This is a genomic window from Martelella mediterranea (genome assembly GCF_021021415.1).
Lineage (GTDB): Bacteria > Pseudomonadota > Alphaproteobacteria > Rhizobiales > Rhizobiaceae > Martelella > Martelella mediterranea_C.
In genome coordinates this window covers 1-56,710 of sequence record NZ_JAINWJ010000011.1, presented here as the reverse complement: position 1 = coordinate 56,710, position 56,710 = coordinate 1, and the positions used below count along the sequence as shown (strand labels likewise).

At 62.2% G+C, this 56,710-nt stretch carries 53 protein-coding genes (1 of these 53 cut by a window edge); 34 read left to right on the top strand and 19 right to left on the bottom strand.

From position 1 onward, the window contains the following. Together K7H91_RS09130 and K7H91_RS09125 are read left to right on the top strand one after the other, a co-directional pair. On the top strand, positions 1 to 543 hold the 3' portion of the coding sequence (locus tag K7H91_RS09130; protein WP_230719916.1) for a YrhK family protein. The gene continues 306 nt to the left of window position 1, outside the view; the window shows 543 of its 849 coding nt (coding positions 307-849); its start codon lies beyond the left edge, outside the window; its stop codon occupies positions 541 to 543. A gap of 176 nt (positions 544 to 719) precedes the next feature. Beyond that, a complete protein-coding gene (locus K7H91_RS09125; protein ID WP_230719915.1) occupies positions 720 to 1,814 on the top strand; it encodes a linear amide C-N hydrolase in 1,095 nt (364 codons plus the stop codon). Positions 1,815 to 1,951: 137 nt separating this feature from the next. Here the strand turns inward: K7H91_RS09125 and K7H91_RS09120 are convergent, their stop codons facing one another. Beyond that, the gene (locus K7H91_RS09120; RefSeq protein ID WP_230719914.1) at positions 1,952 to 2,320 is read right to left on the bottom strand and encodes a winged helix-turn-helix transcriptional regulator; all 369 of its coding nucleotides are present in this window, start codon (positions 2,318 to 2,320) and stop codon (positions 1,952 to 1,954) included. Positions 2,321 to 2,443: 123 nt separating this feature from the next. Here K7H91_RS09120 and K7H91_RS09115 point away from each other — a divergent pair, with 123 nt between their 5' ends. Next, positions 2,444 to 3,028: a glutathione S-transferase N-terminal domain-containing protein gene (locus tag K7H91_RS09115; protein ID WP_230719913.1), complete on the top strand. Its 585-nt coding sequence runs from the start codon at positions 2,444 to 2,446 to the stop codon at positions 3,026 to 3,028. 103 nt (positions 3,029 to 3,131) lie between these two features. Here the strand turns inward: K7H91_RS09115 and K7H91_RS09110 are convergent, their stop codons facing one another. Then, entirely contained in the window at positions 3,132 to 3,905 is a 774-nt protein-coding gene (locus K7H91_RS09110) for an SDR family oxidoreductase (RefSeq protein ID WP_230719912.1), read from the bottom strand. A gap of 87 nt (positions 3,906 to 3,992) precedes the next feature. Here K7H91_RS09110 and K7H91_RS09105 point away from each other — a divergent pair, with 87 nt between their 5' ends. Then, positions 3,993 to 4,610, top strand: coding sequence for a TetR/AcrR family transcriptional regulator (locus K7H91_RS09105; protein ID WP_230719911.1), 618 nt, complete (start codon positions 3,993 to 3,995; stop codon positions 4,608 to 4,610). A 10-nt stretch (positions 4,611 to 4,620) separates the two neighbouring features. Here the strand turns inward: K7H91_RS09105 and K7H91_RS09100 are convergent, their stop codons facing one another. The 10 genes from K7H91_RS09100 to K7H91_RS09055 form a co-directional block, all read right to left on the bottom strand. Then, a complete protein-coding gene (locus K7H91_RS09100) occupies positions 4,621 to 5,025 on the bottom strand; it encodes a linear amide C-N hydrolase (RefSeq protein WP_230719910.1) in 405 nt (134 codons plus the stop codon). A 320-nt stretch (positions 5,026 to 5,345) separates the two neighbouring features. Further along, positions 5,346 to 5,678: a hypothetical protein gene (locus tag K7H91_RS09095; RefSeq protein ID WP_230719909.1), complete on the bottom strand. Its 333-nt coding sequence runs from the start codon at positions 5,676 to 5,678 to the stop codon at positions 5,346 to 5,348. After that, a complete protein-coding gene (locus K7H91_RS09090) occupies positions 5,675 to 6,577 on the bottom strand; it encodes an SMP-30/gluconolactonase/LRE family protein (RefSeq protein WP_230719908.1) in 903 nt (300 codons plus the stop codon). Before K7H91_RS09090 ends, K7H91_RS09095 begins: the two co-directional genes overlap by 4 nt. Next, on the bottom strand, positions 6,574 to 7,611 hold the full coding sequence (locus K7H91_RS09085; RefSeq protein WP_230719907.1) for a 4-hydroxythreonine-4-phosphate dehydrogenase PdxA: 1,038 nt from the start codon (positions 7,609 to 7,611) through the stop codon (positions 6,574 to 6,576). The genes K7H91_RS09090 and K7H91_RS09085 overlap by 4 nt, the downstream gene beginning before the upstream one ends. Before the next feature lie 18 nt (positions 7,612 to 7,629). After that, positions 7,630 to 8,718: an ABC transporter ATP-binding protein gene (locus K7H91_RS09080; RefSeq protein WP_230719906.1), complete on the bottom strand. Its 1,089-nt coding sequence runs from the start codon at positions 8,716 to 8,718 to the stop codon at positions 7,630 to 7,632. A gap of 1 nt (position 8,719) precedes the next feature. Further along, complete coding sequence (locus K7H91_RS09075; protein WP_230719905.1) at positions 8,720 to 10,651, bottom strand: glycoside hydrolase family 127 protein; 1,932 nt, start codon at positions 10,649 to 10,651, stop codon at positions 8,720 to 8,722. 26 nt (positions 10,652 to 10,677) lie between these two features. After that, positions 10,678 to 11,541 (bottom strand): carbohydrate ABC transporter permease, encoded by an 864-nt coding sequence (locus K7H91_RS09070; RefSeq protein WP_419197466.1) that lies wholly within the window; start codon positions 11,539 to 11,541, stop codon positions 10,678 to 10,680. Next, entirely contained in the window at positions 11,538 to 12,461 is a 924-nt protein-coding gene (locus K7H91_RS09065; protein ID WP_018064984.1) for a carbohydrate ABC transporter permease, read from the bottom strand. Before K7H91_RS09065 ends, K7H91_RS09070 begins: the two co-directional genes overlap by 4 nt. Positions 12,462 to 12,561: 100 nt before the next feature. Further along, complete coding sequence (locus K7H91_RS09060; RefSeq protein WP_230719903.1) at positions 12,562 to 13,800, bottom strand: ABC transporter substrate-binding protein; 1,239 nt, start codon at positions 13,798 to 13,800, stop codon at positions 12,562 to 12,564. 63 nt (positions 13,801 to 13,863) lie between these two features. Continuing rightward, the gene (locus K7H91_RS09055; RefSeq protein WP_230719902.1) at positions 13,864 to 14,874 is read right to left on the bottom strand and encodes a LacI family DNA-binding transcriptional regulator; all 1,011 of its coding nucleotides are present in this window, start codon (positions 14,872 to 14,874) and stop codon (positions 13,864 to 13,866) included. 229 nt (positions 14,875 to 15,103) lie between these two features. On the opposite strand from K7H91_RS09055, the gene K7H91_RS09050 reads away from it, so the two are divergent. The 7 genes from K7H91_RS09050 to K7H91_RS09020 all read left to right on the top strand — a co-directional run bounded on the left by K7H91_RS09050 (position 15,104) and on the right by K7H91_RS09020 (position 23,031). Beyond that, positions 15,104 to 15,979, top strand: a complete 876-nt coding sequence (locus K7H91_RS09050) for a LysR substrate-binding domain-containing protein (protein ID WP_230719901.1) — start codon at positions 15,104 to 15,106, stop codon at positions 15,977 to 15,979. Between the two features lie 325 nt (positions 15,980 to 16,304). Further along, the gene (locus tag K7H91_RS09045; protein WP_230719900.1) at positions 16,305 to 17,195 is read left to right on the top strand and encodes an ABC transporter substrate-binding protein; all 891 of its coding nucleotides are present in this window, start codon (positions 16,305 to 16,307) and stop codon (positions 17,193 to 17,195) included. 4 nt (positions 17,196 to 17,199) lie between these two features. Beyond that, a complete protein-coding gene (locus K7H91_RS09040; protein WP_230719899.1) occupies positions 17,200 to 18,111 on the top strand; it encodes an amino acid ABC transporter permease in 912 nt (303 codons plus the stop codon). A gap of 3 nt (positions 18,112 to 18,114) precedes the next feature. Then, entirely contained in the window at positions 18,115 to 18,891 is a 777-nt protein-coding gene (locus tag K7H91_RS09035) for an amino acid ABC transporter ATP-binding protein (RefSeq protein WP_230719898.1), read from the top strand. Positions 18,892 to 19,023: 132 nt separating this feature from the next. Further along, entirely contained in the window at positions 19,024 to 20,202 is a 1,179-nt protein-coding gene (locus tag K7H91_RS09030) for a trans-sulfuration enzyme family protein (RefSeq protein WP_230719897.1), read from the top strand. Between the two features lie 43 nt (positions 20,203 to 20,245). Further along, positions 20,246 to 21,652, top strand: a complete 1,407-nt coding sequence (locus tag K7H91_RS09025; protein WP_230719896.1) for a M20/M25/M40 family metallo-hydrolase — start codon at positions 20,246 to 20,248, stop codon at positions 21,650 to 21,652. 47 nt (positions 21,653 to 21,699) lie between these two features. Next, positions 21,700 to 23,031, top strand: a complete 1,332-nt coding sequence (locus tag K7H91_RS09020) for an NAD(P)/FAD-dependent oxidoreductase (RefSeq protein WP_230719895.1) — start codon at positions 21,700 to 21,702, stop codon at positions 23,029 to 23,031. 1,085 nt (positions 23,032 to 24,116) lie between these two features. Here the strand turns inward: K7H91_RS09020 and K7H91_RS09015 are convergent. Then, positions 24,117 to 24,905: a class I SAM-dependent methyltransferase gene (locus K7H91_RS09015; RefSeq protein WP_230719894.1), complete on the bottom strand. Its 789-nt coding sequence runs from the start codon at positions 24,903 to 24,905 to the stop codon at positions 24,117 to 24,119. A gap of 114 nt (positions 24,906 to 25,019) precedes the next feature. Here K7H91_RS09015 and K7H91_RS09010 point away from each other — a divergent pair, with 114 nt between their 5' ends. The 4 genes from K7H91_RS09010 to K7H91_RS25545 are packed head-to-tail and all read left to right on the top strand — an operon-like array spanning position 25,020 to position 28,126. Continuing rightward, positions 25,020 to 26,156, top strand: a complete 1,137-nt coding sequence (locus K7H91_RS09010; protein ID WP_230719893.1) for an ABC transporter substrate-binding protein — start codon at positions 25,020 to 25,022, stop codon at positions 26,154 to 26,156. A 9-nt stretch (positions 26,157 to 26,165) separates the two neighbouring features. Further along, a complete protein-coding gene (locus K7H91_RS09005; RefSeq protein WP_230719892.1) occupies positions 26,166 to 27,233 on the top strand; it encodes a FecCD family ABC transporter permease in 1,068 nt (355 codons plus the stop codon). After that, entirely contained in the window at positions 27,227 to 27,982 is a 756-nt protein-coding gene (locus K7H91_RS09000) for an ABC transporter ATP-binding protein (RefSeq protein WP_230719891.1), read from the top strand. Before K7H91_RS09005 ends, K7H91_RS09000 begins: the two co-directional genes overlap by 7 nt. A gap of 18 nt (positions 27,983 to 28,000) precedes the next feature. Next, complete coding sequence (locus K7H91_RS25545) at positions 28,001 to 28,126, top strand: hypothetical protein (protein WP_269066110.1); 126 nt, start codon at positions 28,001 to 28,003, stop codon at positions 28,124 to 28,126. A gap of 322 nt (positions 28,127 to 28,448) precedes the next feature. On the opposite strand, the gene K7H91_RS08995 is transcribed toward K7H91_RS25545, so the two are convergent. Further along, positions 28,449 to 29,390 (bottom strand): alpha/beta fold hydrolase, encoded by a 942-nt coding sequence (locus K7H91_RS08995; protein WP_230719890.1) that lies wholly within the window; start codon positions 29,388 to 29,390, stop codon positions 28,449 to 28,451. Positions 29,391 to 29,511: 121 nt separating this feature from the next. Here K7H91_RS08995 and K7H91_RS08990 point away from each other — a divergent pair, with 121 nt between their 5' ends. Beyond that, a complete protein-coding gene (locus K7H91_RS08990) occupies positions 29,512 to 29,952 on the top strand; it encodes an RrF2 family transcriptional regulator (RefSeq protein WP_230719889.1) in 441 nt (146 codons plus the stop codon). 381 nt (positions 29,953 to 30,333) lie between these two features. Here K7H91_RS08990 and K7H91_RS08985 read toward each other — a convergent pair whose 3' ends face one another. Beyond that, on the bottom strand, positions 30,334 to 31,146 hold the full coding sequence (locus K7H91_RS08985) for an SDR family NAD(P)-dependent oxidoreductase (RefSeq protein WP_230719888.1): 813 nt from the start codon (positions 31,144 to 31,146) through the stop codon (positions 30,334 to 30,336). A gap of 101 nt (positions 31,147 to 31,247) precedes the next feature. Here K7H91_RS08985 and K7H91_RS08980 point away from each other — a divergent pair, with 101 nt between their 5' ends. From K7H91_RS08980 to K7H91_RS08970, 3 genes are all read left to right on the top strand, one after another. Then, entirely contained in the window at positions 31,248 to 32,141 is an 894-nt protein-coding gene (locus K7H91_RS08980; RefSeq protein WP_230719887.1) for a LysR family transcriptional regulator, read from the top strand. A gap of 222 nt (positions 32,142 to 32,363) precedes the next feature. Beyond that, positions 32,364 to 33,416, top strand: coding sequence for an AI-2E family transporter (locus K7H91_RS08975; RefSeq protein ID WP_230719886.1), 1,053 nt, complete (start codon positions 32,364 to 32,366; stop codon positions 33,414 to 33,416). 162 nt (positions 33,417 to 33,578) lie between these two features. After that, positions 33,579 to 35,141, top strand: a complete 1,563-nt coding sequence (locus K7H91_RS08970; protein WP_230719885.1) for an ABC transporter substrate-binding protein — start codon at positions 33,579 to 33,581, stop codon at positions 35,139 to 35,141. 72 nt (positions 35,142 to 35,213) lie between these two features. On the opposite strand, the gene K7H91_RS08965 is transcribed toward K7H91_RS08970, so the two are convergent. Beyond that, positions 35,214 to 36,110, bottom strand: coding sequence for a LysR substrate-binding domain-containing protein (locus K7H91_RS08965; RefSeq protein WP_230719884.1), 897 nt, complete (start codon positions 36,108 to 36,110; stop codon positions 35,214 to 35,216). Between the two features lie 92 nt (positions 36,111 to 36,202). On the opposite strand from K7H91_RS08965, the gene K7H91_RS08960 reads away from it, so the two are divergent. The 7 genes from K7H91_RS08960 to K7H91_RS08930 are packed head-to-tail and all read left to right on the top strand — an operon-like array spanning position 36,203 to position 43,728. Then, entirely contained in the window at positions 36,203 to 37,312 is a 1,110-nt protein-coding gene (locus tag K7H91_RS08960; RefSeq protein ID WP_230719883.1) for an NAD(P)/FAD-dependent oxidoreductase, read from the top strand. Next, the gene (locus K7H91_RS08955; protein WP_230719882.1) at positions 37,293 to 37,577 is read left to right on the top strand and encodes a (2Fe-2S)-binding protein; all 285 of its coding nucleotides are present in this window, start codon (positions 37,293 to 37,295) and stop codon (positions 37,575 to 37,577) included. Before K7H91_RS08960 ends, K7H91_RS08955 begins: the two co-directional genes overlap by 20 nt. Beyond that, complete coding sequence (locus tag K7H91_RS08950) at positions 37,577 to 38,947, top strand: NAD(P)/FAD-dependent oxidoreductase (RefSeq protein WP_230719881.1); 1,371 nt, start codon at positions 37,577 to 37,579, stop codon at positions 38,945 to 38,947. Before K7H91_RS08955 ends, K7H91_RS08950 begins: the two co-directional genes overlap by 1 nt. Beyond that, positions 38,944 to 40,065: an NAD(P)/FAD-dependent oxidoreductase gene (locus K7H91_RS08945; protein ID WP_230719880.1), complete on the top strand. Its 1,122-nt coding sequence runs from the start codon at positions 38,944 to 38,946 to the stop codon at positions 40,063 to 40,065. Before K7H91_RS08950 ends, K7H91_RS08945 begins: the two co-directional genes overlap by 4 nt. Then, the gene (locus K7H91_RS08940) at positions 40,062 to 41,003 is read left to right on the top strand and encodes an ABC transporter permease (protein ID WP_230719879.1); all 942 of its coding nucleotides are present in this window, start codon (positions 40,062 to 40,064) and stop codon (positions 41,001 to 41,003) included. Before K7H91_RS08945 ends, K7H91_RS08940 begins: the two co-directional genes overlap by 4 nt. Beyond that, positions 41,000 to 41,878 (top strand): ABC transporter permease, encoded by an 879-nt coding sequence (locus K7H91_RS08935; RefSeq protein WP_230719878.1) that lies wholly within the window; start codon positions 41,000 to 41,002, stop codon positions 41,876 to 41,878. The genes K7H91_RS08940 and K7H91_RS08935 overlap by 4 nt, the downstream gene beginning before the upstream one ends. Next, positions 41,875 to 43,728 carry an ABC transporter ATP-binding protein gene (locus tag K7H91_RS08930; protein ID WP_230719877.1) on the top strand — a complete coding sequence of 618 codons (1,854 nt, stop codon included), beginning with the start codon at positions 41,875 to 41,877 and terminating at the stop codon, positions 43,726 to 43,728. The genes K7H91_RS08935 and K7H91_RS08930 overlap by 4 nt, the downstream gene beginning before the upstream one ends. Before the next feature lie 455 nt (positions 43,729 to 44,183). Here the strand turns inward: K7H91_RS08930 and K7H91_RS08925 are convergent, their stop codons facing one another. Then, positions 44,184 to 45,380 (bottom strand): mandelate racemase/muconate lactonizing enzyme family protein, encoded by a 1,197-nt coding sequence (locus tag K7H91_RS08925; RefSeq protein WP_230719876.1) that lies wholly within the window; start codon positions 45,378 to 45,380, stop codon positions 44,184 to 44,186. Next, on the bottom strand, positions 45,377 to 46,171 hold the full coding sequence (locus tag K7H91_RS08920; protein WP_230719875.1) for an IclR family transcriptional regulator: 795 nt from the start codon (positions 46,169 to 46,171) through the stop codon (positions 45,377 to 45,379). The genes K7H91_RS08925 and K7H91_RS08920 overlap by 4 nt, the downstream gene beginning before the upstream one ends. Positions 46,172 to 46,507: 336 nt before the next feature. On the opposite strand from K7H91_RS08920, the gene K7H91_RS08915 reads away from it, so the two are divergent. From K7H91_RS08915 to K7H91_RS08880, 8 genes are all read left to right on the top strand, one after another. Continuing rightward, complete coding sequence (locus tag K7H91_RS08915; RefSeq protein ID WP_230719874.1) at positions 46,508 to 47,680, top strand: mandelate racemase/muconate lactonizing enzyme family protein; 1,173 nt, start codon at positions 46,508 to 46,510, stop codon at positions 47,678 to 47,680. Positions 47,681 to 48,192: 512 nt separating this feature from the next. Beyond that, the gene (locus K7H91_RS08910; protein WP_230719873.1) at positions 48,193 to 49,419 is read left to right on the top strand and encodes an ABC transporter substrate-binding protein; all 1,227 of its coding nucleotides are present in this window, start codon (positions 48,193 to 48,195) and stop codon (positions 49,417 to 49,419) included. A gap of 77 nt (positions 49,420 to 49,496) precedes the next feature. Further along, positions 49,497 to 50,357 (top strand): carbohydrate ABC transporter permease, encoded by an 861-nt coding sequence (locus tag K7H91_RS08905; RefSeq protein ID WP_033409755.1) that lies wholly within the window; start codon positions 49,497 to 49,499, stop codon positions 50,355 to 50,357. Continuing rightward, positions 50,354 to 51,184, top strand: a complete 831-nt coding sequence (locus K7H91_RS08900; RefSeq protein ID WP_230719872.1) for a carbohydrate ABC transporter permease — start codon at positions 50,354 to 50,356, stop codon at positions 51,182 to 51,184. The genes K7H91_RS08905 and K7H91_RS08900 overlap by 4 nt, the downstream gene beginning before the upstream one ends. An 11-nt stretch (positions 51,185 to 51,195) precedes the next feature. Then, positions 51,196 to 52,017, top strand: a complete 822-nt coding sequence (locus tag K7H91_RS08895; RefSeq protein ID WP_230719871.1) for an aldo/keto reductase — start codon at positions 51,196 to 51,198, stop codon at positions 52,015 to 52,017. A 42-nt stretch (positions 52,018 to 52,059) separates the two neighbouring features. Further along, the gene (locus K7H91_RS08890) at positions 52,060 to 53,118 is read left to right on the top strand and encodes an ABC transporter ATP-binding protein (protein WP_230719870.1); all 1,059 of its coding nucleotides are present in this window, start codon (positions 52,060 to 52,062) and stop codon (positions 53,116 to 53,118) included. A gap of 46 nt (positions 53,119 to 53,164) precedes the next feature. Next, on the top strand, positions 53,165 to 53,899 hold the full coding sequence (locus tag K7H91_RS08885; protein ID WP_230719869.1) for a ribonuclease activity regulator RraA: 735 nt from the start codon (positions 53,165 to 53,167) through the stop codon (positions 53,897 to 53,899). A gap of 97 nt (positions 53,900 to 53,996) precedes the next feature. Then, positions 53,997 to 54,290, top strand: coding sequence for a hypothetical protein (locus tag K7H91_RS08880; protein ID WP_230719868.1), 294 nt, complete (start codon positions 53,997 to 53,999; stop codon positions 54,288 to 54,290). Positions 54,291 to 54,456: 166 nt separating this feature from the next. On the opposite strand, the gene K7H91_RS08875 is transcribed toward K7H91_RS08880, so the two are convergent. Beyond that, positions 54,457 to 56,710, bottom strand: a 2,254-nt coding sequence (locus tag K7H91_RS08875) for a hypothetical protein (RefSeq protein ID WP_230719867.1), incomplete at its 5' end; no start/stop codon positions are given.

Sequence of the window (56,710 nt, the reverse complement as noted above, 5' to 3'; positions counted from 1 at the left end):
AATGTCACCTTCTTCGCCGGCTCGATCCCGTTTACAACCGCCGCCTATCTTCAGCTTTTCCAGGCGGCCAATGCCGACGACACCTACACCAGCGGCGCGAAGCGGCCCAACCTGTTCGGATGGGACCCGAAAAGCGTCGGCTGGATCAGCGCCGCGACCCAGTTCGTGGGCACCGTCGCCTTCAACTTCAACACCTTCGACGCCATCAAGGCCCCGTCCGGCTGGCTGATGCAGAATACGGTGATCTGGCTGCCGGGCATGATCGGCTCAGTGCTGTTCCTGGTCTCGGCCTATCTCGCCTATATCGAGACCAGCCATGCGCACGACATCCGCCCACGGCGCGAGATCGCCTGGTGGATCGTCGCGATCAATCTTCTGGGCTGCATCGCCTTCATGATCGCCTCGACGGTCGCCTATGTGCCCCGCGGCACAGACCCACAATGGGCGCTCGATGCCTCCAACGCCAATCTCTGGTTCGGGGCCTTCTGCTTTTTCGTCGCCGCCGCGCTGAGCATGGTCGAGGCGCGCCACGCGGCGCATTGAACAATGGCGTCTGATATGCTGAAACCGACAGGACAAGGGGGAGATCGGATGACGGACAAGGGCCATGCCGACTGTTCGATCGGACAGTGCACGAAAACACGCCGTCACGGTAATCTGACCCGCCTTCGGTAACCGCAAACGACCCACCAGGCCAGCAAAGCTTCAAAGAGGATACCATGTGCACATCGCTTCTTCTCAAAGACCTTTCGGGCTCCGTCTATGCCGGGCGCACGCTCGAACTGCCCGTGGAACTGCCCTATCTCGTCGCGTTCCTGCCGAAGGGCACGAAGCTTTCATCGAAGGCCGGCAACCACGCGCCGCTGAATTACGACTGCAAATATGACGTGTTCGGCATCGTCGTGCCCAATGGCAGCGCGGACGACCTCAAGGTCGTCGAGGGCCTGAACGACGCCGGGCTCAACTTCAGCCTGCTCGCCTTTTCCGAGACCCATGGACCGGACGACACGTTTGCCGCCGAGGTGCCGGTGCTTTCCGCCATCGATCTCGGCGCATGGATGCTGGCGCGGTTTTCCACGGTCGCCGAGGTCAAGACCGCACTGGAGGAGCAGCCCGTCCTCGTGGATCCGCTGGCCGCCCTTGGCGGCGTCGTTCCGCCGTTCCACTACACCGTTCACGACAAGACCGGCGCGTCGATCGTGATCGAGTTCTTCGACGGCGAGCGCCATGTGTTCGACAATCCGACCGGGGTGATGACCAACAGCCCGCGCTTCGACTGGCATCTGACCAACCTCAACAACTATACCCATCTCAGCAATGTCGACCATTCCAACGCGACCTTTCTCGGCCAGGACTTCATCCAGCCGGATTCGGGCATCGCCACGGTTACGCTGCCCTCCTCCGACACCGCCGTCGATCGCTTCGTGCGCGCGGTCTATTACGCCAATTTCTCCGAAAAGACCGACGGGCAGGAAGCGACGATAAGGCAGCTCGGCCACGTGATGAACAAGTTCGACCGCCCCAAGGGCGCCTCGGTCTATTCAAGCGCCAAGGCCAGCGCCCTGACCAAATCGGCAGGCGACCTGACGGGCCAGTCCGCCGGCACCCCGCCCGAATTCATTACCGAATATACCTCGTGGATCACCCTGATCGACCTCGCCCGCGGCGCCGTCTTCGTCCGAACCTATAACAGTCTCGGCTATGTAAAGTTCGATCTGGCGACACTGAAGGAGAAGGCATCAACGCCGAAAATCATACCGCTGAACGCCCTGGACCAAACCGCCGGGGATGCTCTCGATCTGATCGCCGTGTGATGTGCTACCGGCCGGGGCGCTTCGGATAAAAAGGAAAGCGGTTCTGTTTTAACCTGAAGGGCTCAGTCGATCTCGCCGAGAGGCGCGCATTTTCCGGCCACGGCATCAGCATCGGCTCTATTGCCCCGGTGAATGCATCAAGGCTTACGGTTGTCGTAACGGACGCGATTGTCCGCAATCGCGCCACGGTGGGCCGCCGCCCAATCGGCGAGATGCTTTGCCGTGTCGGACAGGGAATGTCCGAGCGGCGTCAGGGCGTATGCGACCTGTGGCGGCGTGGTGTGGCGCACGCTGCGTTCGATCATGCCGTCCCGTTCCAGCGTCTTGAGCGTCCTGGTCAACATCTGCTGCGAAATGCCGCCGACGCGCCGCTTGATTTCGTTGAAGCGGCGTGGCCCTGAGCGAAGCGCGACGACCACCTGGATCGTCCACTTGTCGCCGATGCGGCTGAGAATATCGCTGACGGCGCGGCAATCGGCGCCGGCGGTGTTCACGGTCATATCCATCTGACCTGCTCCGGAATTTATGCTTTTGACGGTACTTTTTAAGTCCCATAAATGGCTGTGGTCAACAATTGAGACCTGGTTCCGGAAATTGACTCTGGCCGGGTTCAGACAAGGAGACCACATATGAAGCTGTTTTATTATCCCGGCGCCTGCAGCCTGGCCGATCACATCGCGCTCATCGAGACCGGGCTTGCCTATCAACTCGTCAGCATCGATCGCGAGAAAAGGGCCGGGGACGGTCGCGATTTTCTAGCAATCAACCCGAAGGGCTACATTCCAACCATCGAGATGGACGACGGCACGGTCCTGACGGAGAACCAGGTCATCCTGGCCTATATCGCCGAGGAAAGCGGCAAGCTTCTGCCCGAAGGCCGCATGCTCAGGTGGCGGACATTCGAGGCGCTCGCCTTCATGTCCAGCGAAATCCACGGCGCCTACGCCCCGTTCTTCAGGGATTTCCCCGAACCGGAAAAGCAGCGCGCCCGGGAGAAGATCGGGAAGGCCTTCGCGCTTCTCGCCGATCAGATGGGCGACAAGGCATTTCTGATCAGTTCCGAGATGACGATTGCCGACTGCTATCTCTTCTGGGTCCTGATGGTCGCGCCACGGAGTGGCGTTGACCTGCCCGCAAATCTGCAGAACTGCCTCACCCGCATGAAGGCGATGCCCTCGGTCATCCGGGCGCTTGAGGAGGAAGGACTGAGCTGATCTGACAGCTTTGCGATAACGCCGCTGCGGCGAGCGCATCTTGAGTGCGGCGCGCTCGCCACGGCCATGAGCGGACCTCTCATGGCCGCGTAGCGGGGGTTATTCAGATCCGCGCGCCGCCTGTCGCATCAATCATCTGACCCGTCGTCCAGCGCGCTTCGTTCGATGCCAGGAAGGCGATGACGTCGGCGACGTCCTCCGGCTTTCCGACACGTGAGAAGACCGAGAGGGCCTCCGCGCCGGCGCGCGCATCCGGCGATGCCAGCCACTCGGCATTCATATCCGTCTCGGTCACGCCCGGCAGCACGGCATTGACCGTAATCCCGCGCGTTGCAAATTCCGGCGCCAGCGCCAGCGTCAATGTCTCCAGCGCCCCCTTGGAGGCCGCATAGGCCGGATGCGTCGGCGCCGCGATCCGGGTGAACCCGGTCGACACATTGATGATGCGGCCATTGTCGCGAATATGGTCAGCCACCGCCTGGATCAGGAAGAAAGGCGCCTTGTAATTGATGGTCATGACCGCGTCGAACACGGCTTCGTCCGTCTGCTTCAATGGCAGGGCGGGCGCGATGCCGGCATTGTTCACCAGAATGTCGAGAACGGCTGAACCCGTCTCGGCACGGGCGGCTTCGGCGAACTGCGCCCAAAGGCTGTCGGCCGTCGCCTTGCCCTCTCGCAAATCAGCCTTGACGCCAACCGCCTTCACGCCGAGCGCCTCAATGTCGCGAAGCGTGGCATTGGCCGCATCGGCATTGGCGGTGTAGTGCACGCCGATCAGCGCCGCGCCTTCCTTCGCCAAGGCAAGGGCAACCGCCCGCCCGATGCCGCGCGAACTTCCGGTGACGAGGGCTATCTTGTTTTCAAGTCTCTTGGTCATGGATCACTCCGTTGCTAAATTAAATAGTGACCGATACAATAAGGCCGCAAATGATGATGTCAACAATTTAATAGGGATCACTATTTTATGTCGAATCCGGCTCGCAAACGGGGCAGACCGCGCGCGCTCGAACGCGACGTGGGCCTCGACATCGCCGTTCGCCTGTTCTGGGAACGCGGCTATGAAGGAACCTCGACCGCCGACCTGACCAAGGCCATGGGGATCAATCCGCCGACGCTCTATTCCATGTTCGGCTCGAAGCAGGAACTGTATCGTCAGGCGCTCGACTTCGGCATCGCCCGTGAAAGCGGCCGCCGGATGGAGATCCTGGCATCCCCTCTTCCAGCCTACGACGCGCTCAAGCTGTACCTCTACGATATCGCTGATGGAGACACGCAGCCCGGCAAGCCGCGCGGCTGCATGGTCTCGACGGCCGTTCTGCAGCATGCGGAAGAAAACGCATCCGTCGCCAAGATGACGGCGGCCCTGCGGGAAGCCTCGATGAAGGCTCTCAAGTCCCGTTTCGACCGGGCCGTCGAGAACGGCGAATTACCGGCGCAGACCGACACCGATACCCTCGCGCGCTTCTATGGCGCGATTATCCAGGGCATGTCCGCACAGGCCTGCGATGGCGCCTGCAATGCGCGGCTGAAGCAGCTGATCGACCTCGCACTCACGGCCTGGCCCGGAAAGCGTGGCGCCTGACGCGGTATACCTAAGACACGTAATCTGCTTCCCGCAAACGTCGCGCAACTTCATTGGCGGTTCGCCCCGGACGCCTTGAACGGTCGGAAGAACGGGTTGTGCCGGGCAGCGCCTCACGCGGATTGACGTCCTGCCAGTAGCTCTTCACCGCCAGTTGCTGATCGTATGGCGGATCGTTCGTCATGGTGCGGTATTGCGGGCCATGATGGATGACCAGTTCGCCGTCCAGCCATTCCAGAAGAGCGCTGTCGCCGCTGGCGTCCGAGAGGGAAAGGTGCACCTTCGCCAGGCGTCCGGGCTGATCGGGAACGTCGGCAGCCACCACGTCGAAAGGATTGGCTTCGAAATCGGCTACCGCTTCAGCAACGCTGCCGCAATTGTCCAGGAAATACTGCGCCCAGATTGACAGCGACATTTCGGGCTTTGACCCGTCATTCCTAGGGTATTCGGACGCCGGGGAAACACCCACAGGTTGGAAAGCATCGGCAGGCTCCAGTCCATGGAACGTGCCGTCAATACGCGGTCTTCCGGACCGTGATAGACAACGCGCGTGCAGGCGTCAGCGATTGGCGCTGTGGCGACCGAAAGCGCGGCGGCCAGAGGTCAGGCTGCTGATCTTCTCCTTAATGGCATCTAGAGCAATTCCAGGTGAAGTGGACACCGGTTCACCGTCCGGAATTGCGTAAAAACAAAGAGATAGAGCCTTTTCGCGTTTCCGCGAAACGCGGAATGACTCTAAGCCGAAGTCAGGCAGAAATTCCACTTGTCCCCGCTGTGCAGATTTCCCGAGCCAGCTCTCTCCGGAAAGGCCAGGCAGACGATGGCAATGTCTGTCTTCACGAGATCGACCACGGTGACGGAGCTTCCGCCATCGCCATGGTCGGCGGATGTACGCAGCCCGTAGTGACCGATGAAGGCGAATGCCCGATCGGCGGATACCACGCGTTCGTGCGAGTAGCGGGGCAGGTCGATACTGTCAAGGCGCTCGGTCGTCCGCCGGTCGTAGAAGCTCAGGCAGTGACTGCTCTTTTCGACGATAACCAGCGTGCCGGCATCTGCCCCGCTCATCGGCCCGGCAGTCCGCTGGTCAGGACGTCGATGGCGTAGAGCGATGTCGAGGCGGTGACGAACAGCCTGTTTTTCTCCGGTCCGCCGAAGGTGCAATTCGCGACGATCTCGGGCACAAGGATCCTCCCCAGCCGCTCGCCCTCGGGTGTGAAGACCTGAATGCCGTCATGCGCCGAGGTGAAGATATTGCCGTTGACATCGAGCCGGAAGCCATCCGAAGCGCCAGGCGAAACCTCGGCGAAGATCCGGCCGTTCCTGAGCCGCCTCCCGTCTTCCACCTCGAAGACGCGGATATGCGGCGGCCCGTCGGGCGCATCGGAGCGTCCCGTATCGGAAATGTAGAGCAGGCTCTCGTCCACCGAAAAGGCGAGACCGTTCGGCCTGTCGAAATCGTCGGCGACCACGGTGAGTTCTCCCGTCTCCGGGTCGAGACGATAGACATAGCAGGCGCCGATCTCGCTGTCCGCCTTGACGCCCTCATAGTCGGAAAGGATGCCGTAGGGCGGATCCGTGAACCAGATCGTGCCGTCGGACTTGACCACCACGTCGTTCGGCGAGTTCAGCCGCTTGCCCTGGTAGCGGTCGACCAGCGTCACCACCGTGCCGTCCGCCTCCGTGCGGCTGACCGCGCGGCCGGAGTGCTCGCATGAGACGAGCCGTCCCTCGCGGTCGCGCGTATGGCCATTGGTGTGCCTGGACGGCTCGCGGAAGACCGTGCCGCCTTCCTCGGGATGCCAGCGCAGCATCCGGTTGTTGGGAATGTCGCTCCAGGTCACGCCGCCGTCTTCCCACCAGACCGGCCCCTCGCTCCATGTCGCTCCGGTCCAGAGCTTTTCAAGCCTGGCATCCGGCGCGACCAGATCGGTCATGCGGGGATCCTCGATAATCACGTCGCTCATTGCGGTTTCCTCTCCGTTGCCGCAGGTGCAGCCATGCGCGCGGCCAAGAGCGCCGCCTCCTCCGCGGCGAGCGGACTGGCGATGCCCTGGCCCGCAATATCGTAGGCAGTCCCGTGGGCCGGTGTACAGACCGGAAATGCAAGTCCCCCAAGCATGGTGACGCCGCGGTCGAAACCCATCAGCTTCATCGCGATCTGGCCCTGGTCGTGATACATTGTCAGCACCGCATGATGGCCTTCCTTCAGCGCCTTGACGAAGACGGTATCGGCGGGAAACGGGCCTTCGACATCATGGCCACGCGCCCTTGCAGTCGCGACGGCCGGGCCGATGATGTCGATTTCCTCCATGCCGAAGCTGCCGCCATCGCCGGCATGCGGGTTCAGGCCGGCAACCAGCATGCGGGGCTGTTCAATCCCGGCGAGCCTGAGGCAGTTCTCCGTTCGGGCTATTTCCCGCAGGATTACCTCTTCGCTCAGCGCCGCGGAGACATCCTTCAGCGGAATGTGCGAGGTGACGCGGGCATTCCAGATCCGCTCGAGCACGTTGAACTCGCGCACCCCGCCATCATCCAGATCAAGCAGTTCGGTGATGAAACGGCTTTCGTCGTCATAGCCCGGATGGGCATGGCGCATCGCCTTTTTGTTGAACGGCGTGTAGCAGACCCCGTCGACCCTGCCTGCCTCGCCGAGCCGCAACGCCAGCGAGAAGTTTTCGACCGCGAACCGTCCGCCGGCAAGGCTGGCCTCGCCGGGCGTGATGTCGGCCGGATCGAGATTGCCGAGATCGATTAGCGCCGACCCGGTCACCGCATTCCCGATCTCCTCGACCGTGATTTCGGGAACGGCGGCCGCAAGCCCCGCGACGGCCGCGCCCGCCTCAAGCACCCGCCGGTCGCCGATAACGACCAGCCGCGCCGCATCCCGCACGCGTTCCGACGCCGCGAGCCGGGCGGCAAGTTCGGGGCTGATTCCTGCCGGATCGCCCATCGCGAGCGCGATCAGCGGGCGTTTTCCGCCCTGCCGCTCAGCATCCATGTCGCTGTCTCCTCCCGTTCACCGCAACCGTTCGCCGGCCGGCGAAAACAGCCGCATGCAGCCCTTCTGGCATGTCAGCCATATCCGCTCTCCAGAGGCGTGATCCTCTCCCTCACGCTGTTCGACGGTGAGATCCTGTCCGTCCGGCAGACGGCAGTAAAGATAACGCGTGCCGCCGAGATATTCGGCGAAATCCACCGTAGCTTCAAATGAAGAACCGCTGTTTTCGCCGATCGCCAGATGTTCCGGGCGGATGCCGAACCTGACCGGCGTGTTCTCGATCATCGCTTCGGCGGTCGGATCGACGACAATCGTCTGGCCGCCGACGGAAAGACTTCCCGCCGGACCGGCGGTCGCGTCGATGATATTCATCCTCGGCGAGCCGATGAAGCCGGCGACGAACAAGTTGTTCGGATCCTCGTAGACTTCGCGCGGCGTGCCGACCTGCTCGATCCTGCCGTCGCGCAGAACGACGATCCGGTCGGCAAGCGTCATGGCCTCGGTCTGGTCATGGGTGACATAGATCATGGTGTTGCCGAGTTCGCGATGCAGCCTTGCGATCTCGATGCGCATGCTGACCCGGAGCTCGGCATCGAGGTTGGAGAGCGGCTCGTCGAACAGGAAGGCGAGCGGTTTGCGCACGATCGCCCGTCCGATGGCGACCCGCTGCCGCTGCCCGCCCGAAAGCTGGCCCGGCCGCCGGTCGAGCAGCGGGCCGATCTTCAGGATTTCGGCGGCCGCCTCGACCTGACGTTCGATTTCGGCCTGCGGCGTCCTGGCAATTTCGAGGCCGAAGGCGAGGTTCTGGCGCACGCTCATATGCGGATAGAGCGCATAGGACTGGAACACCATGGCGATGCCGCGCTTCGAGGGGTCGAGATCGGTGACGTCCCGTCCGGCGATGAGAATGTCTCCATCGGTGACATCCTCCAGCCCCGCGATCATCCGGAGCAGCGTGGACTTGCCGCAGCCCGACGGGCCGACGAAAACCACGAACTCGCCGCCCTTGATGGCGAGATCGAGGCCGTGAATGACATCGACCGCGCCGAAGCTCTTGCGCACGCCGCGAAGGGTGATATCGGCCTTTTCCTCAGATAATGTGCTCATCTCACGTTCTGACCCAGACGAGCATCTCGCCGGGCTCCCGGTTATCCCAGAGGTGATAGGGGACGAAGCGCGCGGTCACCGGACGCCGTCCGGGCGCCTGCCGGTCGTAAAGCCGGTTGCCGTGTCCCTGCCAGTCTTCTCGGTGAGCCGGAACGTCGATGGCGACGCCGCCGTTCAGGGCGCTCAGCACGCTTGTGCTCGCCGTCGCAATCGTATCGTCGACGACCAGTTCGTGAAGGCCGGCGGCATTGTCGGTTTCCTCGACGCAGTAGATCAGCGGGCCCCGCGCCAGCGCGGCCCGACCGAGGTCCGCCCGCACGGCCGGGTTGGCATGCAGCGCATAGGGCTGCATCGGCAAATCAAGCGTCACCGCATCGCCCGGCTGCCATTCGCGCTCGATGCGCAGATAGCCGCGTTCTATCTCGCATTCGACGGCCGCGCCGTTGATCGCCAGCGATGCGCCGTCGCACCAGCCGGGAACCCTCAGCGCCAGCCGGAAGGCGAGCGGTTTTTCGAGGCCGAGCGTGATATCGATGTGCCCATCCCACGGATAGGAGGTCTTTTGTTCGACCGTGACGCTGTCGCCGGCGACCGTCAGCCGGGCGGTGCTTTCATTGTAGAGATGGACGGCGATCTCGTCGGCGGCGACGCCATACATGTAGGTGCCGATCGAGGCGACGGTGCGCGCGATGTTCGGCGGGCAGCACGGGCAGCGGTGCCAGGTCCAGCGATGATGGCCGCCCCGGCTTTCCAGCGGATTGTCGTAGAAGAAGGTCGAGCCGTCGAGGGAAAGGCCGGAGAGCGCGCCGTTGTAAAGCGCCTGCTCCAGGACGTCGGCGAAGCGGCCGTCCGGGCCGCGGCCGAGCATGCGGCTCGCCCACATGGCGAGGCCGACGGCAGCGCAGGTCTCGGCATAGGCGCTCTCGTTCGGCAGGTCGTAATAGTCGGTAAAGCCCTCATTGCTCGCCGCCGGGCCGATGCCGCCGGTCACATACATCTGCTTTTCCGTCAGATCTTCCCACAGGATCTTCAGCGCATCCGTGAGACTGTCGTCGCCGAATTCGGTGGCGACATCGGCCATGCCGGAATAGAGATACATCGCCCGGACGGCGTGGCCGGTAACCTTGGTCTGCTCGCGCACCGGCAGATGCGACTGGTTGTATTCATAGGTGTCGTGGCGGAAACGCTTCGGGTCCTCGTTGCGGGCGGCGGCCTCGATGTCGAAGTAATGCGGCTTCTGGCCGCGGGCATCGATGAAGAAGCGCGCGAGGTCGAGATAGCGCTGTTCGCCGGTGACGCGGCCGAGGCGGACCAGCGCCAACTCGATTTCCTCGTGGCCGCAATAGCCGGGCTTCTGGTCCGGGCCGGGGCCGAAGACGGAGCCGATATGGTCGGCATAGCGGCACATCGCGTCAAGCAGCGCACGCTTGCCGGTGGCCTGGAAATAGGCAACCGCGGCCTCCATCAGATGGCCGGCGCAATAGAGCTCATGGCAATCGCGCAGATTGGTCCAGCGCTCGCCCGGGCGCATGCGGATGAACCAGGAATTGAGGTAGCCATCCGGCTGTTGCAGCTTGCAGAACATCGCGATGATCTCGTCGGTCTTCGCCTCGAGATCGGGGTTGGGCGTGCGGTAAAGCGCGTAGGCCGCTGTCTCGATGACCTTGGCGACGTCGGAATCCCAGAACATCTGGACATTGACGGTGTCCGGCGTGCCATCGGCCCGGGTGTGGAAGGGCAGCCGCAGCGGGGGAACCGGAATATCGGGATTGATCTGCTCAAGCATGCCGGCAGCAACGCAGCGATCATAGAGGATCATCGCCGTCCTGTGCGCGACGGCATCGATGCGATCCCCCCAGAAGCCCTGGACATCGACATCGGGAAGCGCGGGAGGGCGGAAGCCGCTGATGGCGGGAAGGTCGAAGGAAGTCATGGGTCAGTCCTTTTTGATCTGGATATTCACTTGACGGCGCCCGCGGTCAGGCCGCGGATGTAGTAGCGCTGCAAAAGCAGGAAGACGACGAGGCACGGCACCATCATCAGCGTCACGCCGGCCTGGACCGCGCCCCAGTCGATCGTGCCGTACTGCCCCTCGCGAACCGCGACCATCAGCACCGGCAGGGTGTATTTCTGCTGGTCTGTCAGAAGGATGAGGGCGGCCAGAAACTCGTTCCACGAGGCGAGGAAGGCGAAGATCGCAACCGTCGCCACGCCGGGCAGCACCAGCGGCAGCATGATCCGGTAGAGCACCTTGATGACCGAGGCGCCGTCGACGCGGGCCGCATCCTCGATTTCCTTCGGCACGGCGTCGAAGGCGTTGCGCATCATGAAGATCGAAAACGGCATCTGCAGTGTGACGTAGACGCAGACGATACCGGTCAGCGTGTTCTGCAGGCCAAGCTTCGACAGGATGACGAATAGCGGCGTCAGAACCGACTGGAACGGGATCATGATCGTGGCGATGATCAGCACGAACAGCGCGTTCTTGAACGGGAAGTGGAAGCGCGAGAAGCCGTAGCCGGCCAGAAGGCTCACCACCACCGACAGCACCACGGTCGCCAGCGACACGGTGAGGCTGTTGCCGGTATAGGTCCAGATGCCGCTGCCGAAATCGGAGAGGTTATGGTAGCTCTGGGTGCTGAAGCCGGTCGTCGGCCATGGCGGCAGAGGCGGCTTGCGCGATTCCGCCGATGTCTTGAAGCTCACCAGCAGGCTCCAGGCGAGCGGCGCCAGGAACAGGAAGGCGAGAAACAGGCCAATCATGTTGCGCCGGGTCATCTGGAACCGCTGGCGGCGTAGTTTCATCTTGCGGCGGCTCATCACATGCCCTCCGGATTGCGCAGCAGCCTGAGCTGGATCACGCTGATGGTGACCAGGATCAGCAGAAGCACCATCGACAGCGCCGAGCCGTAGCCCAGATGGAACGACATGAAGGACTGGCTGAAGATCCAGAACACGGTGGTGATCGTCTGGTTCTGCGGCCCGCCGTCCGAGATGATGTAGAACTGGTCGAAGGCGAGCATCGAGCCCGAGACCGACAGGATCAGGGCGAGCGCGATCGTGCGCCGCATCAGCGGAAGCGTGATGCGGCGGAAGCGCTGCCAGGAGGAAGCGCCGTCCACGCGTGCCGCCTCCTGCACCTCGGTGGAGATGCCCTGCAGGCCGGTGAGCAGGATGATCATGTTGAAGCCCACGGTCTTCCACACCACCATGACGATGATCGAGATGAAGGTTGTGTCGAAACTCGCCAGCAGGTTGACCGGCTTTTCGGTGAGGCCCAGCCGCCATGCGAGTTGGGAAAACAGGCCGGAATCGACATTCATCAGCCACACCCAGAGCAGGCTGGCCGAACCGAAGCCGACGACGTAAGGCAGGAAATAGGCCGTGCGGTAGAACCTGGTCATCGCATCCGGCTTTTCCACGAAGATCGCCAGCGGGAAGGCAACCGCGAAAAGCACGACCGTGACGATGAGCGTGTAGAACACCGTGAAGCGGAGCGAGCTCCAGAACTGGCTGTCATGCAGCATCTGGGCATAATTGCCGAGCCCGATGAAGCGCGGCGCGCCCATGAGCGGCCAGTTGTGAAGCGACATCCAGAAGGTCATGCAGAGCGGGATGACGAAGAAAACCGTAACCAGCGCAACCGCCGGCGCGACGAACAGAAGTCCGACAAGCTGCTTGCGCCGCACCCGTCCCCGGCGCGGCCTGCGCGGCGTCGCTGTTGTGAATTGCGTTTCTGGCATGGCGCCTGTTCCATGGGTCGTGGGAAAAGGGCCCGGAGCGCCGTCAATGGCGCCCGGGAAGTAGACCGGACGCCGCGTCAGGCGCCCGGCGAAAGCGCGATCAGTTGGACGCGTCCAGGATCGACTGCATCGTGTCCTGCGCCCGCTTCAGGGAACCGTCGACATCGTCGCCGAAGAAGGCTTCGCCAAGCATCTGCTTCCACGGTCCGGTCTTGGAATTGATGATGTCGTTGTAGACCGGCGATGACGGCGTGCGCGCGGTTTCCATCGCTTCGACCGCCGTCAGGTAACGGTCATCAAGGCCGGAAAGCGCCTCCTGGGCCACATCGGCGCGCGTCGGCAGGCTGCCCAGGCGGGCGAGCAGCGTCTGTCCCTCGACCGAATAGGCAAAGTCCAGGAACTCCTTTGCCGCGCCGAGCGTGTCGCGACCCGCCGTGACAACGAAATTGTCGCCGCCGCCGAAAGAGGACACGCCGCCATCCTTGCCCGGCAGGGGAGCCACGCCGAATTCGACATCGGGGTAGTTCTTGGCGAGGTTGCCGATGGCAAACGCGCCGATGGGCGAAATGCCGACATTGTCCGCCGCGAAGCCGCCGAAGAAATTGGTCCCCGTATCCGTCTTCGCGCTTTCCGGCACGTATCCCTTGGCGACCAGGTCGCGATAGAAGTTGATCGCATCATGCATCTGCGGCGTGTCGATGGTGGCGCGCTTACCGTCATCGACCAGAATGTCGCCGCCCGATGCCCAGATCAGCGGCATGAAGGTGAAGGCATTGCAGCCGCCGCACGCGCCGGCGAAATAGAAGCCGTAGGTGTCATCGCCGAGCGCGTTGACCTTGCCGGCATAGTCCTCGATTTCGGCCCAGTTGGTCGGCGCCTTGTCCGGATCGAGCCCGGCTTCGCGGAACAACCGCTTGTTCCACAACAGCACCGAGACATCGGCCGACATCGGCACGCCGTAGATCTTGCCGTCATAGGTGCCGGCCTCGACATGGGCCTTCGACAGCTGATCGAAATAAGGAAGGCTCCTGGCCAGTTCGGTCAGGTCCGCGAGCTGCCCGGCCTTGGCGAAAGCCGGCGTATAGACGAGATCCAGCGACACGAAATCCGGAGCCGAGCCGCCCGCGGCCGCCACGGCGTATTTCTGCACCATTTCCGTGCTGGGCACGATCTGCAGTTCGATCTGGTTCTCATGCGAGGCGTTGAAGGCCTCTATCAGGTCCGGCATGAAGGCTTCGCCGCTGTTGCGCGCCCACATGCTGTAGGTTTCGGCGGAAGCGCCGAAGGGCGTCATGCTAAGGGCGAGCGCCGCCAGCGCCGCGATTTTAACGGGTTTCATTTCTATCCTCCTCCGATGTGGGGCCGTGTTCCGTGCCGGCCCCGATGCACGCTTGCGAAAGGCTCAGGAGCTGCGCACGACCAGTTTGCACGGCAGCTGCAGAAGCCCTTTCTCAATCTCCTCGCCATTGACCAGGCGCACGAGCGTGAGCCCGGCCTGGCGTCCAAGCTCCTTCAAGTTCATATCGATCGTGGTGAGCGGGGGGCGGGTCTCCTCGGCGACAATCTCCCAATTGTCGAACCCCACCACGGCCACGTCCTGCGGTATGGCCTCGCCGCGCTCGCGAAGCGCGTCCATTACCCCGCGCGCGATCTGGTCATTGCCGCAGAAAATGCCGTCCGGCCGTTCATCGAAGCTCCAGAGCCGCGCGACGGCCTCATGCCCCCAATGCTCCGACCATGTGCCGTAAAGGACGTCGGCTGCGGGAACTCTCAAATCGGCGGCCTCCAGGGCCTGTCGATAGGAAAGCGCGCGCTCGCGCACGACCAGAAAGTGTTCGGGGCCGGTGATATGGGCGATACGCCGACAGCCGCGCTCTATCAGATGACGCACCGCCTCACCCGCGCCCTGCCGTTCATCCGGCACCAGGGTGATTGCCTCGGCGGGCCCCTCGGTCAACACGTAGACGACGGGCACCGGCACTGCCGAGAAATCGACCGGAAGCGGCCGATCGACGCGCTTGCCGGTGGCGATGATCCCATCGACCTGCTTGTCGAGCATCGCATCGAGATGAATGCGGGCAAGTGCGGGATCACCCCCGACCGAACAGAGGAACACCGAAACGCCCTGGTCGATCAGCCCTTCGGATACCCCTGCCATGACCGGCAGGGTGAAGCGACCATAGGTATCGTCCGTCAGAAGCCCGACGGTGAAGCTGCGCTTGCTGGTGAGGCTGCGCGCCAGCGCATTGGGACGGAACCCCAGCTCTTCCGCAACGCGTCGGATGCGGGCGCGGGTCTCCGCCGCCATGCGGCCGGTGTCATTGAGCGCCTTGGAAGCCGTGGCGGTGCTGACGCCGGCCTTCGAGGCCACGTCGTAAATCGTAACACGCCCGCCAACATTCGCATCCGTCACGCCATCTCCTCCTTGAGAAACCGGTTTCTCATATCCATATAACAAAGAAATATGTTTGGGAAAAGGGTTTCTCATAAATTTCTGGTAAGCCGCACCCACCTTCCTTATCCCCGCTGTGAAGAAGGTTGGGATATCAGTCCGTTCTGTTCTAAAAGGCAGATTGCTGCTTGTGTGTGGGTGGGTCCATCAGCCATCCGACATTTGCAGGAACGCATGGATGGAGCGGTGGATGAACCTGAGGCAGATCGAAGTCTTTCGCGTGGTCATGACCAACGGCACCACCGCGCGCGCTGCCGAGGTGCTGCATATTTCACAGCCCGCCATCAGCAAGACCATACAGGAGCTGGAACGCTCCCTTGGTTTCGCGCTCTTCCTCCGGATCAAGGGAAGATTGCACCCGACCCCTGAAGGACAGCTTTTCTTCCGGGAGGTGGAGCATGCCTTCCTCGGCCTTGCGCACCTGCGCGGCGCGGCCGCACGCATCCGCGATTTCGGGTCCGGCGAACTCAGGATTGCCTGTCTCTCTGCGCTGTCGACCAACATATTGCCGCGCGCGATGAAACGCTTCATGGCGCGCAACCCGAATATCGCCATCACCTTCCAGGCCCGCATGTCGTCGACCGTTCGCGATCTCGTCGCCTCGGGGCAGTTCGACCTCGGCGTCGTCGCCGACGAGATCGACAAAACCGGCGTCACCTTCACCGAATTCGCCCGCTTCCGCGTCGCGGTGGCCATTCCCGAGGGACATCCCCTCGAGAGCCTCGATACGGTTCGCCCCAATGACCTGGCTGGCCACCCGTTCATCGCGCTCGCTCCGGAAGACACCACCCGCGCCGAGGCCGAAGAGCTGTTTCAGGCAGCCGGAGTGAAAATGAAAACCGTTATCGAGACCCCCTATTCGACGACCATATGCGCGATGGTCGCGGCCGGTATCGGGATCGGTCTCGTCGATCCGTTGACGGCGGAGCCCTATCTCGGCCGCGGACTGCTGCTGAAACCGTTCGAGCCGGAAATGTATTTCCGCACGCTCCTCATCACCCCGCCCAACCGCCTCCCCTCCCGCCATCTGGAAGAGTTTGTCGCGGACCTGAAGGCCGAGATATGAGCCGTTTGCCCTCGCTGCAGATGAAACGCCGGCCGTAAGCAGGCCAGCGCTTTCTCAGGTGTGAGCCCCCTGCCCGGTCGAACGCGACCGGTAGACCGGAAACGGCCTTCAACCGGCGCCCCTGCCGCAAATTCACGTTTCGGTTCAGTCGCTTGCGCGAAATGAACCGCGATTCGCTCGCAAACCATGTCTATAACCATATCGAATAGAGTGGCCCAATCTTATTGTTGGACGGCGAGAAAATCATCCCTGATAGTATGAGCATGGTTGAAACGAGACCGCCCGAGTTTCGAAGGCCAAATTATAACAAGATGGGAACAATCAGATGGACAGATCCTTCCTCCGCATGTCGCTGGCCGCCCTTTTGGCGACGGCATCGCTTCCAGCATACGCCCAGAATTACGACACATCCGGAATTGCCGTCGATGAGGCGCTTGCCGCCCGGTTGCCGGAGAAGATCAAGGAGGCCGGCGTGCTCACGATCGGCTCGGACACGGCCTACGCCCCGTGGGAGTTTCTGAGCGCGGACGATGGCCAGACGCCGGAGGGCATCGATGTCGATATCGCCGAGGCGATCGGCAAGAAGCTAGGCGTAGACATCGACTTTCAGACCTCGGCGTTTGAAGCGATCCTCCCCGCGCTGGGCTCCAAATTCGACCTCGGCATTTCCGCATTCTCGGTTACCGAGGAGCGCATGAAGGCGGTCAACTTCGTCAGCTATGCCATCACAGGCGATATGTGGCTCGTCAGGACCGGAAATCCGACGGACTTCGACCCGTCCGATCTCTGCGGCCGAACGATCGCGGTCCAGTCCGGCACCTACCACGAACGCGCCATTCTGGCCGAGAACGAGACCTGCGTTTCGGCCGGCGAGGAAGCGATCGAGATCCTGCCCTTCGGCAAGCAGACCGAGGTGCTGACGCGCGTTGCCGTCGGCGGCGCCGATGCCACGGTCTCCGGCGAGGCCGGCATCGGCTACGCCGCGAAGCAATCCGATGGCCGGCTGGAAACAATGGAGCCCGTCGAAGGCGCCTTTGGTGACAGCGGCCCGAACGGGATCGCCGTGGCCAAACCCGATCTGGCGCTCGCCGAACTGATCGCGGACACGATCAACGCGCTGATTGCGGACGGAACCTATCTGGCGATTCTCGATAGCTGGGGCATTGGCTCGGCAATCGTCGAGGAAGCCGAGGTCAACCCTGAAACCAATCACTGAGATCATGACATACGATATCAAAGACATGGAGACCGGCTTGCGGCCGGTCTCCGAGACAAAGCCCGATATCACCCATAATGTCGTGGTGCCGCGGCCTCATCCGGGCCGATGGCTCGCCGTCATCGTGCTGGCTGTGCTCGTGCTCCAAGTCGGCAATGCGATCATCAACAATACCAATTTCCATTGGTCCGTCTACTTCAGCTATCTGTTCTCGCCGCAGGTCATCCGCGGCGTAGGATGGACTCTGCTGCTGACCGTCGTCGCCATGGCGGTTGCAATCGTCGTCGCCGGGTTGCTTGTCGTGATGCGCGACAGCGACAATCCGATCCTACGCTGGCTCGCATATGCGTGGGTCTGGTTCTTCCGCGGCACGCCGATCTATACCCAGTTGCTGTTTTGGGGGTTATTCGCGGTTCTATTTCCAACGCTCAGCCTTTCCATCCCCTTCGGTCCGGAACTGATCAGCGTCGACACGCGCTATGTCGTCACGCCGGTGCTTGCCGCCATTCTGGGCCTCGGTTTCAACGAATCCGCCTATCTGACGGAAATCTTCCGCGCCGGTTTCAACTCCATCGATCGCGGACAGAAGGAGGCTGCCGAGGCGCTGGGCATGAAACCGGCGAAGATCTGGTGGCGGATCCTGATGCCGCTCGCCATGCGCGTGATCATTCCGCCGACCGGCAACGAAACCATCGGCATGCTGAAGATGACGTCGCTGGTGCTTGCCGTGCCGTTCACGCTCGACCTGACATTCGCGACCAATGCGATCGCCAATCGGCTGTACCTGCCGATCCCGCTCCTGCTGGTCGCCGGCACCTGGTATCTCGCCATCACCAGCCTGCTGATGGTCGGCCAGCACTATCTCGAACGCCACTTCGGCAAGGGCGTGTCCGGCTATCCCACGAGGGCGGAGTAAACCATGGAAGCAAGGAGCTATGATTTCTGCGTCGAGATGCAGAACATCCACAAATTCTACGGCCACGTGCACGCGCTCAAGGGCGTGGATATCAAGGTCCGCCAGGGCGAGGTCTGCGTCGCGATCGGGCCATCCGGCTCCGGCAAATCGACGCTTCTCAGATGCATCAACCAGCTTGAGAGTATTTCCGCCGGCCGGGTGTTCCTGAAGGGCGAACTGCAAGGCTACACGGAACGCGAAGGGCGCTTCCATCCGCTGTCGCCCGCGCAGATCGCCGCCCAGAGGCGTGTCACTGGCATGGTGTTCCAGCGGTTCCACCTGTTCCCGCATATGACGGCCATCGAAAACGTCATGGAAGGCCCGCGTCACGTCAAGGGCTGGCCAAGGGAGCGGTCCCGCAAAAAGGCCCGCGAACTGCTGACCCGGGTGGGGCTTGAGGGCTTTGAAAACCGCTACCCCGCACAGCTTTCGGGCGGCCAGCAGCAGCGCGTCGCCATCGCCCGGGCGCTCGCCATGGAGCCGGACGTCATGCTGTTCGACGAGCCGACCTCGGCGCTCGACCCCGAACTGGTCGGCGAGGTTCTCGATGTGATCAAGGACCTGGCGCGAAGCGGCATCACCATGGTCGTCGTAACCCATGAGATCGGCTTTGCGCGTGAAGTCGGCAATCATCTGGTTTTTATGGACCAGGGCCAGATCGTCGAGGAGGGCGTTCCGCGGACAATGCTCGCCAACCCGCAAAACCCGCGCACGGCAGCGTTCCTTTCCAAGGTGCTCTGACCCGCGCTCAAGGAAACAGAGGGCGGTTCGCCGCCCCGTCGAAATGCACATGACTGTAATCTCCGTCAGCCCAGCTGACGCTTGGACGGGAACAGGCCCTTGAAGCCCTCCGCTCCGGGAAAGGCCTTTATCATGAATGATCTCACCCAATGCGTCCTGACCCCGTCCGTCCCGACGGAGGGCTTTTCGCCGCTCGGCGTCGGCGTCCATCGCGCCTCGACAATCGTGTTTGCCGACGCGAAAGCCTATGCATCGCGCCTGGAGCGAGGCCATGAAGGTTATGCCTACGGCCTCTACGGAACGCCGACGACACGCACGCTCGAGGCAAAGCTCAGCGAGCTTGAAGGCGGCGCATGGACGTTCCTGGCGCCGTCGGGCCAGGGCGCCAATGCCCTCGCGGTCCTGCCGTTTCTTTCGGCAGGCGATCATATACTGATCGCCGACACCGCCTATCCCCCGATGCGCGACCTGGCTGAAACCGACCTCCGGCGGCTCGGCATCGCGGTCGATTTCTTTGATCCGCTTTCGACTGCGGATGTCGCCGCCAAAATACGAGAGAATACCCGTATCGTCTGGTGCGAGAGCCCGGGCTCGACGACGATGGAGGTGCTCGATCTCCCCGCCATCGCTGCGATTGCGCACGCCCGCGGCGCGCTCGTCGGCGTCGACAATACCTGGGCCACGCCGCTCAACTTCAAGCCGCTCGCCCATGGCGCAGATATCGTCACCGAGGCGCTCACCAAGTTCGTGTCGGGCCATTCCGACGTGCTGATGGGCTCGATCACGGTCAGGGACGAGGCGCTGATCCACCCCGTCCGCGCCCTGATCGGCAGGATGGGTATCGGCGTCTCGCCGGACGATGCCTCGCTGGTGCTGCGCGGCTTCGAAACGCTGGGCGTAAGGCTGCGCCACAGCGAACGCGTGGCGCTCGATTTCGCGCGCAGGCTCGAGCGCCATCCTCTGGTCCAATCGGTCCTGCATCCCGCCCTTGAGAGCTTTCCCGGACACGCGCTCTGGAAGCGCGATTTTCTCGGGTCGAGCGGTGTCTTCAGCGTGGTGTTCTGCGCCGCGGCCACGCCGCATATCGCCGCGGCCCTGAATGCGCTTGAGATTTTCGCAATCGGTGCCTCCTGGGGTGGCACGCGCAGCCTCGCGGCGCCGATGTCAGTCGACGGATTTCGCAGCGCGACGTCGTGGACGGGACCGGACATCATTCTTCGCCTGAGCATCGGCCTGGAGGACGAGCGTGAGCTCTGGGACGACATAGAACGGCTGCTCGCCATGCTCGAGAAAGCCCAGCGGGCGGCATGAAGACGCACCAGTGGCGACCCAAACGGCCAGACGGGGAATCGACGTGACAGACACCGAAAAAATGCTTCGCAACATCGACGACAATCTCGATTTGTCGATTGCCAAACTGCTCGAACTGATCGCGATCCCCTCGATTTCCAGCGACCCGGAAAGCGCGGCGGACATTCTCCGCGCCGCCGCTTGGCTTTTCCAGGAACTGGTGTCGATCGGGTTCGAGAGCGAGATCATCGAGACCGCCGGCCATCCCGTCGTGCTCGCCCGCGCCGGCGGCACCGGCAAAGCCGGACGGCTGCTGTTTTACGGGCATTACGACGTCCAGCCGATCGGCGAGCGCGCGCAATGGAGCCACGCCCCGTTTTCCCCCGAGCTGGTCGAGGAAGACGGAAAGACGCGCTTCTACGGTCGCGGCGCATCCGACAGCAAGAGCCAGCTCTGGACCTTCATCGAGGCCTTGCGCGCCTGGAAGGCCGTCAAGGGCGATTTTCCCGCCGAGATCGTCATTCTGCTGGAAGGCGAGGAGGAATCCGGCTCGGCAAGCCTGCCGGCCTTCATAGACGCCCATCGCGAAGCGCTCGCCTGCGACGTGGCCTTCATATGTGACGCCGAGATGTGGTCGCCGACCGAACCGGCGATCACCACCCGGCTCAAGGGCCTCGTTCACGAGCGGGTGACGGTGGCAACCCCCAATCCCGAGCTCCATTCCGGCCTGTTCGGAGCGGTCGCGGCCAATCCGATCCGCATTCTCGCTGCCATCCTCGCCGGGCTCCATGATGATGCCGGGCGGATCACGATCGAAGGCTTCTACGACGGTGTGGAAGACATTCCGGCGGGCCTGCGCGCGGATTGGCGGGAATTGTCGCGCCAGACGGCGCTTTTCGACGAGGTCGACCTCGCCGGCGGGATCATCGAGGAGGGCTATACCACGCTGGAAGCCATGTGGGGCCGCCCGACCATCGACATCAATGGCGTGACCGGCGGCAATCAGGGCCCGGGCGAACGATCCGTTCTTCCGGCCACGGCAACGGCCCGGCTCTCCTTCCGCCTTGTGCCCGGACAGGACCCCGACCGGATCCGCGCGCGTTTCCGAAGTCACGTCGAAGCGCGTGTTCCCAAGGGCTGTTCGGTCTCGTTCCATGGCGATGGCGGAAATTCGGCGGTGGCGCTTGCCGAAGACAGCCCGTATCTTGCCGCCTCCAGACGCGGCCTCGAAACCGAATGGCAGCAACCGACGCGGCTGATCGGCTCCGGCGGCGCCATTCCGCTGGTTCAGTTGTTCAAGGATATGCTGGGCGCCGAATGCGTGGTGATCGGCTTCATCCTGTCTGGCGATGCGATCCACGCACCTGACGAACATTATGATGTCGAACGGGTTCTGAGGGGCGCGCGAAGCTGGGTGCATATCCTCAAGGAACTGGAAAAGCTGCAGAAATCCACGGCGGCAAAGATCTGAGCCCGCCGGAATTTTTCCGAACGCTCAAACCGGGGAGATACGTCTATATGGGTCCCGCGATACTTCCGCTATTCGAACCACCCGCCCTTCCCGATACCGCCGAAACCGTGGTGATCGGCGGCGGGATCATCGGCGTCTCGGCGGCGCTGCAGCTGGCCGAGAAGGGCCACCCGGTCACTCTTGTGGAAAAGGGACAGGTCGCCGCCGAACAGTCGAGCCGGAACTGGGGCTGGTGCCGGCAGGGCCGCCGCGATCCGCGCGAACTTCCTCTGATCCGCGAAAGCCTGGCGATGTGGCGCGGCATGGCGGCCCGCATCGGCGCCGATGTCGGTTTTGCGACCTGCGGAACCTTCTTCGCCGCCCGCGACGAGGCGCTGACCGAAAAATACGAGACCTGGGTCAAAACCGCGGCCGAGGCGGGCATTGCCGCAAGCATGATCGGCCCGGACGAGATCGCGCGACGCCTTCCCGGCGACACGTCGCCCCCGCCCCGCGCGCTCTTCTGCCCGGGCGATGGCCGCGCCGAGCCGCAATGGGCCGTGCCGCGCATGGCGATGGCCGCGCGGCGCATGGGCGCGACGATCGTGACCGACTGCGCGGCGCGCGGCATCGAAACCGCCGGCGGGCGGGTGACCGGCGTGGTCACCGAACAAGGCGTAATCCGCTGCAACGCCGTCATCGTGGCCGGCGGCGCATGGACGCGCCGGATCCTTGCCGACCTCGATATCCGGTTGCCGCAACTTGCCGTGCGCTCCTCCGTTTCCCGCACGCAGGCCATGACAAGCAACGGCCCCGACGTGAATTTCTGGGACGGCGTGCTCGGCGTCCGGCGGCGCTCGGATGGCGGCCTGACCGTCGCCAATGCGCTTTCCAACACGGCGCCGATCACGCCCGCCCATTTCCGCTACATGATGGACTACATCCCGCTCCTGGAAATGGAATGGCGCCATATCGCGCTCCGGTTCGGGCGCGATTTCTTCGAGGCGCTTCAGCGCGAACGGCATGTACCCTATGATCGCCCCTCGCCCTACGAGGCCTGCCGCATCCTCGACCCGGCGCCCGACATGCGCTTCATTCGCACCGCCCATGCCGAGCTCAAGCGCCGGTTCCCGGCGTTCGGGAACACAAAGGTCGTGCAGGCCTGGGCCGGGATGATCGACGCAATGCCCGACACGATACCGGTGATCTCCGACGTGCCCGCTATCGGCGGATTGGTGGTGGCAACCGGATTCTCGGGCCATGGCTTCGGCATCGGCCCAGCCGCAGGCAAACTCGCGGCGCAACTTGCGACCGGAGAACAGGCCTTCGTCGACCCGCATCCCTTCCGTCTGTCGCGCTTTGCCGACGGAAGCCGACCGCGTCCTTATACGGGTGTTTGAGTGGCGTTCCGGCACGAACGGGATCAACAGCAGGACTGCGATGAGGACCTGCCACTCGCTTGCACCTGCCTCAATTATCCGCGAAACGAGGGTCTGGGGCAGTTGATGAACCGTGAACAACCGTGGCAACCGCTGGGGCTCTTCACCTAGTCGGTCGCGATGTCGTCAACACGGAACTGTGTCGTGACCTGCCTGAGCATATTGCAAAGCGTGCCATCAACCCGGTCGAGCCATAATTCGAAAGCCGCGTGGATCGCGGCAATCTCCACGGCGGCCGCGAGACTTGGTGCAAAGTGCGTTGCAGGATCTACACCCCGTCCATTGCCCGATTTCGGCGGCGTCCATGTCGGACTTGCCTCTCCACAACGCATATTTGTGCCAGCTCAGGCCGACATCGCCGGTATGATGCACAGGCCTGAAGCGGCGCCTTGCCGGCACTATCCCAGATGGAAACGGCGCATTCGCGGGCAATGGCGGTCATCACACGAGGGTTTGGCTTTTCAATTCTCGAAAGGATCCCGATAGCGTTAAATACCAAGGGACAGTGATTAGAACTCATATGACCGGAGCGATTTTGAAAGCCGGTCAGCGAAAACCGCAGTCGTAGCCATAGCTACGGCGAGGATTTCGACGCCCTCGGGGACCATCCCAGCGTGCATCATATGGGTCCTAATCACTGACCATTGGTATAAAGGCGACCTCCGGAATCCAGCCCCAGCACAGGCGGTTGACCGCTGAAGCTTCACACCTCAGTTTCCAACAAACCGACAATCTGATTTTGGGGTGGAGGGGCTGACAAGTCAGCGCTCCGCTTGTGAACTTCGAGAGGGACATGATGTTTGTACGACCGTTGTGCCTGCTAAGCGGCGCGCGATGCTCAATTTGCGGAAAAGTCGCTTTCATCTTGCTTGAGCGTCGCCATCATACTCTTTCTGCTTATCCCAAGTGGTCATAGTCGAGTGCTGCCATCAGTCCGATGCGAAAGGCTCTGTTGGCCGCAGGCGTTCTTTTCAACGTTCGCTCCGGCCGGGGCGCGCCGCCTCTCGTTTTGATCAGAGAGGGCAGAACCCAGCAGCGGCTCGATCCTATCGGTGTGGCTTCTCGGCGCAGATGGCGAAGCGTTCCTGGAACATTCGGTCGAGGCCGCGCATCACAGGCATCTTGCGGGCCTGCGCCCAGTGGATATCGGTGAGCTTGCGGTCGATCACGACGTTTTCGAAACCGGCGTCCTCCAGCAGCGCGGCAACCGCGGTGGCCGGCATTTGGTCAGAGAAATAGACCCTCGCCCTGATATCGCGAAGCCACTCTGCCATATCGGCATTGAGCGGACCGGAAAGCTCCTTACCGGTCATGCGGGTCCAGTACGTCTGCAGGCCCTTCACCCAGGTCGTCTTGCCCATGTTCCCATCGACGATCAGAACCTTTCCGCCGGGCTTGAGCAGCGAGAACCATTCCCGAAACGCTGCCGGCGGATCGACCAGCGTCCAGACCAGATGTCGGTTGGTGATCACGTCATAGGTTCCAGGTTGCTCCAGCGTATTTTCCGCGTCTCCCGTGATGAACCGTATATCTGCCTTGCGGCTTTCCGCCTTGGCGCGCGCGAGAGCGAGCATGGTATCGGACCAGTCCAAGCCGGTGACCGAGAAGCCGAGGTCATGCAACAGATGCGAGATCACCGCCGTTCCGCAGGCAAGGTCCAGGGCGCGGCGTCCCTGGCCTTCGCCGAGATGTTTTCGAATAAGTCGCTGCCAGCCTCGTCTTTCGGCATCCGAAAAAATCTCGTGGCCGACGCTCTGATCGAACGTTCCGGCTCTTTCCGACCAGTAGTCACGGATTTCGTCGCGGATGGAATAATTGCTCTTCGGCTCGTTCATCAGACACTCATGTCGCTCTAACACTTTGGAAAAGCTCTAAAACATAAAACTTGATTCAGCAAGTCATGTTTTATAAGCCTCAATTCATCCGATGAGATGAGGGAGTTTTCCAGAATGAATTTGGTGAGATTATTTGCAGGCTCAACGATCGCCGCCGCGTCCCTGTTGCCGCTTTCCGCCTTTGCCCAGTCCTTCACGGTTGAGGATGTGGCGGGTCGTGCGGTCAGCTTCGATGCACCGGTCGAGCGCGTGATCCTCGGCGAGGGCCGGATGATCTACGGGCTGGCCCCGATCGAGAAGGAAAACCCCTTCGCGAAGGTCGTCGGATGGCGCAATGACATGTATATGAATGACAAGGGCGGCTATTCCGCCTATGTCGCGAAATTTCCCGAAGCCGCAGACATTCCCTTCCTCGGCCGACTTTCCAATGGCACGCTTTCGATCGAGACCGTGGTCGATCTTGATGCCGACGTGCTGCTTCTGCCGATCGGCGACAAGGAAGCCGCGGATGAAATCGGGCTTGAGGCGACACTGGCGGAAACCGGCACGAAGATCGTCTATATCGATTTCCGCGAGCATATTCTGAAGAATACCGAACCGAGCCTTGAAGTGCTCGGCAAGCTCTTTGGACATGAGGAGCGCGCCGAGGCCGTCGCCGATTACTGGAACGCGCAGATGGCGCGGGTCACGGACACGCTGGAAGCGGCGCAACCTGAGGAGCCTGACGTCTTCATGTACCGCGCCGCCGGTCTGGTGGAGTGCTGCGGAACCTTCGGCCCGGACAATTTCGGTCTCATGGTTGACTGGGCCGGCGGCCACAATATCGGTTCTGATTTCCTGCCGGGCTATACCGGATCCATCAATGCCGAACAGGTTCTGGCGTCCAATCCCGATGTGATCGTCATCACCGGCGCCAACTGGTCCAATACGGAAGATGCCAGCGGCTTCGTCAATGTCGGCCCGGGCTCCGCACCCGCCGCAGAGGAAAACAGCGCGGTGCTGCAGACGCTGATGGAGCATCCGGCCTTTACCGGATCCAAGGCGGTGGCGAACGACGATGTCCATGCGATCTGGCATCAGTTCTATACCAGCCCGTACCAGTTCGTTGCCGTCCAGCAGCTTGCCAAATGGTTCCACCCCGAGCTTTTTGCCGATCTCGACCCGGACGCGACATTTGCGGAGTTCCACGAGAAATTCCTGCCGATCGACTACCAGCCGGGCTACTGGGCTGACATCAAGCCGGCGCAGTAGGCCGAAATCATGGTTGCTTCGATAGACATGATCGAGGCTGAAGCGGGGGGCGCGCGATATCGCGCGCTTGCCCGGCGCAAGCTGCTGATCCTCTTCGGACTTTCGGCGCTTCTTTTCCTGTCCTTTGCGATCGACCTCGCCTGGGGGCCGGCGCGCTACGGGCTTGGCGAGGTGCTCACAGCGATCTTCAGCCCGTCATCCGTCTCCGTGCAGGTCCGCACCGTGGTCTGGGATATCCGCATGCCTGTCGCAGTGATGGCGATTGTGGTGGGGGCGGCCCTCTCCCTCGCGGGCGCGCAGATGCAGACCATCCTCGCCAATCCGCTGGCGAGTCCCTTCACGCTGGGCATTTCCGCCGCCGCAAGCTTCGGCGCTGCGCTTGGCATCGTCACCAGTATTTCGCTCGTCCCCGTCGCCGCCGGCATGCTTGTTCCCGTCAACGCCTTCATCGTGGCGCTGGCCGCAACGCTCTTCATCCACTTCATCTCGCAACTGCGCGGGGTGACGGTGCAGACCGTGGTGCTGCTCGGCATCGCTCTGGTGTTTTCGTTCAATGCGCTTCTGGCATTCCTGCAATATCTCGCCTCCGAACAGGCGCTTTCCGCCGTCGTGTTCTGGACCATGGGCAGTCTGACCAAGGCGACATGGCCGAAGATCTGGGTGACGCTTGCGGTTCTGGTGCTCGCCGTGCCGCTGTTTGTCCGCAACGCCTGGGCCCTGACCGCGATCAGGCTGGGCGAGGACAAGGCCGCAAGCTTCGGCATCAATGTCCGCCGTATCCGGCTTGAAACCATGTTGATCATCTCGCTGCTGGCGGCCGTACCGGTCAGCTTCGTCGGCACGATCGGCTTTGTCGGACTGGTCGGTCCGCACATCGCCCGCATGATCCTCGGCGAGGATCAGCGGTTCTTTCTGCCGGGCTCAATCCTGTCCGGTGCGCTGCTTTTGTCCGTGACGTCGATCGTGTCGAAATCCATCGTTCCCGGCGTTGTTTTTCCGATCGGGATCATCACCGCCCTGGTCGGCGTTCCCTTTTTCTTCTCGCTCATCATCTCCAACAGGAGCCGTTCATGGTAGCCCTGCAGCTTCAATCGGTCGGCGCCTATCACGGCCGAAAGCTCTTCGTTGAAGATGTGACGACCCCGCCGATGAGGGCTGGAGAACTGGTTGCGGTCATCGGGCCGAACGCGGCCGGGAAATCGACCCTGTTCAAACGCATCACCGGCATTCTGAAGGGCCCGGGCGAAGTGCGCGTCGAGGGCTCCAGGACGAAGAATGCCATCAGCTACATGCCGCAGGACACATCGGCGAATGCCGTGCTGACGGTCTACGAGTCGATCCTTCTTGCCCGCAAGCAGGGAAAATCATGGTCGGTGAGCGACGAAGACACAAGGCTGATCGACGAGATCATGCGGGCGCTCAACATCGTGTCGATCGCCTTCCGCGATCTCGGCGCGCTTTCGGGCGGCCAGCGGCAGCTCGTGTCGATCGCGCAGGCGCTGTCGCGCGAACCGGACATCATGCTGATGGACGAGCCGACAAGCGCCCTCGACCTTCATCGGCAGGTCGAGGTGCTGGATTTCATGCGCAGGCAGGCGCAGACCCGGGGCATGATCGTCCTGATCGCGATCCATGACCTCAACCAGGCTCTGCGCTTTGCCGACAAGGTCATCGTGATCGAGAATGGTCGCATGCGGGCCTGCGGAACGCCCCGCGACGTCGTCACCGTTGACATGCTCCGCGCCGTCTACCGGATCGAAGCCCGCATTGAGAAATGCTCCATGGACTATGACCATGTGATTGTTGATGGAACTTCGATTACCTGAAGCACAAGGGAGGGCTGAATGGTGGGTGCAATTCCGCGCCTCGTGTTCAGCCTGATTACCGAAACGACCTTCGTCAGCGAAACGGAGACGCGTCGCCTGAATTACCGCTCTGTAGGCCATAAAAGGTGGATCGCGCGGGTTTAGTCAGCGCTCTCCGGAGAAACGATGTAGCGCACCTCCTTCGAGTGTCTCCAGGCATTGCAGCGATGAAAGTCGTCCGTTCCCGGCATAGGTCTCGGAGGCATTGCCAACAGGCAACCTGGTAATTTCGGACGCCTCGTAATAGGTCCAGAGCACGCCATAGCGTCGGCATAGGCTGCAGTTGCAGTCTGTCACCTCCGAGGGTTGGCGGCCAGGCTGATCACCACGGCCCCGCAATGACAGCTTGCTTTAAGCTGAAGAACTGAGCCCGTCATGGCAGTCTCCATTACTGATTTGCTCGATACAGCATGCCTGGCAGCGAAGGCTAGTCGTTGAAGACGACCGCAGCAAAGTCCTCAATCGCCTGCACCGTGGCGGCGGGTTTCTCCTCGGCCAGCCAGTGCCCGGAGCCTTCCACAATCACGGTTGTGATGTCCGTTGCGCCCTGCCTGGCGAAGGAGTCCTCCATGATGGGCAGCGCCCCGCCCGTCGAAAACTCGGCGCCGACCACAAGCATGGGCACCGTGAAGCGGGAAACCTGTGCCTTGAAGAACGCCGCATCCTCGTCAAAGGCGCGGTAGAGTTCAAAACCGGCACGCAGGCTTTCCGGCGTTTCATAGGCCTTGGCATAAACAGCGATGTCTTCGCGCGAAATCGCTTTGGGGTTCGCACTCACCTTGTTGATGAAATAGCCGAAATACGCTGCCTGACGCCCCTCTACCAGGGTCTCGGCCAGGCCGACCTGATTGTGAAAATCATAATGCCAGGCGTGCGCAGTGGCCGCGATGGCATCGGCGGGATCGAGCCCCGGGATTGGAACATCGAGGATGGCAACCCCGCTCAACGCGTCCGGATAGAGCCTGGCATAGGCATAGGCGACCATGCCGCCGATATCGTGTCCGACAACAAGCGGGTCTTTCAGACCCATATGATCTGCGAACGCCTTGACGTCGCCGGCAAGCGCTGCCTTGTTCCAGCGTTGGTTCGGCGCCGTGCTGTCGCCGATGCCGCTGAGATCCGGTGCATAGACGTGATAACCTTCGGCAAGGTCAGGGATAATTTTCCTGAACTCATCGGCGCTCTGCGGCCAGCCATGCAGCAGGACAATGGCTTTGTCGCCCGTTCCCGCAGCCAGATAGCGCACGGACTGGTCTCCCACCTGCACGGTCCGGTCCATGATCTGCGACCGTGCCGTCACCGGCGCGAGGCACAAGAGCGTGGCAAAGGCCAACAGGGCAAAACGGGCGATACTGGTCGATCTCGTCATCTGACGCTGCTCCATCGGGGTTTGAATTTGTGCGGCCTGATAAAGTCATGTATCTTCAAATGTACCATAACTGCACGCACGTCAATATCTCGTGCGTTCATTTGTTACGAAAGGAAACAGGATGCGCCAGGACAGCCGACTGCCGCGCGTGCTTCACGCCCTGCTGCACCTGGAGAGGATGCGAACGCCGGCGACGTCTGAGCTGATTGCCCGGATGCTGGGCACAAACGCGTCCGTTGTTCGCCGGACCATGGCAGGCCTGCGCCAGGCTGGCATCGTCGTCTCGGTCAAGGGCCATGGCGGGGGATGGTCGCTCGCAAGGCCGCTGACCGAGATATCGCTGCTCGACATCTATCAGGCGCTCGATGCACCCGCGCTTTTTGCCATCGGCATCGATGACGGCCAAACGACCTGTCTGCTTGCCCGTGCGGCAAATGACGCGACAGCAAACGCCCTTTTGAAGGCCCAGCAGCACTTCGAAGCGCATCTCAGAAGCGTCTCCGTCGCCGATCTGGCCTTGAATTTCGAGCAGAGCAGAACGGGACACAAAGGAAACGATTGAGGCAAGAACAAAGGCGACAACGCCTTGCAAAAGCAACCATCGCGGAATCTTCGGCCGAGCCAAAACGACAGTGAAACGGCAAGCGCTATCAGCAAGCGGTTCGTCCCTGACGTTCTGGAAACAGCGCGGCTTCATGGCAGTTGGAGCCTTGTTTGGCCCCGGTCACACAAAGACCTTTTGAGCAGTGAACCTCAGCCGATACGCATTACGTGCTGCCACGAAAGAGTAGGCGTCGGGCATCGCCGTCCGGCGCTGGTGAATGAAGGCGTTGATCGGCGCATTTTCTGTTGCGCAACGGCACTGGAACAAGCCCCACCGGAAAAGGGAGGCCCAGAGTTCGAGCCGTTTCAATGATCGGGACGGCTTTATCTTCAGATCGCATCAGTCGTAATCGGCTGACCGGGCGATCTCCTGCTGCAACTGAGCGACCTTTGCGCCGGCCCACTGCCGGGCGTCGTCGCCGAACACGAACCGCGACGGCGCCTCGTCCTGCGCGGCAAGCGCCACGATCCGTGCCGCGAGCCGCTTCGGATCGCCCGGCTGGTTACCGTTCGCGCCGTCGACAAACGCGCGATACTGCGCGATCGCCTCGGCATAATCCGGAATGTCGATGCTGCCGAAACTTGCAGACTTGCCGTCCATGAAGTCGGTGCGCAGCATGCCCGGCTCGACCAGCAGCGAGCGGATGCCGAACGGCGCCAGTTCCTGCGCAAAACCTTCCATCCATCCCTCGACCGCGAATTTCGACGCCGAATAGACCGCGCCCCCGCCATTGGAGACCAGCCCGCTGACCGACGAGATGGTGACGATCAGGCCTGCGCGGCGGCGACGCATATGGGGGGCGACCGCGCGCGCGACGTTCATCGTGCCGAACAGATTGACCTCGAACTGCCGCCGCACCGCTTCATCGGTAAAGGTCTCGAAGAAGCCCAGCTCGGCATAGCCGGCATTGTTGACCAGCACGTCGATCGCGCCGAACCGCTCGGCGGTCTCGGCCGCCGCCGTATTGGCGGCCTCGGCATCGGTGATATCGAGCGCGCGGGCGTGCAGGCGATCGTAGTCCCCGAAGGCCGCGCGCACCGCATCGGCGGAGCGCGCCGTCGCCACCACCGTTTCGCCCGCATCGAGCGCCGCGCGCGCGATCTCGCGTCCAAGTCCCCGGCTCGCGCCGGTCACCAACCAAACCTTTGACATCATCGTCTCCTTGCTCTTGTGCAGTCGTCGACTATGTAGCAATGCTAATGGATCAGCATAACCGCCTAATGAGTAATAGGCCCCAGTAGCAGGAATCATCAATGCGTCCGGATCAGTTCGGCGACCTCGCCATCTTCGCGGCAATTGCCTCCGACCGCAGCTTCACCCGCGCCGCGCGGCGGCTCGGCGTCACCCAGTCTGCATTGAGCCAGACCATGAAGCGGCTGGAGGACCAGCTCGGCTTTCGCCTGCTCACCCGCACAACGCGCAGCGTCGCTCCCACCGCCGCCGGCGAGCGCCTGCTCGCCACGCTATCGCCGGCATTGGCGGGGCTGGACGACGAGATCGAGGCGCTGTCCCATGCCCGCGGGGCCGCGATCGGCACGGTCCGGATCACGACGGGCAAACACGCCGCGGACACGGTGCTGTGGCCAATGCTCCCCGCCTTCATGCGCCGCCACCCGGGCATCGAGGTGGCGGTGAACGTGGAGGACAGCATGACCGATGTCGTGGCGGGCCGCTACGATGCGGGCATCCGGCTTGGCGAACGGCTGGAGAAGGACATGATCGCGCTCGCGGTCGGGCCTCCGCTGCGCGTCGCGGTGGTGGCAGCACCCGGCTATCTCCGCGACCATCCAACGCCGATGGAGCCGGGCGATCTCACCGCCCATCGCTGCATCGCCTATGCCGACGCGCATGGCAATCTGTCGCCCTGGTCATTCGAACGTGACGGCCGCGCGATGACGGTCAAGCCAGGTCGCGGCCCGGTCTTCAACGATGGCGACCTGCTGGTCGCCGCCGCCCTGGAAGGTTTCGGCATCCTCTACATCCTGGAGGACCTGGTGGCGGCGGCGATAGCCGATGGCCGCCTCACCCGCCTGCTGGAGCCGTGGTGCGAGCCGTTTTCCGGCTACCACCTCTATTACCCCGATCGGCGCGGCACGACCGCTTTCGAACTGTTCAAGGAAGCGCTTCGCGCAGAAAGGGCTGTTTGAGGAATTGCAGGAGCCGGTTCTTTGGAACGGCAGCGATCCGGGCGGCCATTTTTGTCAACTGTTTTGTCGTGCAGCGCGCGCTGGCCGGCGCTATATTGTCGTCGCGGATTTAGACCGGGATGTTCATCTTCATCCGCTGCTAGGCGTCCGGCTGAATGCAGCCAAAGGTCCAGCTCGATGACAGGTCTCCAAGAAAACCCACGACCGGCGATGGGCGGTACAATGCAGCAAAGACAGGTTCAGCAGGCAAGTTTTGTAATTCTGACCGTGATTGCGTCTGTCGCCTTCATCTGGCTGATACGGCCCTTCTACGGCGCGATCCTGTGGGCGGTGGTGCTTGCAATCCTGTTCCATCCTTTCCAGAAAATGATCGCGGCCCGCCTGCAGCCGCGCAGGAATATTGCCGCGAGCATCGGTCTGTTTGTGTGCGTCTGCGTCATCCTGATCCCTTCAGCCTTGATCTTCATCGCCGTTGCCCGGGAGGCCGCGCGATTTTATCGCTTCATGTCCATGCATGATATCGATCTGCCCTCGGCCTTCGAGAGCCTACGCGCAAGGGCGCCGCCCTTCGTGCTGCAGGCATTTGACTTCATCCGCATCGGTTCCCTGGAGGAGCTTCAGGGGCGCCTCGACGCTGCGCTGGTGGAGGTCACGCAATGGGCGGCGCCGCAGGCCCTCGGGCTTGGCCAGGGCGCAATCCGGATAATCGCCAATGCCGGGGTGCTGCTCTATATCCTGTTCTTTCTCCTGCGCGACGGCGCAGCCTTGTCGGCAACAGTGCGAAAGTCCAGCCCGCTCACCCCGCGCCAGACGGAACAGTTTCTCGACAAATTCTCCCGGGTGATCACGGCGACGGTCAGGGGCAGTGTCGTCATCGCCCTGGTCCAGGGCACGATCGGCGGTATCGTTTTCTGGCTTCTGGGAATGGACGGCGCGCTTCTTTGGGGCGTCGTGATGGCGTTTCTGTCGCTGCTTCCGGTGATTGGCGCAGCCGCCGTCTGGGTGCCCGCCGCCTTTTACCTCCTGCTTTCAGGGGACGTCATCAAAGGGCTCATTCTGCTCGCGACGGGAATACTGGTCATCAGCCTCGTCGACAACCTGCTGAGGCCGCCTCTCGTCGGCAAAGGCGCCCGCATGCCGGACTATCTCATCCTGGTATCGACCCTCGGCGGCATCACGCTCATGGGTGTGAACGGTTTCGTCGTCGGTCCGCTGATCGCTGCGCTTTTCGTTACGGTCTGGTCTATGATGTCCGACAGCGATTCCTGGCAATAGAAGCAATGGCCGCATGTATGCCCGCCTCAGCAACGCAGCCGGACTTCAGTTGCCGGTCGCAGAACAGGTATATAACCTTTTCATATACATCCCGCAAAATATCGACTTTGACACTTATACCTTGAGCTTATTACCTATCTTCAAAACAAAGGAGAGGTGAATATGCTGAAGCATCGTAATAGCTCAATTTCGGGGGCGACGACCGCGCTTGCCCTGGTGATTGGAATGGCGGCGGGATCGGCTGGCGCGGAGACGCTGAGAGTCGGCATCGGTTCCGCCGATCTTTCAACCGCAGATCCGGCGCGGGCCACGCAGACACAAGATGTCGCGCTGGTCTCGTGGATGTTCAACGGACTGGTCCGCTTCCCGCCGGGCAGCGCCGATCCAGCGGCAATCGAGCCGGATCTGGCTGAAAGCTGGGAGACATCGGACGATGGTCTCGTCTGGACTTTTCATCTGCGCGACGGGGTGAAATTTCACGGCGATTTCGGCACGCTGACGGCCGATGATGTTGTCTACACCCTGAACCGGGCCAAGAACCCCGAGACCTCATCCTTCGCGAACGACTATGCCGCATTCGCAAGCATCGAGGCCATCGATCCGCTCACCGTCCGCATCACGCTGAGCGAGCCGGTGCCCGGCTTCCTGGGTCTCGTCGCCAACTATCACGGCGGCAATATCATCAGCCAGAAGGCGGCCGAACAGTATGGTGATGATTTCAAGAACCATCCGATCGGAACGGGCCCGTTCATGTTCGACAAGACGGTCACGCAGCAATCCGCCCATCTTGTCGCCTTCCCGGACTATTTCCGCGGCGCGCCCCAGATTGACGACATCGATTACGAGTTCATTCCCTCCGATTCCAGCCGGGAACTCGCCTTCCGCTCCGGCGAACTCGACCTGATCTATGGCAAGCGCGAGCAGCAATGGGTCGATCAGGCGAAATCCTGGGGCGATGCGACGATCGATATCTTCGCGCCCGGCGAATTCCGCACGCTGCATCTCAACATGAACCATCCGCCGCTCGACAATCTCAAGGTCCGTGAGGCCATCGCCCATGCGGTCAATGTCGATCAGCTGATCCAGTTCGTCGGCGCCGATGTCGCGCACAAGGGATGCTCGGTGGTGCCGCCAGGCTATCTTGGCGAAGACTGCGCGGCTGGCGGCTACAGCTATGATCTGGAGCTTGCAAAATCGCTACTTGCGGAGGCCGGTTTTGAAGACGGGCTCGAGCTCTCGGCGATCGTATCGTCCAGCTCATCGCAGCAGCCGGTCATGGAAGTGATACAGGCGCAACTCGCCGAAGCGGGCATCAATCTGGACATGCAGATCGTTGACCACCCGACCTATCATTCCCAGATCCGTCAGGATGCCAGCGATATCGTGTTCTATGGCGCGGCCCGTTTCCCGGTCGCCGACAGCTACCTGACACAGTTCTACGATTCCGCCTCGATCGTCGGCACGCCGACGGGGGTCACGAACTTCTCGCATTGCGATGTCGCCGATGCGGAAATCCAGGCCGCCCGCGTGGCATCCGATCCCGAGGAGCAGAAGAAGCTCTGGGCCGAAGCCCAGCAGAAGATCTTTGACGCTGTCTGCTCTGTCCCGCTGTTCGAGCTGATGCAGGTATGGGTTCAAACGGATGGGCTGGACCTCGGCTACGAACTGAAAGGTTCGCTGAACCTCGCCCCGCCGATCACCGAGAAAACGGCGCTGACGCGCTGACACTGCTGGCAGCCCGCTTCTCGCCAATCTGTCACAGTTCCGCCTCGCCCTGTTAGGGCGGGGCGTTTGCGTTCATGCCTCTAGCGAACGCGCCTGATTGTGAACTTCCTCGATGAACGCCGCCGCAAGCGCACTGTTGCGGGCGCGCACGGGTCTCAGGATATTGTATTCGAAGGTCAGGTCCGGCTCGAATGGCCGCGTCTCCAGCCTGTCTGCGGCAAACGCCATGCTGAGCGGGTCAGCGACCGTAACGCCGAGACCGGCTGCGACAAGTTCGGCGACATTCGGCGCTGTTGTGGCTTCGATAACGATATCCGGGCGAACGCCATGGGCTTCGAAGATTTCGTCCGTGCGCCGCCGCATCATGCCGGTCACTCCGAAAGCGATGAATGGTTGATCATGAAAATCCTCGGGCCGCAGCACCGGTTTTGCCGCCAGGGCATGGCCGCGCGGCAGCGCGGCGATGGCCGGCGGGCTTTCCAGCCGCTCCGTCTCGATCGACGGGTGCTCGACCGCGTTTATGACCAGCGCCGCGTCCAGCCGCCGCAGCAATACGGCCTCCATCAGAAATTGCGAGCTGCGCGATTCGAGCGACACGAAGACATCGGGATGTCGGCGGTGAAACGCCGCCAGCGCCCTGCTGACGAACGGCCCGGAAAGTGCCGGTAGCGTTCCGATGACCAGATGTCCACGATCCTCCCGGCGGATCGCCTCGACGGCGCGGGCAAGCTGGCGCACGCCGCCGAACACTCGCTCAACCTCTTCATAAAGCCGCATGCCGCGCTCCGTCGGCACCAGCCGGCCGCTCTCGCGTTCGAAAAGCTCCAGCCCGGTATCGGCCTCCAGCTCCTGAATGAGCTTGCTTGCGGCGGGTTGCGAGATTCTGAGAATTTCCGCGGCGCGGCTTACCGTTCCGGATTCCACGACGGCAATCAGTGCTTCGAGCTGCCTGAGACTTGGATCGCGCATCGGTATAACCTTTGTGAATACGTAGCCCAATTAAACGACTTTGACATTCTACCGTGGCTTCATAATCTGAACAAGCAAAGAAGGAGGCTCGGTTGGACAGCGAATTCATCGTCATTGGCGGCGGCATTGTCGGCGCGGCCCTGGCCTACGGCATTGCCGGATGCGGCAGAAAGGTGCTGGTGCTCGATGGCGAAGATCGCGACCTGCGCGCGGCGCGGGCCAATTTCGGCCTCGTCTGGGTGCAGAGCAAGGGCGCGAATGCCCCCGAATATCATCGCTTCAGCCGAAAGAGCGCCGATCTGTGGCCCGCCTTCGTGGAGCAACTGAGTGCGGAGACCGGCGCCAAAATCGACTACGAGCGCAACGGCGGGTTGATGTTCTGTCTCGGCGACGAGGAACTTGAGACGCGCGCTGCCGCGATCCGCCGCATGCACAACCAGCACGGCGACGCCGATACCGAGATGCTCGATCGCGTCGCACTCGAGCACCTGCTCCCTGCCATCAAGCTTGGACCTGAGGTTTCCGGCGCCAGCTTCTCGGCAGCCGACGGACATGTGAACCCTTTGCAATTGCTGGCGGCAATGCATGAGGGCATCACGCGGCGCGACGGGAAGATCAAGTTCCGCAGCAAGGTGAGGACGATTGTTCCACTCGACGGAGAATTTCGCGTGGAGACGGATGACGCGGGTTTTACGGCGGCGCGGGTCGTGGTTGCGGCAGGCCTTGCCACGCCGGCGCTGACCGCGCCGCTTGGCCTCGCCATCCCGATGCGGTCCGAGCGCGGCCAGATCCTGGTTCTGGAGCGGATGGCGCCGATGCTGCCCTATCCCGCAAGCGGGCTCCGCCAGACCGCGGAGGGCACGATCATGATCGGCGCCACCAAGGAAGATACCGACGACCGTGGCGTCAGCGTCTCGGCTTCGGTCCGGCTCGCCGGTCGCGCCACGCGGATCGTTCCCGCACTCGGCAGCGCCCGGCTGGTGCGCCAGTGGAGCGGCTTCCGCGTGCTGCCACCGGACGGCTCGCCGATCTATGCCGAAGCGACGGGTCATCCCGGCCTTTACGCCGCCATCTGCCATTCCGGCGTCACCCTTGCAGCAGCCCATGCCCGCATTGTCGGTCCGGCGCTGGCCCAGGGCGCCCTGCCCGCCGAGCTTTCGGCTTTTTCCAATGGAAGGTTCAATGTTCAAGACTGTGCTTGAAGCCCCCGACATGACCGTGACGGTCAACGGCGTCGAAACCCCGGCATGGAACGGCGAAACGGTTGCCGGGATATTGATGCGCGTGCCGAATGCCGGGCGCACCACCGCGATCAGCGGCACCCCACGCCTGCCCTATTGCCAGATGGGCGTCTGTTTCGATTGCCTCGCCATTATCGATGGTGTCGCCTCCAGCCAGGGTTGTCTCGTGCCGGCAAGGCCCGGCATGCGGATCGAAAGCCAGCGCGGCGCGCGGGAGATTGCGTAATGTCCCATGATGTTGCAATCGTCGGCGCGGGCCCAGCAGGGATGTCGGCCGCCGTGGCCCTCAGAAAGCACGGTCTCGCCGTTGTCGTCATCGACGAACAGCCGGCGCCCGGCGGCCAGATCTGGCGCGGGGTCGAGCGCAACGGCGATAGCAAACTGGCCCAGGCGCTCGGCGCGGATTATCGGAAGGGCAAAGCCCTGGCGGAAGCTTTTCGCAACTCCGGCGCGGATTATATGCCGCTGACGCAGGTCTGGCAGATCGAGGATGGCTGGTCGCTGTTCGTGACCACCGGCGGCAAGGCGCAGCGCCTTGAAGCGCGGACCCTGCTGCTGGCCAACGGCGCTCAGGAGCGCCCGGTTCCCTTCGAAGGCTGGACACTGCCCGGCGTGATGACGGTGGGGGCGGCACAAATCCTGCTGAAATCGGGCGGCATGCTGCCCGAAGGCAAGGTCTGGATCGCCGGCGCCGGTCCGCTGCCGCTTCTCTATGCCACGCAGATGCTCGACCTTGAGGGACGGATCGAAGGCTATCTCGACACCTCAAAGCGCCCCGGCCCGTCCGTTCTCCGCCATCTTCCCGGCGCGCTGCGCGACTTCGCCGGTCTTACCAAGGGCATGCGCTGGCTGCGGGCCCTGAAACGACAGGTGCGATTCGAGCGCGCGGCAAGCGGGCTGGCGGCTGCCGGCGAAAACCGACTCGAAACGATAAGCTGGCGCTCCGGCGGGAAGGCGCACACCGAGCCAGCCGATATTCTGCTGGTGCATGAAGGCGTGGTGCCGCGCGTACATGAAACCATGGCGCTTGGTTGCGACCATGTCTGGAGCGCAGACCAGGCCTGTTTCCGGCCGAAGCTCGACCGCTTCGGCGAAACCAGCCGCAAGGGCCTGTTCGTGGCGGGCGACGCCGGCGGCATTGGCGGCTGGGCCGCCGCCGCCGTGAAGGGCGAGATCGCGGCGCTTGGTATTGCCGGTGCGCTCGGCATCGCCGGAGACATCGAGGCGAAGCGACGGGATGCCGGGCTAAATGCCCGCCTTGACGCCGCGCTCGCCCTGCGCCCGCTGCTCGACGCCCTCTACCCGGCCCCGCCCCTCGACATTCCCGATGAGGCCATCGTTTGTCGCTGCGAGGAGGTTTCGGCAGGCCGTATCCGCGCCGCTGCCCGCTCGGGTCCGCCGGACCCCGCCGTCGCCAAGGCTGCGACGCGCTGCGGCATGGGCCCCTGTCAGGGTCGCCAATGCGGCTATGCGGTACAGGCGCTGATTGCCGAGGTCCACGATATTCCCCAGGGCGACGTCGCCTTCTTCAACATCCGCCCGCCGCTGAAACCGGTGACGCTTGGCGAAATCGCCTCGCTTGAGGAGGCATCATGAACGCCGATGTGCTTGTCATCGGCGGCGGTCTGCATGGCCTCAGCGCCGCCCTTCATCTCGCCCGACGCAAGGCGCGCGTGATCCTCGCCGAACGCCATTCGCTCGGGCGTCACGCCTCCGGCGCAACGGCGGCCGGCGTGCGCACCCTTGGCCGCGATCCGCGCGAACTGTCGCTCAGTCTCGAAGCCGCCGCGATCTGGCCCGAGATGACGGCGCTGGTTGGCGATGATTGCGGCTTCAAGGCCTGCGGTCAATTGCAGGTGGCCGAGGACGAAACCGCATTGGCGCGGATCGCGGAGCGCATCCGGCGGCTGAGCGAAACCGGCTATCATCACGAAAAGCTCCTCGACGCGCGCGAACTTCGCGAGATCGCTCCCGGCATTGCCGGCCACTGCGTCGGCGGCGCCTATGCCGCAACCGATGGCTCCGCCGATCCCCACCGCACCATTCGCGCATTCCGCGACGCCTGCCGCGCCGCCGGCGTCGACATCCTCGAAGCCTGTCCGGTGACAGCCATGCGAAGGCAGGACGCGAACTGGCTGGTGACGACCGGCCAGAGCGAGATTTCCGCGAAAACCGTCATTAATGCCGCCGGCGCCTGGGCCGACAGCGTGTCGGCGCTTGCTGGCGATCCGCAGCACCACGAAATCCGAACCTCGATGATGGTGGTGACCGAGCGCGTCGGCGGCACCTTGAAACCGGTGATCAGTTCCTTCGGCCGCAAGCTCTCGCTGAAGCAGACCCGCGAGGGCACGCTTCTGATCGGCGGCGGCGCCCAGGGACGTCTGGCCTCCGACCGGCAGACCGCAAGCGTCGACGCCCTGTCGCTCGGCAGCGCCGTCGGCGCGGCATGCCGGCTGTTCCCCGCGCTTGGCGACATCCGGGTGGTGCGGGCCTGGGCCGGAATGGAGGCGATGACCCGCGATCACCTGCCGGTGATCGGTCTGTCGCGGCGCGTCGATGGTCTTGTTCATGGCTTCGGCTTTTCCGGCCACGGCTTCCAACTCGTTCCGTCCGTCGGGCGCGTGCTGTCGGATCTGGCGCTTGACGGGTATAGCAATCATCAACTGGACGCGTTCGCCCCCGACCGCGCAGCACTTGAAAGGACGGCCGCATGATCCGATACGCGATCAGACGACTTTTGCTGGCGATCCCGACATTGATCGCGATGTTGACAGTGGTGTTCATTCTCGTCCGCCTCGTGCCGGGCGATGCCGCAATCGCCATGCTTGGCGACCGGGCAACGGAATCCTCGCTGCAGACGCTGAGAGCCCAACTCGGTCTCGATCAGCCGATCGGCGTGCAGTATCTGACCTTCATCACCGACATGCTGAAGGGCAATTTCGGGGTCTCGATGGTCACGGGCAAGCCGGTTCTGCAAGAGGTGGCCGTGGTTCTGCCCTATACGCTGGAGCTTGCAGCGGCCGCCATGGTGATCGGCTCGCTGTTCGGCATTCCGCTCGGCGTGCTTGCCGCCGTGCGACGCAATAAATGGCCGGATTACGCCAGCCGCATCCTTTCGCTGGTCGGTCTTTCGTTTCCGGGCTTCGTCTCGGCGATCCTGATGTTGCTTGCCTTTTCGGTCTGGATGCAATGGCTACCGGTGATGAGCCGGGCCTCCTCCGATCCGATCGAGCACATTCGCAATCTCATCCTGCCGGCGCTGAATCTCGGCCTGATCATGACCGCCTATATCGCCCGCGTCACCCGCTCCGCGATGCTGGATGTGCTGGGCGAGGACTATATCCGCACCGCCCGCGCAAAGGGCGTCAGCCCGCGCTCGCTGGTGCTCAGCCACGCGCTCGGCAACGCCATGATCCCGATCGTGACCGTGGTCGGGCTCTATTTCGGAACGCTGATCGGCAATTCGGTGCTGACCGAGATCGTGTTCACGCGGCCGGGCCTCGGCAAGCTCATCCTCGGCGCGCTGCAATCGCGCGACTACACCATGCTGCAGGGGCTGATGGTGGTGTTCGCCGCCTTCGTCATCCTGGTCAACACCGCGACCGATCTCATCTACGCCCTCGTCGACCCCAGAGTGAGTTACGCCCGATGACAGACGCTGCCATCAGCACCGCGCCCGTGCGCAAACCGTCAAGCGCCGTCCTTCAGGCGCTTCGCCGCAACCGGTTCTCCTGGATCGGCATCGGGCTGCTTGCCGCGATCATCTTCGCCGCAATCTTCGCCCCGCTTCTTTCCCCCTACGACCCTCTGAAACAGCACATTCTCGACCGGCTGCAAGCGCCGTCCGCTGATTTCTGGCTGGGCACGGACAGTTATGGCCGCGACGTGCTTTCACGCCTGCTCTACGGCGCGCGGATTTCGCTTTCGATCGGCTTCCTCTCGGTGATGGTCGCCATGGTTGTCGGATCGACCATCGGCATTCTGGCTGGCTATATCGGCGGTCTTTTTGACCAGCTCATCATGGGCCTTGTCGACGTAATGCTGTCGTTTCCGACGCTGCTGCTGGGGCTTATGGTCGCCGCCATGCTGGGCGCGAGCTTCGAAAACCTGATCATCGCCATCGCGATCACCGAGACCGCGCCCTTCGCCCGGATCGCCCGCGCGCCGACGATTGCGATCAAGCGCCGCGAATTCGTCGATGCCGGTCGTTCAATGGGCTTCACGCCGCTCAGGATCATGGGCGTCCATATTCTGCCCAATATCCTCTCCGACATCGTGGTGGTCGCCTCGCTGTGGATGGCGTCGGCGATCCGCACAGAAGCCTCGCTCGCCTTTATCGGCCTCGGCGTGAGCCCGCCGACGCCCACATGGGGCGGCATGATCCGCGAGGGCTTCGATAACATCCTCAATGCCTGGTGGCTGGTGGTGTTTCCCTCGATCGCCATCCTTCTGACCGTGCTCGCGCTCAACATCCTCGGCGACGCCCTGCGCGATGCCATAGACCCCAAGACGAGGAGCCAGTCGTGACCCCGTCCACCGTCCTTGCGGCCAATCCTGCCGCCGACCTGCAGCAACCCACGCTTTCCGTTCGAAACCTGACGACATCATTCAAGACCGGCGGCGGCTGGAAGAGCGTGGTGCGCGACATGTCCTTCGACATTGAGCCGCGCAAGACCGTTGCGATTGTCGGCGAATCGGGGTCCGGAAAATCCGTGACCTCGCTGTCGATCATGCGGCTGCTGGATCCCGAGGCAAGCCGCATCAAGGGCAGCGTGCTGCTCGAAGGCAAGGACCTCACCGCGCTCAGTGAAAGAGAGATGCGTCAGGTGCGCGGCAACCGGATCTCGATGATCTTCCAGGAGCCGATGACATCGCTGAACCCGATCTTCCCGATCGGTCGTCAGATCGCCGAGGCGCTGCTGGTCCACAGCGACATCTCGCGCGCCGAGGCTGAAAAGGAAGTCATCCATCTCCTGGAAAAGGTCCGAATTCCGAACGCCAAGAGCCGGTTGGATGCCTATCCCCACCAGTTCTCCGGCGGCATGCGCCAGCGCGTGATGATCGCCATGGCGCTCGCGGCAAAACCGAAACTCCTGATCGCCGACGAACCCACGACCGCGCTCGACGTTACCATCCAGGGCCAGATCCTCGACCTGATCAAGACATTGCAGGAAGAGGAAGACATGTCGGTGCTGTTCATCACCCACGACATGGGCGTGGTCGCGGAAGTGGCCGACGAAACCGTGGTGATGTTTCGCGGCGATGCAGTCGAGAAAGGCACTACTGCGGAGATTTTCCACCATGGCCGCCACCCCTACACCCGCGCCCTGCTCTCGGCCGTCCCAAGGCTTGGCTCGATGGCCGGCAGCATTCTGCCGCAGCGGTTTGCGCAGATCGATGTCGAAAGCGGCGCCGAACTGCCGGCAGAGCCGGTAACCGACACAGTCGCGGCAGACAGCAAGCCGATCCTTGATGTCCGCGCGCTGACCACGCGCTTCGACATCCATGGCGGCGGCATTCTCAACCGCAAGACCGGCGCGGTTCATGCCGTCGAGAACATCTCCTTCGATCTCTTCGCCGGCGAGACCCTGTCGCTTGTGGGAGAATCCGGCTGCGGCAAATCGACGACCGGACGCTCGATCACCCGCCTGGTGCAGCCGACCAGCGGTGAGATCACGGTCGACGGCTACGATGTAATGAAGCTCGACAATGCCGAACTCAGGAAGATGCGCCGCTCCGTCCAGATGGTGTTTCAGGACCCCTACGCCTCGCTCAATCCGCGCATGAGCATCGGCAACGCGATCATGGAACCGTTCATCCAGCATCGTCTCGGCAGCCGCGGTGACGCCAGCGACAAGGCCGCGGCGCTTATGCAAAAGGTCGGGCTGTCGCCGGACATGATGCAGCGCTTCCCGCACGAATTTTCCGGCGGCCAGCGCCAGCGCATCGCCATCGCCCGCGCCCTGATGCTCGATCCCAAGGTGATCGTCGCCGACGAGGCGGTCTCGGCGCTCGACGTTTCGATCAAGGCGCAGGTCTGCAACCTGCTGCTCGACCTGCAGCAGAGCCTCAACGTCGCCTTCCTGTTCATTTCCCATGACATGGCCGTCGTCGAGCGGGTCAGCCATCGGGTGGCGGTGATGTATCTCGGAGAGATCGTTGAAATCGGCCCGCGCGCCGCGATTTTCGAAGATCCGCAGCATTCCTATACAAAAAAGCTGATGGAGGCCGTCCCCCTGCCCGACCCAGCACGGCGAACGCTGCGACGCGGCATGTCCGTCGACGAGCTCAAGAGCCCGATCCGTCCGCTCGGCTACACAGTCGAGCCACGCCGCTATCGAACCGTATCCCCGGGTCATGTCGTGCAGGCGGAATGAGGCTCGCCTCTTCCTGAGTTGCCATAGTATCGGCCGCGAAGAAAAGAACCGACCCTTGGCGAAGTTGCGCTTTTCAACTTTTCAAAAAGTGCTCAATTGCCTCAAGCTGTCCAGACTTGAAGGGACCGGGACCGTCGTTGCAGGGTCGATCTCAGTTCAATCCCTGGTATTTCTGGAAAAAGCGATTCAGATTGGCAACCAAGCCTACGCGCTTGAGCAGGAGAACATTCGGCCGCACGCAAACGTTCTCCTGTGCTCTCGCCAAATGTCATCTTCCAGCTCTGCTCGATGAACCTACTGCCTAGAACATCAGCTTGGGCAGCCAGAGGGCAAGTTGGGGCGTGGCCAGCATCAGGGCGATCATTGCCATCAGCGCAATGATGAAGGGTGTGACCCCGATGAAGACATCGGTTAAATCACCCCGAACCAGATCGGGTCATAGCCGAGACATTGCGTCAGTTGAAGAAGGCCTGGTCGTCCCCGTCCATATGTTCCAGCGCGCGTTCGGGGATCAGCTCCACTCCCATGCCGGGGCGGTCTGAAACCGTGATCATGCCGTCCCGCACGATCGGATCGGGCAGACCTTCGACAATATCCGCCCACCAGTCGGGCGTTGCGACCGGATATTCGAAGGCGATGAAATTGAACGGCAGCGTGGCGCAGACCTGGACCAGGGCGGCAAGTCCCAGAAGACCGTTCGCGGTTCCGTGGGGGGCGATGGTGATGCCGTGAAGATCGGCGAATTCGGCAATCCATTTCAATTCCGCAAGCCCGCCGACATCCGCCGGATCGGGGCCGATGACATGGACGCCCTGGGTTTCGATCAATTCCTTGAAATTCTGCCGCAGATAGATCTGCTCGCCGGTATGGATCGGCGTCGGCGAGGACCGCGTGAGTTCGCGGTAGACCCCGGCATTGACATAGGGCGTGTAGTCTCCCGTGAGCAGATCCTCCAGCCACATCAGGTTGAAACCCTCGACCCGTCGCGCGAAACGCTGCGCATCCGCAAGCATCCAGCCCGGTCCGCAATCAAGCGCCAGACCGACCCGGTCGCCGGTCACCTCCTTCATCGCCGCCACGCAATCGATGGCATGCGCCAGGCCGCGCTCGGTTATCGGCCCGCGATCGAGCGCGCCATGGAGTTCGCTCGATCGCGGCTCGCCGTAGTAAAAACTGGGCACTTTCCGTTTCATGTCCGAGTGGAACGCAATCGGCTGTTTGATAATGGTAAAGCCTTCAGGCGAGGCCAGCATCTTGCGCGTATCCTCGGCGTAGTCCTCCGGACCATGCCCGGCCATCGGAAACCGCACGCCACCATTATAGACCCGCACCCGGTCGCGAACCTTGCCGCCCAGCAGACGATGAACCGGAAGACCGGCCGCCTTTCCGGCGATATCCCAAAGCGCCATCTCGATGGTGCTGACCGCAGCGCCGGCTGGCTTGAAGCCGCCGCGCTGGCGGATTTTCAGCATGGTGCGCTCGACCAAGGTGGGGTCTTCGCCGATCAGAATATCGCGGAAATCGAGAATATGGCGCTTGAGATAGGGCTTCCAGAACTCCGCCTGCGCATAGCCCGAAATACCCTCGTCGGTGGCGATACGCACGACCGGATGCTGACCGATCACGGCGCATTTGAGATCGGTAATCCTCATTGGGCGGCCTGGCCTTTCAGGGCAACGCTCAGGCCTTCGGCCGCCGTCAGCACCGCCTCGCGGATCTCGTCGATCCGCTGCTGCTCCGTGCCTTTCAGGAACGGCACGCTTATGGCGGCGATCATCTTGCCGGACCGGTCGAATACCGGAGCAGACACAGCCTGGATGCTCAGCATGTGCTCGCCGGCATCCTGCGCCCAACCCTGCTTGCGGATCCGCGAAAGCTCGCGCCGCAGACGACGCGGATCGGTGATCGACTTCGGCGTGAGCGCAACCAGCGGACGGGCGAACCGGTCCTGCAATTCATCCTCGCTCAGATGCGCAAGCAGAAGCTTCCCGGCGGCGCCGACATGAACCGGCATACGCTGGCCCGGCGTCACCGCCAGCGCATACTCCCGCCGCCCCTGGGAAACGGCGATGACCAGCAGGCCCTGATCGTCAAGCACGGAAAGCTTGCAGCTCTCGCCGATCTCGTCGGCCAGCTTGTCGAGCACCGGCTGGCCAAGGGCCGCGATATCCACCTGTCCGCCGCCGCCGGTCACATGCGAGGCAAGCCGCAACAGCCGATCGCCGAGATAGTAGAAGCCGTCCTCATCGCGGCGCACCATATTGTGATGCTGCAGCGTATTCAGGATGCGATAGACGGTCGTGCGCGGCTGGCCGAGATCCTGCGTGAGCTCGCGAATGTTGCTCCCGTCCGGGCGGCGTTCAAGCTGTCCCAGAACCTCCATCATCCGGTCGATCACGGGAACGGTATTCTTCTGTTCGGCGGGTTCAGCCAGTTCTTCCATGGGCCCTCAGCTCGATTGACTTTTGATGGAAACTGCCTATAGCATTATTTATTGAACTTCAAAAGTTCATATATGAATTGATCTGGTTGGGAGGCCGGCAAGCATGGCATCGCCCGCGCGGACAGGACCATGGGCGGAGGACAACGAAACAGCCAGTCATCGCGCCGCAGATCACCATGCAGCAGCCGGGCTCGCCGCGCGATCATGGCAGGATCCCGGCTATCCGAAGCCGCGCCAGCGTAAACTGAAAGACGTCGCGAAGCCAGACGGTCTGGAACCTTGCCGGCCGGCACGCCGGCGGCTGCCGCAGCAAGCATTCTAGCAAGGCATCAGGACATGAAAATAACCAGACTGAACGTCTTCGTCGCCAATGTGTCGCGCACCAATTTCGTCTTCGTCAAGCTCTACACCGATGACGGCATAGACGGCGTGGGCGAGGCGACGCTGGAGTGGAAAACCGAAACCATCGTTTCCGCGCTCAAGGAACTGGAACGCGCGCTCATCGGCCGCGATCCGTTTCAAAGCGATGCGATCATCGAACAGTTGCACCGCGACAGTTACTGGCGCACCGGCGCGGTGTTCCGCACGGCGCTGGGCGCGATCGATGCCGCGCTTCTGGATATCAAGGGCAAGGCGCTCGGCGTGCCGGTTTTCGAGCTCCTGGGCGGAAAGTACCGGGATCGCGTAGCGTGTTACGCCAATCACTGGTTCTTCGGCGCGACCAAGCCGGAGGACTATACCGAGCGCGCCCGCGAGGCGGTGAAGATGGGTTATCGCGCCCTGAAATGGGACCCTTTCGACGTCGCCGATCTTGAAATGAGTCGCAGGCAGCGCCGGGAAACCATCGACATCGTCGCCGCCGTGCGGGATGCCGTCGGCCCGGATATCGACCTGATGCTCGACGTGCACGGCCGGCTGAACGTGCCGACCGCGATCGCCATGTGCCGGGAGCTCGCGCGTTTCGACCTCAGATGGATCGAGGAGCCGACGCCGCCGGAAAGTATCGATGCGCTGGCCGAGGTGCGCGCCAACTCGCCGGTCGAGATCGCGGCTGGCGAGCGCTGGTTCGAGCCGGGAAAGGTTCTCGAGGCGTTGCAAAAACACGCTGTCGACGTGCTGCAGACCGACGTTTCGCATTTCGGCGGGCTTTCGGAAACCAAACGCATCGCCCATCTGGCGCATGCGCATCTCATTCCGCTGGCGCCACACAATCCGGTCGGCCCGGTGATGAATGCGATGACCCTGCACACCTCCGTCGCCATTCCCAATTTCGCGGTCTTCGAAACGGTTTCCATCGACGTGCCCTGGCGCAAGTCGCTGGTCCGGGAAACTCTGCAATTCGACAATGGCGACCTGCTGGCGCCGACCGCCCCCGGCCTGGGCGTCGAGCTCATCGAGGAGGCTTGCGCCAATTTCCCCTACGAGCCCTATGACGTGCCGCTCTTCGACGGGTCGATGAATACCAAGGGGATCGCCACCGGGGCGCAAACCCTTTCCTCCAAGGATTAGGCGATCGGCGCAAATGGAAGCGACCGGAAACGTCATGACGATCCGGGCAGGCATTCCGGCATCATCAATCGATGACGGTCGCGAGGACGCGCGCGCGCATTGATTTTACGCGCCGGCCGCGCGTGCGACGCCCGATCGAAACCAATAAATCATATTTTTTTCAATTCGTTAGCGCGACGACCGCAGGTCGCCCCGATCGACTTGACTCATCGTCAGTTCAGCGGCATAGTTAAATTGCGAACTGGTTCAGTTCAAATATGAATTGATATTCCGATCTGAACCTGGAAGGAGACGGGGCTTTGCCCCGGTTGTTCGCGACACGCCGCACGACGGAGGACCATTCGCCTTCAGGCAAATGGGTCGAGCGCGGCAAGCTCCTTCAGGCAAATCGTCGTCGAAAGACGGCAGGAGGACAGCGGATGCGAAAGGCCATGCGTGGCGCGCGACCGCGAGGGAGATGAGCGGCCAACGCCGCGTGGAGCTGCGGCGGAGGCCGCGGCAATGGAGGAAACATGACCAAGACCGCGATTAAACTGACGGCGCTGATCGCCGCTTCGGTGTCGGCGTTGACGCTGGCATCGGGAATGGCTGCTGCCGGCGAAGTCACCTGGTGGACACCCAACTTCAACGAGGCACGGGCCCAGAAGCTCAAGACCGCGTTCGAGGCGGCGCATCCCGACATCACGCTTAACCTCGAGATCACGACCACGAACGGCCTGCCGCAGCGTATCCTGACGACGCTGATGTCCGGCTCCGCGCCCGACATCATCGATGTGCAGAGCCCGTGGGTGAACGGCTACGCCGAGGCTGATCTGGTACAGCCGCTCGGCGACGTCATCGAGGACAAGGATGATTTCGTCAAGGCGGCGCTCGACTACGTGACCTATGACGGCGAACTTTACGCCATTCCCTACCGCATCGAGACCATGGCGGTGATCTACAACCGCGGCGATTTCACCGCGGCCGGCCTTGACCCCGACAGCCCGCCGAAAACCTGGGACGAACTGACGCAAACCGCCAGGACGCTGACCGGCGACGGCAAGTTCGGCTTCGCCATTACCGGCGGCGGCGAGGTGGGCAATACGCTCTATCGCTCCCTTCCCTTCATCTGGATGAATGGCGGCACGATCGTCTCCGATGACCTGACCAAGGCGACCGTCAACGAGCCGGCGGCGGTCGAGGCCGTCGAATACTGGACCAATTTCTACAAGGACGGCTCCTCGCCCTCCTCGACGCTGGAAAACGACGGCACCGCCAATCGCCGCCTGTTCATCGCAGACACGGTGTCGATGTATCAGTCCGGTCAGTTCGACCTTGCTTCGATCCAACAGGAAAATCCGGATATCGATATCGGCGTGATGATGACGCCACATCCGGAAGGCAAGGATACTTCGGGCATTCTCGCCGGCTGGAGCTTTGTCATTCCGAAAGACGCCGGCAATCCCGAAGACACCAAGACGCTGATCCGGTTCCTCACCGAAACCGAGAACATGGGCAACTACACGGATACCTTCCCGGCCCGCAAATCCGCCATGGACATGGAGCGCTTCAACACGCCGCTTCTCCAGGTCTACAAGGACATGCTGCCTTATGCCCGTCCGCTGCCGATCCACAAGAACTGGGTGCAGATCACCCAGGCCTATTTCGACGGCATTCAGCGCATCCTTCTCGGACAGCAGACCCCGCAGGAATCGATGGATCTGGCCGCCCAGGATATCCAGGCGCTTCTCGATCAGTAATCGATATTTGCTTTTGAACCGACCTCCGGGGCGTCTCGCCCCGGGGAATAATGAATGCGTCTTTTCGGAGATGATCCATGAAACGGCCCCCGACAGGTTTGCTGTTCGCCTTGCCGGCGCTCATCGTTCTCTTGCTGCTGATCGCATATCCGGTGATCTATACCGGGATCCTGAGCGTGACCGATATTCGCGGCAACTATGTCGGCTCCTCCAATTTCGTCAACGTGCTGCGCTCGCGCGCCACGCCGCAGGCCTTTGTCAATACGCTGTGGTGGGTTGGCGGATCCATCGTGTTCCAGGTCGTGCTCGGCACCGCGACCGCCATCCTGCTCAACCAGGAATTTCGCGGCCGCGGCGCGGTGCGCGCCATTGCCGTCATTCCCTGGGTCGTTCCCGGCATCGTCGCCGCCACCACCTGGGCATGGATGTTTCATACCGAATTCGGCATCATCAACTACATGATGACCTCCGCCGGCGTGCTCGACCAGCCGATAGGATGGCTCACCAATCCCAATACCGTCATGCCGGCGATGATCGCCATCAATGTCTGGAAGCTGTTCCCCTTTGTCGCCATCATGGTTCTGGCGGGCCTGCAGTCCATTCCCAAGGACCTCTACGAGGCCGCCCGCGTCGATGGCGCGACATTCTGGGACGAGGTCATCCATATCACCCTGCCGCAGGTGCGCCCGGTCATCATCGCGGTGACGCTGCTGCTGGTGATCTGGGGGCTGAACCATATCACCACGATCTATGCGATCACGCGCGGTGGACCGGCGAACCTCACCCTGATCACGCCGATCCAGATTTTCCGCCTGGCCTTTGAATCCTTCCAGTTCAATCAGGCCGCGGCACTCTCGCTGATCTTCTTCGTGGTCGCCATGGCGATCGTCGCCGTCTACATCCGGTTCCTGTCCTCCAATGACGAGGTGGCCCGATGAGAACGTCGCCGCTCGCCCGCGTCATCATTCTAATTTCGTCCCTGCTCGTCGTCAGCGTCTGCCTTTTCCCGTTTCTTTGGATGGGGATTTCATCGATCAAGGTGCTGCGCGAACTCTATACGGTTCCCCCGACATGGATCCCGCACACCCCGACGCTTGGCAACTACAAGACCGTTCTGTTCGACAGCAATATCCCGCGCTATTTTCTGAACAGCGTCGTCATCTCGGTCGGCTCCACCCTGCTGGCGCTGATCCTCGCGGTTTTTGCCTCCTACGGCTTTGCCCGGTTCAACTTCAAGGGCAAGCCATACTACCAGTCCTTCGTGCTGGTCGGACAATTGCTGCCGACAGCCGCAATCATCGTGCCGCTGTTCGTCACGCTGCGCTATCTCGGGCTGGTGAACACATATCTGGGGCTGATCCTGGTCTACATGATCATCACCCTGCCATTGTCGGTGTGGATGCTGACCAGCTATTTCAAGGCGATCCCGGTCGAGCTTGAAGAGGCAGCGATCATCGACGGCGCCTCGCGTCTCGGCGTGCTGTTCCGCATCACCCTGCCGCTTTCGGTCCCCGGTCTTGTCGCGGTCATGGTCTATGCCTTCGTCACCACCTGGAACGAGTTCATCTTCGCGCTGTGCTTCGCCACCGATTCCTCGGTGAAAACGCTGCCGATCGGACTTGCCGAATTCACAACGGAATTCAACACCGACTGGGGCGCCGTCATGGCCGCCTCGATGATCATGACCGTGCCGATCGCGGTGCTGTTCCTGTCCATGCAACGATTGTTCGTCGGCGGCATCATGGCCGGCGCCACCAAGGGCTGAGGAGGAAACCCATGCACAACAGAACCGTAAACGGCATACCCCAACTTGGCCTCGGCACGTTCGGGCGCACGGGCGACGATGGACTGCGCGCCCTGCTCGACGCGATCGAGATCGGCTATCGCCATATCGACACCGCGCAAAGCTACGGCACGGAGGAAAATGTGGGCAAGGCGGTTGAACGCTCAGGCCTTCCACGCGATGCGTTTTTCATCACCACGAAGGTCGCCGACACCAATCTCGCCAGGGGAGACTTTCTGCCAAGCGTCGAGAAAAGCCTCGAAACCCTGGCGCTCGACCGCATCGACCTGCTGCTGATCCACTGGCCCTCCGCCAGGGACGCCGTGCCCTTCGCTGACTATATGGAGGCGCTGGCCGAAACCAGGGCGCGCGGCTGGGCGGCAAGGATCGGCGTGTCCAACTTTCCAATCGCCGACCTGAAGCGTGCCGAAGCGGCGATCGGCAGCGGCGTTCTTTCAACCAACCAGGTCGAACTGCACCCCTTCCTGCAAAGCCCGAGGCTCTGCGATTACGCGCGATCGCGCGGCCTGCCGCTGACGGCCTACATGCCGCTCGCCAAGGGCCGCGTGAGCGACGACCCCGTGCTGCGGGAGATCGCGGCACGCCACAATGTGACGGCCGCGGCGATCTCGCTCGCCTTCCTGATGGGCGAGGGTCATATCGTCATCCCCGCCTCGTCCAATGCCGGCCGGCTGCGGGACAATCATGTCGCCCTTTCGGTCACGCTCGACACGGACGAGGTGAGCGCCCTTCGCGCGCTCGACCGGGGCGAACGGATGATCGATCCCGACAAGGCCCCCGCCTGGGACGATTGACGCGAAGACGGGACAGCCAGACTTGCAAAGGAGACGACGCCCATGGGCACGGTGAAAATCGACGATGTCCGCAAATCATACGGCGCTCTGGAGGTGTTGCATGGCATCGACATCGATATCGCGGACGGCGAGTTCGTCATTCTCGTCGGCCCCTCGGGATGCGGAAAGTCTACGCTGCTGCGCATGATCGCCGGGCTGGAGGAAATCTCCAGCGGGCAGATCCGGATCGGCGGCAAGGTGGTGAACGACCTCCATCCAAAGGAGCGCGATATTGCCATGGTGTTCCAGTCCTATGCGCTCTATCCGCATATGACCGTCGCAAAGAACATGGGCTTTTCGCTGAAGCTTGCCCGCACCAGCCCCGCCGAAATCGACCAGCGGGTGCGTGCCGCAGCCCAGATTCTCGGTCTGGAAAACCTGCTCGATCGCTATCCGCGCGCGCTTTCAGGCGGCCAGCGCCAGCGCGTGGCCATGGGCCGCGCCATCGTCCGCGACCCGCAGGTGTTCCTGTTCGACGAGCCGCTTTCCAATCTCGACGCACAGTTGCGCGTGGCCATGCGCACCGAGATCAAGGCGCTGCATCAGCGCCTGACCACGACCATTATCTACGTGACCCATGACCAGATCGAGGCCATGACCATGGCCGACCGGATCGTGGTGATGAACGGCGGTAACATCGAGCAGATCGGCACGCCGCTTGAACTTTACGATGAACCCGCCAATAGCTTCGTCGCCCGGTTCATCGGTTCGCCGAGCATGAACATGCTGTCCGGCACGGTGAGAGGCGGCGATTTCATCGCCGATGACGGCACCGTGATCGCGCTCGGCCCCAACGTGCCGGAAAGCGCCGCCAACCGCCCGGTCACGCTCGGCATACGCCCGGAGCATTTACGCCTCGAACAGAATGGCCTCGCCGGCGAGATCGTGACCGTCGAGCCGACCGGTTCGGAAACCCAGGTTTCCCTCAAATTCGCGGGCCATCAGGTGGTCGCCGTCTTCCGCGAACGCATCTCGGAGCGCAGCGGAACGATGCTTCAGATCGTACCGGATCACGAACAGATCAAACTGTTCAGCGCCGAAACCGGCGACCGCCTGAAATAGAACCGCACCAACGCATGCCCTCCCACTCCGCAGACAGGATCAACCTATGAAATACGACGATATCAAGCGCCCGAGCCGAGAGCTTTGCGATGCGCTGGCCGCGATCGGTACAGCCACCGCCAGCAGCGAACTCAACCTCATGGGTCTGCGCAATTGTCACATCGCGGGGCCAAAGGCGCTGGTCACGGGCAAGCGGGTTGCCGGGCCGGCTCTGACCCTGCAGTTCATGCCCAACCGCGAGGACCTGTTTGCCGGCGGCGAATACGACAATCCCGAACTTCAGCTCCATCGCGAGGTGATGTATCCGGCCCAGGCCGGCGACATGATCGTCGTCGACGCGCGCGGCAATATGTCGAGCGGCATTTTCGGCGAGATGATGCTGACCTACTTCAAGGGCCGCGGCGGACAGGGCGTTGTGATCGACGGCTGCATCCGCGATTCAGGGCCGGCGAAGAAACTCGACCTCGGCATATGGGTCAACGGCGTGACGCCAAACTATCACGCCCAGACCGACATCGTGCCCTATGCGGTCAACGTGCCGGTCGCCTGCGGCGGCGCGTTCGTCATGCCGGGCGACATCATCATCGCCGATGACGATGGCGCCGTCGTTGTGCCGATCGCGCTCGCCGAAAAGCTGATCGAAACCGGAGGGGGGCATGCCGAATGGGAAGAGTTTTCCAGATTGCGCCTCTCCCAGGGGGCCGACCTGCAGCGCTACTATCCCCTCAGCGACGCGGTTTACGACGAATATATCGCCTGGCGCGATGCGCAGGAGGAATAGGGGAGCCAGTTCCGGCCGGCTATTCACGCGACGCGGCGTAGCCTGCTGTTGGCGCGGGACCGGGGCAAGGCAAAGGGAGCGCCGGGATCGCCGGATCATGCCGGAAGCGTTGCTCGCGGGTGAAGTTCAGCGGTACAAGAATACGAGCGAGCCGCTGGATGACATGGTTAGCCGCCGCAGGCTTGATGTCTCCAACGGCAATGCCGTCGTAAAAGGCAACGAGCGCCGCCTTAAGCGCTTCGGCCTCGCCCCGCACCGGCGTCAGATCGAAACGGTCTCCGGCCTTGGTCTGGTAGCCATCGATGGTGGCCAGGAATCCATCGGCGGTCTTGCACCACAGTCGAAGGACAATATCATGGCATTGGCGTCGCGCAGGACGGCCAAAAGATAGACCTTGATATCGCGTAACAGGATATCCTTGTCGGCGATCTCGAGCGTGTCGTTTTCGGTGTGCCAGGCGATATTGCCGCCGCAGCCGCCGACCGTCTAGTAGCCCTTCTCTTCGCGGGCGCGCTCGGCCATGGTCGAGTGCCGAAGGCTGGACCCGTCGAGGCAAATCAGGGCCGGGAGCCGGCCACAACAAGATCGATCCTCTCGCCGTTATCGTCGGCAACATGCCGGAGCTCAAGAACCCGGTCTTCCGAAACAGGCTTTCCGCCATCGGCCAGGCTGAAGGCTTCAGGGGCAAGCCTCACGCCATCGGCTGCGCGTACGAGCGTCAGACCCGCGCCGCTTGCGGTGCCGCCGATATCGGCGAGCTCAAGGGCGACCTTGCCCGTGACCTCGCCGGCGAAGATGACTGTGTCCGCTTCGCCGGCTGAAAGGTTGATGTCGAGCGCAATACGGCTGCCCTCGCAATCGCAGGCGGCGGCTGTCTCGCTGCTGCCGATTGTGAGGGTTTCTCCGGTTTTGCCATTTGCCAGCGACAGCAGACCGCGATTGTGAAGGTTACCGGCGAGGTTGACATGAGAGGCGCCGGAAACGGCGAGGCTGCTGTCGGCGTCGTCGATATGGACATTGGCTGCAAGCTCAAAAGCGCCGGCGTCATCGGGAGAAATGACGATGGCGCTGCCCTCCCTGACGATCAGGTCCCCGTAGCGGTCGTTGAAAAACGCCTCGTCCGGCTGATGCGCGTAGCCGTTCAGGGCGAAGCCGGCCCCGGAAAGGGTCGTCCGCCCGCCGGAGTTGATGCTGCCGATCTCGAAATTCACGACCACAAGAACATCGGCCGGACCAACGGTGATGTCGGAAACTGAAAGCGAACCGTCCGACTGGACAAAAGTGTCAATGTCATCGCCGCCGTCAAACTTTATATACTGCTTGCCGAAGAGCGCGTCGCCGATATTGACGAGGGTCGCCGTATCATTGCCGCCCTGGCCATAGAAATCGCCGGTCAGTACGCCGTCTGTCCAGGTGAAATCGTCGCTGCCTTGATTTTGAGTGTCGGAGGATTGCCCGTTGATCTCATCATAGTCGCCGTAGATATTGCCGGTAAAACTGCCGCCTGAAAACGTAAAATCCGACGCGCCGCCCCCCATCATCGCATGGCCGAAAACCTGCCCCGTGTTGCTGAGCGTGATCCGGGCCCCTGCCGCATCGACCTTGTTCAATATGCTATAAAGGATCGAAGGCTCTTCCAGATAATGTTTGATCTCACCGATTGCCATTTGCGCGCCGACATCAATTTTGACGGCATAATCACCGCCGGCGGCGTCTGAATTTTTCATGGTCACGATTGCGGCCGGCGTAAGGGGGGTGTCGCTCGGGTATTTCTTGGTCGACACCAGAATCGAGCCGTTTTCAAGATCGAGAGCAGCAGCGGAATCGGGCGTCATCGCCAGAACGATGCCGGAAGGATACCTGCCGTCGACGACCAGTGAAGTATTTTCGGAGAAAGTCACATTCGGTTCGGCTGCTTTTGTGTCGACATCAACCCATATGCCGGAGGCAGTGGTGCCCATGGCTTTAATCCGGGCGGCCGGGATCGCGCCCGTGCCGTTATATTGAACAGCCTTTACGTTTTCATAGTTCAGATTTCCGACGGAAATTTCGCCGGCAAGCCCGACTGTGGAAAGTCCGGGCGTGGCGCTCTCGGCTTTGACGCCAATGAGTTCTGTTGTGACTGAACCGGTGGCTGTGGTCGCGTCGAGTTCCAGGTCGGCCAGGGTTACCGCCGCCTGCTTTCCTTTTGCCAGGATAACAGCGTCGGTTTGATAGAATGAGTTAAGTTGCACAGGGCCAAGACCGCCCGTTTGGCCGACGGACGCGGTGCCTTCAGGGGCAAGAGCGACGAGGCTCAGGGGGGCGGTGATTTGGATAAAGAGACCGGGATTGGCACTCAACACAATGCTGGCATCCCCATGGGCAGAATCAGCCTTCAGATTGCCAGGTCCATCAAAAAAGGTGTTGCCATTGACGTTGATGGTTGCGTCGCCAAGTAAGTTGTTCTCCCCTGTCTGCGCCAGCATGTAATTTTGATCAGGATCGACGCCTCCACTCAATAAAAAAAGGTCTTGTACTGAAATGATGGCATTACCGGAACCTGTGGCGCTTGCCAGTATCGCGGTATCGTCAAAATCATCGACAAGTATTCTTCCATTGGCCATGGACGCCGTTCCGTTGTCAAATACGATGATAGCATCGCCATTCCCGGTCGTTTCGGATGTTATCGCGTTGTTGCCTTTAGCTACGAGGAAAAACGTATTCGTCCCGTCGGAATTATCAATTTCTATTTTGGCCGATCCGCCCGCGCTGGAATCAGAACGCGCCCTAAGAGCCGGATTCAAAAGTTCATGACGGGAAACAATATCG

What these genes read in the sequence shown, in the direction of transcription:
- K7H91_RS08975 (WP_230719886.1), top strand. Translation starts at nt 32,364, where the DNA reads ATGCAGCAAAGACAGGTTCAGCAGGCAAGTTTTGTAATTCTGACCGTG.
- K7H91_RS09000 (WP_230719891.1), top strand. Translation starts at nt 27,227, where the DNA reads ATGGTAGCCCTGCAGCTTCAATCGGTCGGCGCCTATCACGGCCGAAAG.
- K7H91_RS09095 (WP_230719909.1), bottom strand. Translation starts at nt 5,678, where the DNA reads ATGAGCGGGGCAGATGCCGGCACGCTGGTTATCGTCGAAAAGAGCAGT.
- K7H91_RS08895 (WP_230719871.1), top strand. Translation starts at nt 51,196, where the DNA reads ATGCACAACAGAACCGTAAACGGCATACCCCAACTTGGCCTCGGCACG.
- K7H91_RS09030 (WP_230719897.1), top strand. Translation starts at nt 19,024, where the DNA reads ATGAATGATCTCACCCAATGCGTCCTGACCCCGTCCGTCCCGACGGAG.
- K7H91_RS09035 (WP_230719898.1), top strand. Translation starts at nt 18,115, where the DNA reads ATGGAAGCAAGGAGCTATGATTTCTGCGTCGAGATGCAGAACATCCAC.
- K7H91_RS08890 (WP_230719870.1), top strand. Translation starts at nt 52,060, where the DNA reads ATGGGCACGGTGAAAATCGACGATGTCCGCAAATCATACGGCGCTCTG.
- K7H91_RS09040 (WP_230719899.1), top strand. Translation starts at nt 17,200, where the DNA reads ATGACATACGATATCAAAGACATGGAGACCGGCTTGCGGCCGGTCTCC.
- K7H91_RS08880 (WP_230719868.1), top strand. Translation starts at nt 53,997, where the DNA reads ATGCCGGAAGCGTTGCTCGCGGGTGAAGTTCAGCGGTACAAGAATACG.
- K7H91_RS08920 (WP_230719875.1), bottom strand. Translation starts at nt 46,171, where the DNA reads ATGGAAGAACTGGCTGAACCCGCCGAACAGAAGAATACCGTTCCCGTG.
- K7H91_RS08925 (WP_230719876.1), bottom strand. Translation starts at nt 45,380, where the DNA reads ATGAGGATTACCGATCTCAAATGCGCCGTGATCGGTCAGCATCCGGTC.
- K7H91_RS25545 (WP_269066110.1), top strand. Translation starts at nt 28,001, where the DNA reads ATGGTGGGTGCAATTCCGCGCCTCGTGTTCAGCCTGATTACCGAAACG.
- K7H91_RS09115 (WP_230719913.1), top strand. Translation starts at nt 2,444, where the DNA reads ATGAAGCTGTTTTATTATCCCGGCGCCTGCAGCCTGGCCGATCACATC.
- K7H91_RS08905 (WP_033409755.1), top strand. Translation starts at nt 49,497, where the DNA reads ATGAAACGGCCCCCGACAGGTTTGCTGTTCGCCTTGCCGGCGCTCATC.
- K7H91_RS08910 (WP_230719873.1), top strand. Translation starts at nt 48,193, where the DNA reads ATGACCAAGACCGCGATTAAACTGACGGCGCTGATCGCCGCTTCGGTG.
- K7H91_RS08885 (WP_230719869.1), top strand. Translation starts at nt 53,165, where the DNA reads ATGAAATACGACGATATCAAGCGCCCGAGCCGAGAGCTTTGCGATGCG.
- K7H91_RS09125 (WP_230719915.1), top strand. Translation starts at nt 720, where the DNA reads ATGTGCACATCGCTTCTTCTCAAAGACCTTTCGGGCTCCGTCTATGCC.
- K7H91_RS08965 (WP_230719884.1), bottom strand. Translation starts at nt 36,110, where the DNA reads ATGCGCGATCCAAGTCTCAGGCAGCTCGAAGCACTGATTGCCGTCGTG.
- K7H91_RS09005 (WP_230719892.1), top strand. Translation starts at nt 26,166, where the DNA reads ATGGTTGCTTCGATAGACATGATCGAGGCTGAAGCGGGGGGCGCGCGA.
- K7H91_RS09065 (WP_018064984.1), bottom strand. Translation starts at nt 12,461, where the DNA reads ATGCCAGAAACGCAATTCACAACAGCGACGCCGCGCAGGCCGCGCCGG.
- K7H91_RS09060 (WP_230719903.1), bottom strand. Translation starts at nt 13,800, where the DNA reads ATGAAACCCGTTAAAATCGCGGCGCTGGCGGCGCTCGCCCTTAGCATG.
- K7H91_RS09105 (WP_230719911.1), top strand. Translation starts at nt 3,993, where the DNA reads ATGTCGAATCCGGCTCGCAAACGGGGCAGACCGCGCGCGCTCGAACGC.
- K7H91_RS09015 (WP_230719894.1), bottom strand. Translation starts at nt 24,905, where the DNA reads ATGAACGAGCCGAAGAGCAATTATTCCATCCGCGACGAAATCCGTGAC.
- K7H91_RS09020 (WP_230719895.1), top strand. Translation starts at nt 21,700, where the DNA reads ATGGGTCCCGCGATACTTCCGCTATTCGAACCACCCGCCCTTCCCGAT.
- K7H91_RS09100 (WP_230719910.1), bottom strand. Translation starts at nt 5,025, where the DNA reads ATGTCGCTGTCAATCTGGGCGCAGTATTTCCTGGACAATTGCGGCAGC.
- K7H91_RS08980 (WP_230719887.1), top strand. Translation starts at nt 31,248, where the DNA reads ATGCGTCCGGATCAGTTCGGCGACCTCGCCATCTTCGCGGCAATTGCC.
- K7H91_RS08955 (WP_230719882.1), top strand. Translation starts at nt 37,293, where the DNA reads ATGTTCAAGACTGTGCTTGAAGCCCCCGACATGACCGTGACGGTCAAC.
- K7H91_RS09085 (WP_230719907.1), bottom strand. Translation starts at nt 7,611, where the DNA reads ATGGATGCTGAGCGGCAGGGCGGAAAACGCCCGCTGATCGCGCTCGCG.
- K7H91_RS08940 (WP_230719879.1), top strand. Translation starts at nt 40,062, where the DNA reads ATGATCCGATACGCGATCAGACGACTTTTGCTGGCGATCCCGACATTG.
- K7H91_RS09045 (WP_230719900.1), top strand. Translation starts at nt 16,305, where the DNA reads ATGGACAGATCCTTCCTCCGCATGTCGCTGGCCGCCCTTTTGGCGACG.
- K7H91_RS09075 (WP_230719905.1), bottom strand. Translation starts at nt 10,651, where the DNA reads ATGACTTCCTTCGACCTTCCCGCCATCAGCGGCTTCCGCCCTCCCGCG.
- K7H91_RS09010 (WP_230719893.1), top strand. Translation starts at nt 25,020, where the DNA reads ATGAATTTGGTGAGATTATTTGCAGGCTCAACGATCGCCGCCGCGTCC.
- K7H91_RS08990 (WP_230719889.1), top strand. Translation starts at nt 29,512, where the DNA reads ATGCGCCAGGACAGCCGACTGCCGCGCGTGCTTCACGCCCTGCTGCAC.
- K7H91_RS08915 (WP_230719874.1), top strand. Translation starts at nt 46,508, where the DNA reads ATGAAAATAACCAGACTGAACGTCTTCGTCGCCAATGTGTCGCGCACC.
- K7H91_RS09110 (WP_230719912.1), bottom strand. Translation starts at nt 3,905, where the DNA reads ATGACCAAGAGACTTGAAAACAAGATAGCCCTCGTCACCGGAAGTTCG.
- K7H91_RS08970 (WP_230719885.1), top strand. Translation starts at nt 33,579, where the DNA reads ATGCTGAAGCATCGTAATAGCTCAATTTCGGGGGCGACGACCGCGCTT.
- K7H91_RS08950 (WP_230719881.1), top strand. Translation starts at nt 37,577, where the DNA reads ATGTCCCATGATGTTGCAATCGTCGGCGCGGGCCCAGCAGGGATGTCG.
- K7H91_RS09080 (WP_230719906.1), bottom strand. Translation starts at nt 8,718, where the DNA reads ATGAGCACATTATCTGAGGAAAAGGCCGATATCACCCTTCGCGGCGTG.
- K7H91_RS08935 (WP_230719878.1), top strand. Translation starts at nt 41,000, where the DNA reads ATGACAGACGCTGCCATCAGCACCGCGCCCGTGCGCAAACCGTCAAGC.
- K7H91_RS08945 (WP_230719880.1), top strand. Translation starts at nt 38,944, where the DNA reads ATGAACGCCGATGTGCTTGTCATCGGCGGCGGTCTGCATGGCCTCAGC.
- K7H91_RS09090 (WP_230719908.1), bottom strand. Translation starts at nt 6,577, where the DNA reads ATGAGCGACGTGATTATCGAGGATCCCCGCATGACCGATCTGGTCGCG.
- K7H91_RS08900 (WP_230719872.1), top strand. Translation starts at nt 50,354, where the DNA reads ATGAGAACGTCGCCGCTCGCCCGCGTCATCATTCTAATTTCGTCCCTG.
- K7H91_RS09120 (WP_230719914.1), bottom strand. Translation starts at nt 2,320, where the DNA reads ATGGATATGACCGTGAACACCGCCGGCGCCGATTGCCGCGCCGTCAGC.
- K7H91_RS08995 (WP_230719890.1), bottom strand. Translation starts at nt 29,390, where the DNA reads ATGACGAGATCGACCAGTATCGCCCGTTTTGCCCTGTTGGCCTTTGCC.
- K7H91_RS09050 (WP_230719901.1), top strand. Translation starts at nt 15,104, where the DNA reads ATGAACCTGAGGCAGATCGAAGTCTTTCGCGTGGTCATGACCAACGGC.
- K7H91_RS08985 (WP_230719888.1), bottom strand. Translation starts at nt 31,146, where the DNA reads ATGTCAAAGGTTTGGTTGGTGACCGGCGCGAGCCGGGGACTTGGACGC.